We start from the raw sequence: 57,671 nt of genomic DNA, 5'->3' as shown, positions 1-57,671 counted from the left end.
ACAGTAAAATCTCACGGTTTAGACAAGTTGGTGGATGCAACTTTTCAACTGCTGCCGGAAGTCGCTAAAAAAGCTTTTGTGAAAGAACAAATTGCCAATGTTTCGCTGAAATCTGACATGGCATTTAAGTATGTAACTGGTTATGTTGCCGGTTCTGCGATTGTTGGCGCGACTCCTGTACCGTTTGCTGATGCGCCGATTTTGATGGCGATGCAAACGGCAATGATTGCTAATATTACTGTGATTTTTGGAATGCCCTTTGATAAGGGGTTTGTTTCGGCGATGCTGTCTGCGATTAGCGGGGCTGGCGGGGTTACTGCTGTGGGTAGAAGTATTGTGACTAATTTGATTAAAATGATTCCCGGTGCTGGTACTATTGTCGGCGGTGCAATCTCCGGTGCAACGGCGGCAACTCTCACCCTTGCCCTCGGTTTGGCTTACATTGAAGTGCTTAAAACTTATATGAAAGCTCAAATTAATGGGGAACAAATTTCTTTGCAGCAGTTGACAAAGATGTTTGTAGATTTGTACAAGGATTATGCTAGTTCTGGGCGTAAAACTTTGAACGATGACAAACCGAATCAACCTAAGCCTCCCAATCAAATTAATATTGAGTAAATTGGGCATGGGGCATAGGGCATTGGGTATGGGTTATTTTTTTTACTCCAACTGGGATATTGCACCATTCTCAAGAAGCCTTTTATGAACAGGCAAGATGCCTGTTCCACAAAGATATTGATTTTCTTGTGGAACAGGCATCTTGCCTGTTGCTGAAAATGGTGCAATATCTCAGTTCCAATCAACTCATTCCCAATTCCCAATTCCCAATTCCCCATTACCCATTACCAATTGATTGCTACAATATGAGTGAATTCTGCAAAAAGGAGTAAATAACTATGGTAATGGTAGCCGTTTTATCAGACAATGTTTCTCTAGAAGACTTTATAGCCAGTCCCACCGACGATATGGAATGGGTGGACGGGCAAATCGCGGAGAAAAATGGCATGACAGTAAAACACAGTCGCATCCAATCTAGACTAGATTTTTCTTGGAGAAGTTACAAGATATCTAGCGGACAAGGTGGCGAAGTTTATACGGAAGTTCCTTGTCGTACTGACAGGCGAGTGCGTCGCCCTGATGTTGCTTATTTGACTGCTGAACTTGTTGCTGAATATGGCGATGTTGCTACTTTTCCTCAAAGTCCGCTGTTAATTGCTGAAATTGTTTCTCCTACTGATATTGCGGAAGATGTTTTTTTGAAGGCACAAGAGTATTTAGATTCTGGTTGTTTGGAAGTTTGGATTGTTTTTCCCGAGAGTCGCTGGATTATGATTATGACTCAAACTCAAAAGTTGACTTTTAATTTGGGGTCTACAATCAGCACTCAGTTGGTGCTGGCGGGTTTTAGTGTTGCTGTTGATGAGTTGTTGGGTTGAAAGGGAAAATTAGTTATTAAAAGATTCTAATATTTGGTAGCAAGATGCTTGACAAGATGGCGAGTTTTTGCAGGATAAAGTTAATAAATCAGTTCACGATCGCACTTCGACCAAAGAAACCGGGTTTTTACCGAATTTAAGGGCTGCAATCAAGAATTTTCGTAAAAAACCCGGTTTCTGAACCCCATGTGTCCAGGAGTATAAATTTTGTGAATTTGCACAAAATCACCGACAGCGGTAAGATATCTATTGCTTTGTTTGCAAATTTACCGTAAATTCCCATTGGGAATTCAAACCAGTAATCGAAATATGTCTAAAACTTACACAGTTGAATTACTTCACCAAGGCAGCACCTATACCGTAGAAGTGCCGGAAGATCAACCAATTTTGCAAACTGCGCTCGCCGCTGGGATTGATTTGCCGAACTCTTGCAATTCGGGGGTTTGTACTACTTGCGCTGCTAAAGTTATTGAGGGTAAACTTAAGCAAGTTGATTGCATGGGCGTTAGTCCCGAACTTCAGGCCGAAGGTTATGTGTTACTGTGCGTTTCTTTTCCCCGATCGAACTTGAAGATAGAAACAGAAAAAGAAGATATTGTTTACGCTCGGCAGTTCGGTAAATCCTAGGACTAAGCTAAAATTTACTTAAGTACCGAAGTATCGATCGCGGTAACACCACTATGGATCACAAGATGACCACCCATTTCATTTCCGCAGAAGTTGACCTCCGCGACACCGCCGAAGAATTGCACTCAGCCATTGAAATTGAACTGCAAAAGCACGGCGAACCTCTGCGCTGGGCTGTCACAGATGTGGATGTCGATCGGCAAAAGGCTGTGGTAGAAGGCTACGTGCTCGTGGAAGCATCCCCCGCAACATCGTGAACCCCCGCCCTTTGACAGTGGTTTTGATAGTCCCCACAGGCGTTGGAGCATCGATTGGTGGGTTCGCAGGAGATGCGCTGCCCGTTGCTAGGGCGATCGCCCAAATTTCCGATACGCTGATTACTCACCCCAACGTCCTCAACGGTGCTCAACTTTATTGGCCAATACCTAACGCTCTCTACGTGGAAGGTTACGCCCTTGATAAATTTGCCGCAGGATGCTGGGGTTTGCAACCAGTACATCAAAATCGCATCGGCTTAATCATGGATTGTGCGATCGAACCGGAGTTGCAGTTGCGCCACTTGCAAGCCGTTGACGCTGCTAGGGCCACATTAGGTTTGAACATCACTGATTGTATTTTGACCGATCGCCCGCTGGAAGTAGAATTGCGTATTTCAGAATCTGGGGCATCCTGGGGGACGATCGGCAATCCCGACAGTTTACTACGCGCCGCCGAAAAATTGATCAAACAAGCAAAAGTCGAGGCGATCGCCGTTGTGGCGAGATTTCCCGACGATGAAGGTAGCATCGCCCTCGAAAACTACCGCCGCGGCAAAGGAGTTGACCCCCTCGCCGGCGCGGAAGCTGTGATTAGCCACCTGATCGTCAGAACTTTTAAAATTCCCTGCGCCCACGCCCCGGCGCTGTCTGCGCTTCCCCTCGATCCGCACCTGTCCCCGCGATCGGCTGCTGAGGAAATCGGCTATACTTTCCTACCTTGCGTGCTTGCCGGCCTCAGCAAAGCTCCCCAATTTGTCACTCCTACTGTGGGACAGGCATCTTGCCTGTCGCAGGTATTGGGCGGGCAAGATGCCCGCACGCAGTTATTGGGCGGGCAAGATGCCCACCCCACAAGAGAGAAATTCTATGCAAACAGGCGAGATTTCGAGTCCCAGGATTTGTGGGCCGATCGAGTCGATGCGGTGGTGATACCCGCCACAGCCTGCGGCGGCAGTGCTATTCTGAGTTTGAGTGGGCGATCGTCCGTACAAATCATCGCTGTGGGCGACAACAAAACCCAGATGCAGGCGACTCCAGAAAAACTCGGAATCAAAGCTTTGCAGGTAAACTCATATTTAGAGGCGATCGGAGTTTTGGTCGCTTTGCGGGCCGGCATCACTCCAACTTCCTTGGGTGCAGACATCTCCTCCCTGCGTTGTTTGTCTAACTAAACTAAACAAATCTAAAATCTCAAACCTCAAATCTAAAAGTGATTAAGTGGCAGAAAAAATTCCCGAAAACCCTGAAATTGAACCCTTGACGCGCACCCAAGTTTTAGTAGCAATGGGCGTGACAGCAATTATGTTGCTGGCGGTAGCTAAATTGTGGTTGCTATTTGGATCGGTATCGCTTTTGCCAGTCAAATTGATAGGAATCGACTTGCTCAAAGGATGTGCGATCGGACTGGCAATTACAGGCGGAAGTGCGATCGTTTATCGCCTTTGGCCCGGTTATCGCCGGAGTGCTGACGTTTACTTAGAAGTAGTGCTCAAACCCCTATTTTGGCCGGATTTAATTTGGCTGGGACTGCTACCGGGACTGAGCGAAGAATTGTTATTTCGAGGCGTGATGCTGTCTGCTTTGGGATTGAATGTTACCGGTTTAGTTTTATCGAGTTTTTGTTTCGGCATTCTGCACTTGGGAGCCATGGATCAGTGGCCTTATGCTGTTTGGGCAACGGCTGTCGGATTGCTGTTGGGTTACAGCGTTTTAGCTACTGGGAATTTGTTAGTGCCAATTACGGCTCATATCTGCACGAATTTGATTTCGAGCTGTGTTTGGAAGTGGGAACACAATCTGGTGAAGCGTTAGCTCGATCGCAATTCCAAAGCGATTGAAATCGCTAGCAACGCGATCGCACAGTCCAAGTCCGATCGTTTTTTCGCTTGGCTACAACAGAATGGTGACGTATTTGCCTGACATATAGCAAGTTTGGGCTTTGTTTGGACTTAAAATTTGTTCAAGTCCCGATAATAGCAATTATGAAAAATATTCCTACATTCATGAGGTTGGGTTGCATTTCGTTCCACCCAACCTACTTTTGTTATTGTTGCAGAACTTTTCAGAATTGCTATAAGAGAATGGAGATTAATTGGGCAATAGGAATCCTACTCCCGAATAATTCTGGTGTTTTTAGACCTGGTAATGTCAAGCAGGTTTCGCCTCGATCGCACTTACTGGCCCTTTTGTTTCTATCATATTAGTCACTTTAAATCCTGCGGAAGAAAGTAAATTATAAAATTCATCCTTTGTTCGCATGAAAGTACCCCCCAGAATGAACAAAGTTAGGCTACCCATGCCAATAAATGGCGACATTTTGCCTTCAGGCAACATAAAATCAACAATTATCAGCCGATCTTTAGCTGTCATAGCTTGATAGCAATTTTTAAGAATTTTAATAGCATGACCATCGTCCCAATTGAGGAGAACGCGAGATAGTAAGTAAAGATTGCCACTAGGGGGAACTGCATCAAAAAAGCTACCTCCAACTATTTGACACCTATCTGCAACTCCAGCCACTTTCAAAACCTGATTCGCATCAACAACAACATCTTCGCGATCGAACAAAATAGCTTGCATCTTGGGATTGGCATTCAGAATAACAGCCGTTAGGGTTCCAATACCCCCTCCAACATCCACAAGAGTCTTAACTTCTGAAAAATCATAAGCTTCAAGCACCGGAAGCAGCCACTCCCTTGTTGTCTCCTTCATCCACTCATTGAAATTTACTGCCGCATCAGAATTCTGCTTCAAATAGCTATAAAAATTAGTCTTAAAAGTATGTTCAAAAGCAGTTTCTCCCGTCTTGACACCGTATAGTAAATTACCCCATCCCTGATAGAGTTCATCACCCATTGCCAGCACCGTACCTCGTAAAGAATCAGAAGTACCAGTCAGGAGATGTTTTCCCATAGAATTCAAGCAAAACTTGTCATTATCTTCCAGAGAAAACACGCCAACACTTACTAGCATACGCATCAGGTGATAAATACCCTGAGAATTTACACCAGCAGCTTTCGCAAGTTCATCAGCCGTCTTGGAACCGTCACTCAAAATATCTGCAATTTCTAGTTTAGCTGCTACAAAAAGAGCCTGAGATATTTGAAAGCCATACATCATTTCTAGTAGCAACGACGATGTGTTTTCGCCTTCAGCTTGGGCAGTTTCTGAATATAAAGCCATGAGTTCTCCTTTGACTAAAAGTTTCTAATTTCTAGGTATTTAGTTGCGCTTGTGCGCTCTTTAAGAGGGCTAAAGCCCAACAACGTACCTAATCAAGATATATTCTAAGTTGTTCAGCCATAACTTGAACATGAGGAGGGTAATTCATAGTAATATGATTTCCCGGTACTTCTCGAACCTCTACCCCGACCGTAGCAACCTCAATCCAAGGCAATTCAGGATTTTTAGGATTAACTTCATTTTGTTCGTTAGCACGAAAAAAGATAATTCGACCCGGATAAGTTTGTGGTATATAATTCTTCATCGCCTGAGCATGAGCTTTAAATAGATCAAGAAACTGGCGAATCTGAGGCAATCCAAAATCTGGAGGAACCACTCTATTAGCAATCTTTACCTGCTCCAAAAAATAGACAAGTTGCTCATCGCGATCGAGTTTTTGAAGGACATCAAAAGAAAGAGAAAGATTGAAACCAACACCCAGCAAATAAACCAGAATTGCCGTATCATCTTCTGTCGCCAAAATAGGCATTTGACCAGGACCAGGAGTATCTATTAAAGTTAGCAATGCTATCTCTTCCCCTAGCGCCTTGAGTTGCTGCGCCATCTCAAAGGCAACAGTGCCTCCAAAGGAAGAACCACCCAAAAAATAGGGGCCTTTAGGTTGTTGAACGCGCACTGCTTCGATATAGCGGGCAGCCATTTCCTCAACTTTAGTAAAAGACTCTGTTTCTACATCCGAGACGTGCGCCTGTATTCCGAAAACAGGCTGATCTGAACCTAGATAACGTGCTAAATCCCGATAAATGTAAACGTGACCGCCTACCGGATGAACTAAGAACAAAGGTTGTTTAAAAGTACCGCGCTGAATCTCCACTAACAAGGACTCAGAAGCTTGCTGGGTTTGCTGGTTATCACTCTCAGATAAGCCGGAATTGTCTTTAATTAATTCAGCCAAAGCTGGAATAGTAGATGATTGCAATAGGCTATGAGGAGATAATGATTTTTGCAATGTTTCGTTCACTTTGGTTATTAGTTGAACTGCTAATAATGAGTCTCCGCCTAAATCAAAAAAATCATCATGAATTCCTACTTGCTCGATACCGAGAAATTCTTGCCAGATACTAGCAATAGTTTGCTCAATCTCATCTCTAGGAGCAATATAGGTATTGTGTAAATTTGGTCGAGAATGGAGAGGTGTTGAATCTACTTGTTGATTTTCATCTGGTAAAGATGCAATTTTAATCGGTTGCTCGATTCCTGGTGCTTCAATCCAGTAACGTTGGCGCTCAAATGAATAGCTGGGCAATGGGATACGATAACGCTGCTCATCAGCATAAAATTTAGACCAATCTATTTGTACTCCTCCTAACCAGAGTTTACCCAATGTAGTAAGCAAGAAAGCTACATCTGAATTTTGGTCTTGTGGATGGCGTAATGAAGAAAGCACAATCTGTCCAGAGGCTTTATTTGGATGCTGTTTTGCTAGCGTGTTCAAAGTCCGTCCAGGCCCCACTTCTAGTAATATTTGATTGGGGTCTTTTAATAACTGTTGTAAGCCATCTGCAAACCTTACTGTTTGCCGCAGATGTTGAGCATAATAACTCGGACTTGTCGCCTCCGTCGCTGTAATCCAATTACCAGTAACGTTCGACAAATATGGAATTTTAGGCGATTTCAGATTAATTTTTTTCACCTGTTCAGTGAAGGGTTCTAAAATTGGCTCCATCATCTGTGAATGAAAGGCATGAGAAGTATGCAATCGGCGACACTCTACACCTTTTTCAACTAGCTTTTGTTGCAATTTATCTATGGCATCAGTAGCACCTGAAACCACGCTCATAGATGCTCCGCTAATCACAGCTAAATCGATTTTATTGCCCAAAAATGCTTGCACTTGCTGTTCTGGAAGTGGTACTGCCAGCATCGAACCAGCGGGCAGTTGTTGCATCAATTTACCTCGTGCAGCTACCAAGGATAAGGCATCTTCCAAGGAGAAAACACCAGCCAAACAAGCTGCTACATATTCACCAATGCTATGACCAATCATCGCTTTGGGCTGCACTCCCCAAGACATCCACAATTTAGCTAAAGCATATTCGATCGCAAACAGTGTTGGCTGTGTAATCGCAGTCTGCTTTAATTGGTTTGTCGCCGCTTCTGATTCGCTGGGATAAAGTACGTGGCGCAGGTCAATTCCCAAGTGAGGTTTAAGAATCTCTGAACAGATATCGATCTGCTCGCGAAATGTTGGTTCAACTTGGTAGAGTTCCAAGCTCATATTGATGTACTGCGAACCCTGTCCTGAAAACATAAATACGACAGGTCGATTTTTGGACTCTTGTAAGTTGGTAAAAACTCGTTTGGGATCGAGAGTATCAAGGGCAGTAATACCCTCTTCAATGTCATTACAAACTACTATGCGTCTATGGCTAAAAGCTCTTCTACCAACTTGAAGCGTATAAGCAACATCAGCAAGATTTTCATCTGGATGCTGCTTTAAATGGTTGCTCAAATTTGCAGTTGCACTATCAAGTGCAGAGCTAGTTTTCGCAGATAAAACCAACAGTTGTGATGGTCGGGATTCTCCAGATTCTTCTACACTAGGTGCTTCTTCTAGCACCACATGAGCATTAGTTCCACCAATGCCAAAGGAACTGACTCCAGCACGACGGGGTGTTTTACCTGCTTTCCATTCGGAAAGTTGTGTGTTAACATAAAAGGGACTATTGGCAAAATCAATCTTGGGATTAGCTTGTTCAAAATGCAGGCTAGGTGGTATTAATTGGTGTTTAAGAGCCTGGACAGTTTTGATTAAGCCAGTGACACCAGCAGCAGTATCTAAATGTCCGATATTGGTTTTGGCTGAACCGATCGCACAAAAGCCTTTTTTCTGAGTTTCAAGTGAGAAAGCTTGCGTCAGCGCGGCGATTTCAATCGGATCGCCGAGGGGTGTTCCGGTTCCGTGAGCTTCTATATAGGTGACAGTTTCAGGGGGAATTTCTGCGATCGCCAGAGCATCTGCGATCGCCTGCGCCTGACCATCTATACTGGGAGCTGTGTAGCCAATTTTGAAAGCACCATCATTATTAATAGCACAACCTTTGATTACCGCATGAATATAGTCTCCGTCTGCGATCGCCTCCTCTAATCTTTTCAAAACCACTATTCCCACACCGCTACCGCTAACAGTTCCCTGTGCCTTAGCATCAAAAGCTCTACAGTGTCCGTCTGGAGAAAGAATCATTCCCTCTTTATAAAAATATCCTGTCTTTTGATTAACGCCTATAGAAACGCCACCAGCTAAAGCCATATCGCATTGGTAATTTAGCAAGTTTTGGCAAGCCATACAGATAGAAACCAAGGAAGTAGAACAGGCTGTTTGGACAGTAACACTCGGCCCCTTCAAGTTTAATTTATAAGAAACGCGAGTTGACAGGAAATCTTTCTCATTGGCGATCGCAAGTTGGAAATCTCCAACTGATTCTCTAAGCTGATGATTAGGATAAAGGTTATTCAAAAAATAAGTATTGAAACTCCCTGCACCTGCGTAAACTCCAATCGAACCTTCGTAAGTTTCAGAATTGTAGCCAGCATTTTCTAGAGCCTCCCAAGCCGACTCCAAGAAAAAGCGGTGTTGTGGATCTGTGATTTCAGCTTCTCTAGGATTAAACCCAAAGAATGAAGCATCAAACAACTCAATATCTTCTAGTACGGCTCTTGCTTTTACATAGCGTGGGTCACGCACCACTGACTCATCAATGCCTGAAGATTTTAGTTCTTCTTCAGTAAAGAAAGAAATAGATTCCACACCATCGCGGAGGTTTTGCCAAAAATCATCAACATTTTTTGCGCCGGGAAAGCGACCTGCCATGCCGATGATAGCAATACCTTCTATAGAGTCGGGGGTTTCAGAGTTATCCATTTTTATTCTTTCCTTGCAAGCGCTGTTTTTGCTTTTGGCGAGTGATTGCGTCTTTTTGTTTTTTGATGCGATCTCGACTTTGCCCAAAAGAGGATTTTTCCTCTGGCGACTCACTTAAATATTTTGCCAAAGAGCTGATGGTTGGATATTTAAACATTTCAAGCATTGAAACTTCTCTATCCACCGCTTCGCGCAGTTGACTATGAGCCTGAGCCATCAGTAATGAATGACCGCCTAAGTCGAAGAAATTATCATCTACACCTACTTTTTCTAAGTGTAATACCTGTTGCCAAACTGTAGCGATAGCTTGTTCGATATCAGTTTGAGGGGCAACATAATTTGTTTCCAACTGTGGGTTAATAACATCGGGAGCTGGCAGCGCCTTACGGTCTATTTTACCATTGGGTGTGAGCGGCAAATGATTCAAAAATACAAAGCTGGAAGGTACCATATAGTCGGGTAACTTTTGCTTCAGAAAGTTGCGTAGACTGCCGACTGCTGTGCGTTGCAAAACTTTCAAGAAACCCTGAGCTTCGAGTAGGTAATCTATACTTTGTTGAACTAGAGCTTGCTCACTCCGAGTGAGAGCAAACTGAATCCCAGATTGTTGCCCTTGTCGCCAAACGATCCGACCCTCTAACCATTGATCCTCACTGCAACCAGGTAGACGCAGGTACAGACGGACAGGTTTACCGGGCTGATAATTATCTGGTACGCCTACTATGCAGACACCACCGATGGAAATGTCTTCTGTGCGAAGTTTCAACGCAGAAGTTCCATTAAATTGTGCCAGACACTCGCTTTGATAAGGAACCCGTTCTGGTCTGAGGTTGGAAAGAATATAAGCTACTAAGCGCTGGTTGCCGGAGACATCCTCGCGGTTGAGCACTAGGGACTCCTGCACATCTGGGTGTTGGCTTAATACCGCCTCAATTTCTCCTAATTCGATGCGGAAGCCGCGAATTTTCACTTGGTGATCGATGCGGCCTAGAAATTCGATATTGCCGTCAGGTAGGTAACGAGCTAAGTCGCCAGTTTTGTAGAGGCGAGAACCCAATTTGTTGCTAAAGGGGTTGGGGATAAAGCGATCGCTAGTTAGTTCTGGCCGGTTGAGATAGCCCCGCGCTAAACCAGCACCGCCAATGTAAAGTTCTCCCGGAACACCGATCGGAACAGGTTGCAGTTGAGTATTCAGAAGATAGACCTGTGAGTTAGCAATGGGCCGACCGATGGACGGTGACTCGCTAACTCCTTTTTTCACTAAAGCATAGGTGGAATAGGTGGTGTCTTCAGATGGGCCATAGAGGTTGAAGACCTGTTGGATTGTATTGCACTGATAAAGTTGCTGTACAAGTTTATTCTGAAGGGGTTCACCAGCCAGGTTAATGGTGCGTACAGAAGAAGGTATGCCGTCCATTCTCAGTAACTCTACGATCGCAGAAGGAACCGTATTGATCAGGGTGACATCAAGGGCGGCGGGTAATGTGGGTAAATGCAATGCGTTCTCTGCCAGAATGACTTTGCCACCCCAGCTAAGGGTAACAAACAACTCGAAGACTGACAGATCGAAGCAAATGGAGGTTGAGGCCAAAACTCCAGCGAGATCCTCTCGAGTAAAGACTTCTCTTGCCCAATCCAACAAAGCAACTGCATTGCGATGCTCGATCGCTACTCCCTTGGGTCTGCCTGTAGACCCCGAAGTGTAAATCACATAGGCCAGGTTCTCAGGCGTTAAGCTATATCCAGGGTTTTCCTCACTCTGTCGCTCAATAATTTCCCACTCTGTGTCTAGGCAAACAATACGCCCTTGATATTTGGGAAGAGATTCAACTAACCGCGCCTGAGTCAGCAGCACTGGTACTTGGGCATCTTCTAACATGAAGGTCAAACGCTCAGGGGGATATGCTGGATCTAGTGGCACATAAGCCCCGCCAGCTTTGAGAATGCCCAACAGTCCCACTACCATTTCTAGCGATCGCTCTACACAAATCCCCACCATTACTTCAGCGGTGACACCCAAATTGCGGAGATGATGCGCTAGCTTATTAGCTCGTTGGTTCAGTTCTTTATAAGTAAGTTGCTCATCTTCAAAGACTAATGCGATCACATCGGGCGATCGCTCTACCTGCTCTTCAAACAACTGGTGTATGCAAGCATCTTTAGGGTAATCGGTTGCGGTATCATTCCACGCCACTAACTGCTGCCGTTCAAACTCAGTTAAAATAGGCAGCTCTGCAATTTTCTGCTCTGGGTTAGCGACGATCGCTTCTAGTAAAGTCTGAAAATGCCCAACCATCCGATCGATCGTGTCAGCATTAAATAAATCTGTGCTGTACTCAAAACGACCGACTATGCCCTCTGATGTCTCCTGTAATTCCAGGGTTAAATCAAACTTTGCCGTTTCGGTATCAATATCTAACTGACTCCAATTCAGCATTGAATCAACGCCTGACATGGGGGGTTGCAGAACGAAAGCAACCTGAAACAGCGGGTTTTGACCCAAATTCCGCTCCGGTTGCAGTGCTTCTACCAATTTCTCAAAAGGCAAATCTTGGTAAGCAAATGCTCCCAAGGTAACTTCCCGCACTCTGTCAATCAACTGCCGGAAAGTAGGGTTGTCCTTGAGATCGGTACGCAGCACCACAGTGTTGACAAAGCAAGCGATTAGTTGCTGAATCCCTGGCTGGTTGCGTCCTGCGGTGACAGTGCCTACAACAATGTCGGTCTGCCCGGTGTAGCGATAGAGTAAGGTTTTGAAGGCTGCCAGCAGTGTCATGTAGAGGGTAACGCCTTCGTGATGGCTCAATTTCGCGATCGCCACACTCAGAGTTTGAGGTAGCGCTAAACATTGCCTTGCACCCCGAAAGGTTTGCATTGGCGATCGCATGCGATCAGTTGGCAGTTGCAGCGTTGGCAAATCCGCTAGTTGCTGCTTCCAGTATCTCAGTTGGTTTTCCAGCACTTCTCCCTGTAGCCATTGCCGTTGCCAGTAGGCAAAGTCTGCAAACTGAATGGATAATTCTGGGAGGGGCGATCGCAAACCTAAAGCAAAGGCGCTGTAAAGTGTCGCCAATTCCTTCATAAACAAGCCATACAGCGAAACACCATCGATCGCGATGTGGTGTATGGTCAGGAACAACCTGTAATCTGCTTCCCCCAACTGCATGAGAGTACCCCGCAGTAGCGGCCCTTCGGTCAGGTCAAAAGGCTGTTTCGCTTCCAAAGTTGCCAGTCGCAAGGCTTCAGTCTCCCGTTCTATCTCTGGTAATTCCTCAAGATTCACCACTGGTAAGGTGACATTAAAGGTATCTTGAATCATCATCACTGGTTGCCCATCTACCACAGCAAAGGTAGTTCGCAAAATTTCGTGACGCTTGATAATTTCGTTGATGCTGCGCTCTAGGGCAGTAATGTTGACGGAACCAGGGAGACGAATAGTAATCGGTTCGTTATAAAAAGGTATATCAGGAGCCAGTTGACATAGGAACCAGAGTTGTTGCTGACCGAAGGATAGAGGCAAGTCCCGATCGCGCGAAATTGGTAGAATCGGTGGAGCCTGTGATATGGGAGCTTTGTGGCTGGCGATTTCCAGATTATGAGCAAGATCGGCGACCGTGGCAGACTCAAATAAGGTACGCAAAGGTAATTCCACCTGGAAGGTGTCTCGTATTCGAGTTGCAATCTGCGTGACTAACAGAGAGTGACCTCCCAATTCTAAGAAGTTATCGCGAATACCGACTCGTTCTAGTCCCAGAACTTCAGCCCAAATTCCTGCTACTACCTCTTCGAGGGGAGTTTGAGGTGCTACATAATCTTGTCTTAGTTCGGGAGTTTTAACCGCAGGTGCTAGTAGCTTCTGACGGTCTATTTTACCGTTGGGCGTTAGCGGCAAGGTGTTCAGGAACACAAAGCTGGAGGGCACCATATAGTCCGGCAACTTCTCTTTCAGGAAGTTACGCAATTTGCCAGCGGCGGTACGTTGCAAAAATTTTAAGAAGCCTTGAGTTTCTAAGAGGTAGTCGATACTCTGCTGAATCACCGCTTCTTCACTGGGTGTGAGAGATAACTCAATCCCCGCCTGATTTCCCTGACACCAAGCGACAGTTCCCTCAAAACATTGCTCTTCGGTATCTCCCGGTAGTACAACGCGCAGTTGCAGGCGTTTACCTTGTGGCCAATTATCTGTCACCCCAATCACGCCGATGCCGCCGATGGAGATGTCTTCTGTTTGTAGCTTAACTGAGCGATCGCCCTCAATTTCTGCTAAACACTGGCTTTTAAAGGGTGTGCGTTCTGCGGTGACTTTGGAAACAATATAAGCGATCAAGCGTTTCTGTCCGGGGACATCTTCTTGTGCTGCTACTACGCCTACCTGCACGTCGGGGTGTTGTCCCAGCACTGCTTCGATCTCGCCTAGTTCGATGCGGAAGCCGCGAATTTTCGCTTGGTGGTCGATGCGACCTTGAAATTCGATGTTACCATCCGGGAGATAGCGACCAAGATCGCCTGTACAGTAAAGGCGTTCGCGTAGCGTTGCGTCAGCAGTATCGCTTGTATGGGGATGAGTGATGAAGCGCTTGCTAGTCTTTTCTTCATCTCGCCAATAGCATCTAGCCAAACCAATTCCACCGATGTAGAGTTCCCCGACTTCTCCCTCATTACAAGGCTCCATTGCTTGGTTGAGGACGTAGAATTTCTGGTTAGTCATTGACTTCCCGTAAGGGATGCTTTTCCAGGCGGGGTCAACGGTTTCGATGGGATATAAAATCGACCAGATAGAAGCCTCGGTTGCACCTCCTAAGCCGATAATAGCCGGGGTTGAGGGTTGGTCTGGCTGAGATATTCCACTCCTGCACGGGGCAGGCGGGAAGCCCACCCCACAAGAGGCTGATTTTTCTTGTGGGATGGGCATCTTGCCCGTCCTACTCCATTGAGGTTCAATATCTAAGTCTAAACTTTCGGACACCGACCTAGAAATTAAAGCTTTGATTTGATCTGGCAAAGTCAAAGGTATCCAATCGCCGCTGAGAAGGACTAATCGCAGCGATGATGACAGAGTGTTGCTATGAGCCGTTGCATAATCCACAAGCATCTGCATTAAGGCTGGTGCGGAGTTCCAAATTGTGACTTGTGCTTGGGCAATCAAATCCACCCAGTGAGCGGGATCTGGTGTTGCTGATACTTGAGGGATGACAACGGTTCCTCCCGCAGCCAGCAGACCGAAAATGTCATATACGGATAGGTCAAAGCTCAGGGAAGATAGAGCTAAGACGCGATCGCCACTTCCTACTTCAAAGCGGTTGTTGATGTCGATGAGGGTGTTGACTGCACCGCGATGCTCGATCGCTACTCCCTTGGGTTGACCAGTAGAGCCGGAGGTATAAATCACATAGGCTAAATTATCCGGTGTCACCCCACTGTCTGGGTTTTTGTCGGTGAAGCGATCGACTATTTCTGAATTCCCATCTAAACAGATGACACGCGCTTGGTGTTCGGGAAGAGACTCGACTAAATGCTGTTGTGTAAGCAAAACTGGCGTTTGGGAGTGTTCCAACATAAATGCCAGTCTATTTGGGGGATAATGCGGATCTAGTGGTACGTAAGCTCCCCCAGCTTTGAGAATACCTAATAGACCTACTACCATCTCTAGCGATCGTTCTACACAGGCTGCAACCAATACTTCTGGCCCCACACCCAAAGTCTTCAGATAATGCGCCAACTGGTTAGCTTGGGAGTTTAACTGTTGATAAGTTAGCTGCTTTCCTTCAAAAATTACGGCGATTGCATCAGGCGATCGATCTACTTGGAACTCAAATAGCTGGTGAATGCAAGTATCTTGGAAATTACCTAGCATTTTATTCTTCCTTAGATAGGGAAAATCTGAGTTTTTTTGAGTTTTTGACTCCGTTCCCATAAGCGTTGCGGAGTTAAGAGCGAACCATAGCCTAAAGGCTTAAATTATTTAAATAAATTGGCCGTCAGATTGGGGTGATAGCGCCTAGCACCAACCCATAAAGCTAAGCTCGGTAGACTTTTGCTGCGATCGCCTAACTTGCTTACTATACTAAGTTTAGCGATTTTTTTTGTGATCCCTGTCACTATTTTATCTATATTGTGAAGCCTGCGAATTTTGTTGTAAGCGCGAAGCTTTCAGGCAAAAACTATGAATGGTACAAGCGATTACTTTTGCTGAGTTCCCTGGTTGAGAGGAATCTCAATCACAAACTCTGCTCCCTGTCCAGGCGCGGAAATACAAGTCAGCCTACCATGATGTTTTTCTACTACAATTTGGTAGCTAATAGCCAACCCCAAACCAGTGCCTGAGCCGACAGGTTTCGTAGTAAAGAAAGGGTCAAAAACCTTCTGACTTACTTCCTCAGTCATCCCCGCTCCATTGTCGGCAATCCGAATCTCTACTTGGTTACTATTTATGACACTGGTGCGAATACGAACTTGTGATTTTTTCTTGGCGATTGATGCTATAGGAGAAGTCAGTAATGATTCCTCTATAGCATCAATTGCATTGCTCAGTATATTCATAAATGCTTGGTTCAGGAAGCCAGCGTAACATTCTATTTTAGGAAGCTCACCATACTCTTTAATAATTTCAATCCCAGGATGGTCGGGCTTAGCTTTTAGCTGATTTTGCAACAGTAGCAGAGTGCTCTCGATCCCTTCATGGATATCTACTGGTTTCATTACTGCCTCATCCAAGCGCGAAAAATTCCGCAGCGACAAGACAATCTGGCGGATGCGTTCTGCCCCTACCTGCATCGAATCAAGCAGTCTAGGAAAATCGGAAGTTAAGAATTCCAGATCGATATTTTCTGCTAAATCCTGAATTTCAGGAGTTGCATTAGGCAATTGCTCCTGATAGAGATTCAGCAACCCCAGCAAGTCATGAAAATAATCGCTAGCGGGGGTAAGATTGCCGTAGATAAAGTTAATTGGGTTGTTGATTTCATGAGCGATACCAGCAACCATTTGCCCCAGGCTTGACATTTTTTCAGTTTGAATTAGCTGAGTCTGTGTCGCTTGCAATTCTTTTAGGGTAAGTTCAAGTTGAATTGCTTGTTCTCTCAGGAGGCTATTTTTTTGTTTTAGCTGCTGAGTCCTATCTTCTACTTTTTGTTCTAGCGTTTGATTGTAATCCTCTAATTGTTCATTAGCTATTTTCAAGTGTTGAGTTGCGGTTTCCAATCTCCCATAGAGCATCGCATTTTTAAGGGATATAGCTATCTGTGAAGAAAGTATTTTTAATAATTCCAGCCTCTCCATTGTAAAGGCACCAGTAGTGATATTATTTTCCAAATAAAGAATGCCAATTAGCTTACCTTGATTAATAAGAGGTATCGATAATATTGACTTAGGTTTTGTTTTTATGACGTAAGGATCGTTCATGAATCTTTGTGACTCTCCTGCATCATTTAACACCACATTTTCTTTAGCTATGCCTACATAATTAATTATGGAAATAGGGAGATTCTCACTATTTTCAACAGGTGATTCTGAACACAAGACAACCACATCCCTATCCACAGCACCTGTAGCTTCTATCACTAACTTTCCATCTTTTTTTAAGATCAGACAGGCAGTTGTAGCTCCAGCATTTTCCATCACTATTTTAAGTAACTTATCTAGCAACTTATCAAGAACTATTTCTTCAGCCAAGGCAAGAGATGCTTTGTTAACAGTGGACAAATCCAAAACCGCTGAACTTCCTCCTGTGGTCGATGTTGTTGTCCTATTAATCTCTAGGCCTATGGATTCTCGCTTCAGCATCTCGGAAAATACCAAAGGATATCTAGACTCCAAATCTTTAACCTTGGCATGGGTTCCCCAACGAATATATCCGTAGTAAGCCTGTGTCAGATAGATTTGAGCAAACTTGTCTCTGCCGAGGGAGAAATAAAACTCTGCTGCCAGTTCTGAAGCTAGTGCTTCTTCCTGAATGTACCCTTGTTCTTTGGCTCCCGTTATAGCTCGGTCATAATAGTCCATTGCTTCTACAATTCGCCCTTGAATTCTGGCTTTTTCTGCCTCCACAAGCTCGTACTTATGTTTAAAGTTTGAGGGAGCCGATTCAGCCCAGCGCTGCAGTTTTTGCTGATTTTCATCAACAATAACCAGGTATTCTTGTTGCTCCAAGCTTGAAGCTTTGCAATACTGAGCAAGCAGAGCCAGCGAATAATAAAAGTTGTGAGGAGCAGAAACTACCATCCCCATTACACTGACTGCGTGTTCTGCTGCTAAACTGGCGTTGGTAACGGCATTTTTATGTTCTTTAAACAGATAAAAAAGAATCGTTTTGGCAAGATAGGTGATAAACAGCAAAATTCTATTGTTAGTTTCAATAAAAATCTGCAACATTGGTGTTTCATTAAAACTCTCGCCAACCAACTGACATTGAGCTTCAGCTTGATTTTGAAGATTTAATGTCATTTGGTGGAATATCTTGATGTAGTAGATAGAATAGTCTTGTTTTAGTTTGATTGCCAACTCAAGATATTGCCCTTGCTGTTGATCTACAATATCCAATCGTTCCCCTGTCAAAAATATGCTAGCGCAATAAACAGTAACACAATAACCAGCATATTCTATATCTCCAGTTTCCAGTCCACTTTGAAGCCCTGATAGTAAGGGAAGTAATGATTCTTTAGCAGGCTCTTTCCAATGTCTTACAAAACCGTTAAATAATTGGTGTACTTTACATCTAAGCGAGTTGGCATTAAATTTATCCAACAACTTTAAAGCCAAGTTGCCTGCATGATATCCAGCATCTATATCCCCGATTACTGAACACAGTATTATGCTATAAAAAACATAGGCAAAAGCAGCTAAGGCTGAATGACCATGTTTAACACAGATTTTAACCAGGGTTACTGCAAGCAGTGGCAAAATCTCTGGTTTGGCAGCGTAAGCAGGAGAAACAAGAGACATCAGTATCCTTAAAGCCGCTATTTTATAAGGGTCTGTCATCTCTGGGATATTGTCTAAATCTGCGAGAGAAGGCAACTCAACCACAAAACCGCTGCCATCTGCTTCGTTTGACAAAGAAACACCCAGCATATCCAGCACTTGCAGCCCTGTATCAATGGCTTTGAGCATCTGATTTTGAGCCATATAAAACTGTATTTGTAGCTCATATACTTTCACTTTTTCGAGCAGAGTGGTTGCTTGTTGCAGAACAACTTCAGCAAGAATTGCTGACCTTTCGTAATTGGTATTAAGATATTCCGCTTCTACGGCTTCTACATAGAGTGCGAGGGTCAGATCGTAGTTACTCTGCCAACTGTTTTCTGGTAAGAGTTTTAACCCTACTCTTAATTGCATGACCGCAGCTTCATAAGCTGATGCTACTTTGGCTTTTTTACCCGCTATGAAATTTAATTGAGCCAGCTTGTATTTTTCTTCTTGCTCGGTAATAAATTCTACTCCCACATTTAGCTGGTTAACAATATCAAAAACATTTTCTTCTAGTTCGTCTTGATGTGTATTCTGTAAGAGTAGTTGACCAATTTTTAGGTGGGTAGCTTTTTGCTGCTCAGAAGGAATTAGAGAATAAGCCGCTTGCTGTACGCGGTCATGCAAAAATTTATAGGATACTTTGTAAGTATTAATTTCTGAGGGGGCTGCTGAAGTATTGCCTATTACCAACGACTGATTACCCTTGCACAGTAACGGTATTTTGTAGGCACTTTCCCCGATGGGTAAAATTAAACTCGCCTGAAGCCCATCCCATAAAGCAGATGCCGTTTCTGATAATGTTTTTTCACTTACTATTGCCAAAACGTCTAAATTAAATCGGTTGCCAATACAAGCTGCTAACTTTAAAATTTTCTGCGTGTCGGGAGGCAGCTTTTGAATATTTTTGGCTATGAGTTCGACGACATTATAATCTGCTATCGCAACACTGTGAATTTGCCCCATATCCCACTGCCATTTGCCAATCCTGAAGTCAAATGTCAACAGTTTTTCTGCGTAAAGGGAGGTGAGCAGTTGAGTGAGAAAAAAGGGATTGCCTTGAGTTTTATTGTAAACTAACTCAGCCAATAACTTGCACTTTTCTATTTCATTGTTATTGTTTTTAGCAAGCAAACTTTCTTGCTCAATTTCTCCGTCTTGCTCGGAAAAACAAGTAACAGGGGGGACTGCTGATGAGCAGTTGTCACCCAAGGTGTCAGCAACTAATTGATTTACTGTACTAAGTGTCAACGGTTGGAGGATGATCTTATTTATTATGGCTCCGCTTGAAGAAATACTACCTAAAGTCTGCATTAAAGGATGAGTTGGGCTGACTTCGTTATCTCGATAGGCTCCAATCACTAATAAATATTGGCTATCTCGGTCAGTTAGCAGCACATTAACCAATTTCAAAGAAGCAGAATCTGCCCACTGCAAATCATCTAAAAATAAAACTAGCGGATGTGCTTTTTGGGTAAAAGTATGAATGAATTGTTTAAAGGCAAGATTGAAACGGTTTTGTGATTCGCTTGCTCCTAATTTAGGAACTTCAGGTTGCTCACCAACGACCAATTCCAATTCGGGAATAACGTCAATTATAACTTTAGTATTTTGACCTAAATCATTTAAAACTTTTTGTTTCCAAAAGTTAATTTTTTCAGGATTTTCTGTTAAAAGTTGCCGAATTAGTTCTTCAAAAGCTTGAATTAAAGCTCCATAGGGAATATTACGTTTAAATTGGTCAAACTTGCCGGCGATAAAATAACCCCTTGCTCCGACAATGGGTTTGTGGATTTCATAAACTAAGCAAGATTTACCTATTCCTGAGTAACCGGAAACTAGCATAATCTCGGATGTTCCAGCGCTAGCTCTGTCAAAAGCATCCATCAGCGTGGCTACTTGTGCTTCTCGTCCGTACAGTTTTTGTGGGATCAGAAATTGACCGGACTTATCACGCTCACCCGGAATGAAGTTACAATTTTGACCAGTTTCTTCTAATTGATTTAGACATTGTTCTAGATCCGCTTTGAGACCATAACCACTTTGATATCTATCTTCAGCAGTTTTGGCTAATAATTTCATAACTATGTCACAGATTGCTTTGACAATCTCACCATTTTGAATTTTAGATGTGGGATTATCGCTCGTAATTTCTAGTCTGCTCTTTTGCTCTTTTGCCGAGAGAATTTCCCACAGCGGGATCGGCTGTTTCGCGATGTGGCAGTGAACTAATTCCATGGGGTCTGTAGCGTTAAATGGCACTTCACCGCACAGCATTTCATAGAATGTGATACCTAAAGAGTAGAAGTCGGTGCGATAGTCAATTGAGCGATTCATCCGCCCTGTTTGCTCTGGCGATATATAGGCGATTGTGCCTTCTAGTAAAGTGGGATGGCTGAGTGTTTGGGTTTCTCTAGACAAGCGCGTGGCAATGCTAAAGTCAGTAATTTTCACTTCTAGCGTAGCAGGAGTGATGATGATATTTGTCGGCTTAATATCTTTATGAATAATTTTGTTTTCATGCAACTTAGCCAGAGTATCCGCTAACTGAATAGCAATTTTTAAAAATTCTTTTAGTTTAAGTTGGCGACTCTTTAAAAATTTTTTGAGGGCTTCTCCTCTTGAATCTTCTAATATCAGTGCTATACCATGACGATCATTTTCCAATCCATAGGGCTTGACAATACCTTCTAAATTGAGATGTCGGGAGATTTCATATTCATGTCTCAATTGCATAATCTCTTCGAGAGTAGGATAGTCTGCGACAAGGGCTTTGATAATCACAGCAGTCTGATCTTCCCTCCTCTCTGCGCGATAAACTACTGTATTTAAACCCTCATTAATCTTTTCTATTATTTTGTAAGTGGCATTGATATTCATAAATATTAAACCTCTCTTAACATTAACAGTATTTATTTGATTCTGTGCGAAAGTCAATAATTGGGGCAGTTAGGGTAAATATTTTTTTGTTTCTTTAATTAATCTTGAAACAGTAAAAAAGTATTTTTCGTTAACTATCTTAAAAGAATGAACTTTTGTAAAACATATGCTCCTTTTTATTTAAGTTTTATATTTTTGATGATACCACATCCCGCAGCTAAGTAGATAGGCGCAAAAAAATATAAATGGTCTGTAGCGGCGGGTTTAGCTCGTAATCATTGCTAGCCGAGATTTGCCCCTTTTAAAACCCACCCCGCCCACCTTCGTTTACAGCGGTTTTAAACCCTATGAGGTACAGTAACTACAATGAGTTAACCAAATTTTGAGAGCTTTGAGAGCGAGCGAGTCGAATCCGTGCACAAGTGCTGACTCTCAGTGTCACTACTTACGTGCACCAACCGAACGTATATCTTCTTTGAGCTTAGACTCTTCTGCTTTTAATCGGATTTAAATCGAGAGAAAAAGGAGACAGGTAAATAACTCGCTTCTCCTACGGCTTCAATCCACGCTTCGGGGTACCCCAGCATATTTCTCATTAACGTAGGGTTGGAACCATTGCTGAGAAATCTGGATCGCACGAGCAATCCCGGCAAGTGAAATACGTTCTAACAAGAATCGATCAATTAGTTCTCGTGTCTGCTAGTCAATCACCTTATGAATGCCGATGTTCAATGAATTGCCGATCGCACTTAAGCAACTTCAACCATTGTTTACCGTTGTGAATGCGGCCGTTTTTGACAGTCAGGCAAGAAGAACAGTTAGGACAAAGAGGGATTGTCAGGGATAAATTAGCAAAAACTACTGCTAATATAGCATCATTAGTTCTAGGGCACTACCGGAAAAATATGGTCTTTTTCCTAACCGCTAGAAAATCACATCAGTGCCATGTGCTATTTTGTACATCACTACTATGTATGATTACTTCTTTAGCACTACTAAGGTAGTTTATAGCTGCTCGATCGCACAATCAACTCACCTTGACGCGGATCGCGGCTGAAAATAAAAGCTCCTTCTTGAGTTTCGCCACTTGACAAAAAATCAATTTGTTGATCGCCGGATTCTACAATTTCACCATTGACGCGCAGTTCGGCAATAATTTGCACTGATTCTGCCGTTTCGCCGCCCGTGTTAGTTACTGTAAACGGTACGTAAAATTGCCCTTGAGTTTCGCGAATTTGTGCATTGCGAGTGACAGAAATAACCGGAGGTTCTTGCTTTTTAGTCACCCAGTTGTAGAGTACGAGCCCGGTGACGGTAAAGAGGATCAAGCAGGCGATGGCAAATGTCACCCATTCCGCAGGAGCTCTTTTTTGTTGCTGTTCGTTATTACTTTCACTCATACCGCCAACCTCCCTGCGGCGCCGCCAATTGTCGCCGGCAATCCCAATACTAACGTATAGCTCAACCAAATCGACCACGGGTCGTCAAAACTGAGTTTTTGGAAGAAAAACATCATAAATGCAGAAGCCGCCAGCGACACTAAATACGCCATGACAGTTTCGCTGAGGGGACGCTGAAAAACTCCTTGCTGTTGCTGCCGTTTTGCTTGATAAGTAAAGCCTGCTACAAATACAATACCGTATGAAATTAGCAGCGAAGCGGCGATAATTGCTAATTGCCAAGGCGGCGAAATCGCTGCCGCTAGCATGGGAATTTCGTCAGTTGGGGCGATATTGAAAGCAATTATCATCGCGCCGATTAAAGTAGCGCCGATATCTGCTACAGTTGGATTAATGGCAGGTTCGTTTTCGCTGTCTGAACTTTGATAGCGATCGCCACTCAAGAAACCGTTCGCCAGGGCAACTCCCAAGGCAAAGGGCAGGCCTTCAAAGATGATTTTCCCCAGACTTTCTTGCAGTGGAGTCTCCGGCGTAATTTCCCTGAGCAAAAACAGGATCAAAGCCGCGCAGACAATGCCGATGGCGATCGCTTCTACGGTATCGATTGCAGCATCTAGCCAGCGGATGTCCTTAGTTTTGCGAAAACCTTCAGTGCGAGTCAGCAAGAAAACGACGATAAAAGTAGTTGCAATGGCGATCGACATTTCCGCTGATTTAGTATACGAACCAATCCACCACACCTCCATCGTATAAAGCAGGGGAATCCCGAACAAAAAGCCGCCCGATGCACCTCGAATGATGTCGTTTAGTTCATTTGACCACTGATTTTTTCGTTTTTTTGATTTCTTCATGTGTCAGCGAAAACTAGCCTCTAAAAATTGGAAAATTAACTCTTTTTAAAACATTATTAAATAGAATACCAGATTTTTTGTATTTTTTCTCTAACTCAGGACGGAGTTTTGCTTAACTTGGTTTTGCAACCTTTCAACTTCATCAATTAACTGCAACACTGTAATTGCAATATCTGGTCTAATTTCTGGTTTGGCAGTATTGTAAATCTGTGAGTGCGCCCACTCTTGCAGTTGCTTGAACTTTCCTAGTTTGCTAAATACCGGATTGCCATCATGTTCAGCAATAATCGCCACCTCCTGACTAAATGCAGCTAATCTAGCAAATAGTTCATCCTTCCACGAGCCGACAAAAACGCGCTGATTTACTGTATAATGTGCCTGGTTGGGAGCAGTGAATGTCACATGAAGATTAGCTAAAAGCTTCTCATCTAAAACTTCTGATGAATCAAAATTTTCACAAATAATTTTGAATAATTGTAAAAATTCTTGTTGTTCTTCAACTGTAAGCGAACGACCGAACAACACAGTATGAGTATGCGCCGTAATGCTATTATTTGTAGTTGGGGGATTTGTAGAACGAATTGTTAAATCGTTAAAAGTATATTTTTTTTTCATTATCCTGCTTCCTGGTAAGGTTGAAAGTCAGCTTTTTCATTTAAAAATTTAAAGGCATTAATTGAAAACCAGATTTGCTGTGTGGCAAACATCACATTGGCAATTGGCTCAATTTTAGCTTCTCCTCTATCCAACAGATTGTTTAATTCTACCACAGGCAAAGATATTTCAATAACTGTGCAGCCTAACGCCTCTAAACCAGGTGATAGGGCAGCAAAGAACCAGGCTACTTCTGGATTTAACCCAGCGTACCAACCTTGACCTAATTGTAAAGGCTGAGTTTGCAAAGCTAGCAAGCGATCGCCATTTAACCCGTTATTTAGAATATCCAATGCACTCTCAATATCTGTACCGTGATAGAGTTTTATAATTCCCTCGCCCATCTACACTCCCGGTTTAAGCTGAGATAAAAACTCTCGTAACTCTCTTACAGTCTTCAGGAAAAAGTCTCGGCAGCCAATGATTCGTTTTCCATTGTTTCTTTGCCAAATACTTCGATATAGCAGCGAATAGCTGATTTGACATCAGCTAAGGCTTCCTGATAGGTGTCACCTTCACCAACTACGGCACCTTTGATGCCAAGGGGATAGGCTACATAACCGTCGGGATGTTTTTCAATGATTATTCTAAATTGTTTCATCTTCGCCTCTTTCTTTTTATAGCTTAATTTACCACAGCCGCGCGATCGCATAAGCATCAAAAATAGCATCAACGCTCAAAACTGGTATCTGTTCTGCCATTGATTGGGCAATTATCAGCCTGTCAAATGGATCGCGGTGATGCAAAGGCAGTGAAGCCACAACCTCAATGTGGTTGAGATTAATCTCCAGTATCTCAATTCTATTAAGTGCGATCTGCTGCTTAATAAACTCCATAAAAGGCATACTAAAATTTAGCCTGCCTATACTATGTTTAATCGCCATTTCCCAGACGCTAGCTGTACTGAGGAGAATATCGTTATCTCCGTTGTCAATTAGCGATCGCCCTGTTGTGGTGAGTCTCGAACTGTCTGTCGTATACCAAATAAAGGCATGAGTGTCCAACAACAACCTCATTCCATGTACTCCTTAAATTCTTCTAGCGGTTCGTCAAAATCATCGGACATCCAAACCATTCCTTTAGCACTTCCTGCTTGTCGATTGGGTTTAGCTTGTTTGGCAATTACTACCAATTTTACAACAGGCTGGTTGTCTTGAGTAATGGCAACTTCTTCACCTCTCATCGCCGCTTCGATCAATTCAAGAAGTTTTTCTTTTGCCTCAACAATGTCTACTTGATACATGATTTATGCCTCCTTAATGTCACTTTTCAACATCACCACTATAACTCAATTCGATAAATCCTCTTCCTCCAAATCCACAGGCGGCAACTCCATATCATCTGACTGCAACTGAGCCGGAGTAGCCGGAATTGCGGCAATAATTGCATCGATTACTCTCGCCACCGGAATAATTTCCATCCCCAAATCTGGCACCGGTTGATTCTTCGGAACGATCGCCCTTTTGAACCCCAACTTAGCCGCCTCCCTCAGCCGCAATTCCAACTGAGAAACCGGCCGCACCTGTCCTCCCAAACCGACTTCCCCCAGCAAAACAGTGCGCGCATCAATTACCCGATCGCGAAAACTGGCCACAACCGCGATCGCAACTGCCAAATCCGCCGCCGGTTCCTCCACCTTCAACCCGCCCACCGAAGCTACAATAGTATCTAATTTAGACAAAGGAATTCCCACCCTTTTCTCCAAAACAGCTAAAATTTGCTGCAATCTACTATTATCAACACCAGTAGTAGATCGGCGCGGCGAACCAAAACTCGCAGGACTAACTAACGCTTGAATTTCTACTAAAATCGGTCGAGTTCCTTCGCAAGCAACCGTCGTAGAAGTACCGGGAGAAAATTCATCTTTATTACCTAAAAATAACTCCGACGGATTGTCTACTTCTCGCAAACCCTCTGCTACCATTTCAAAAACACCGATTTCGTGAGTCGCGCCAAAACGGTTTTTCATCGATCGCAAAAGCCGGTGAGAAGCAAAGCGATCGCCCTCAAAATAAAGTACAGTATCTACCAAATGTTCCAACACCCTCGGCCCAGCCAAACCTCCATCCTTAGTAACGTGACCAACAAGAAATAAAGTAATATTTTCCCTCTTCGCCACCTGCATCAAAGCCGAGGTACATTCCCGCACCTGAGCCACCGAACCCGGAGCCGATGTTAAACTAGCAAAATAAATAGTTTGGATGCTGTCAATCACCGCCACATTCGGTTTGAGCGATTCCAACTCCCGCAAAATTACTTCTAAATCCGTCTCAGGAAGCAAGTAGAAATTCTCCGCCGACTTGTCCTCGGAATCTGCTTTAGCTGCCCCGTTGCTGCCGGATTTATGTCCGCCGTTGCTTGACAAATCAACCGGATTAGCGACACCCAAACGCTGCGATCGCAACTTCACCTGCTGGCCGGACTCCTCCGCACTGACATACAGTATCCGATCCTTGCGCGCCAACATATTCGCCACCTGTAACAGCAGCGTCGATTTCCCGATTCCCGGTTCCCCGCCAATCAACACCAGCGAGCCCGGAACAATCCCGCCTCCCAAAACTCGATCGAGCTCCCCGTAACCAGAAGGCCAGCGAGACTGAGTTTGGTCAGCAATCTGCGATAATCTAAAAGACACTCTCGGTTGACCCTTCGACTTATCAGGGGGCGAACCGCCCACTGTCTTAGTTGTCACCCCAGTTAAACCAGCCCGCGGCACACCAGCAGTAGGTTGCTCTAACTGCTCGTCAAAAGAATCCCACTTCTGACAGCTAGGACACCTGCCAAAATATTGTGGTGAATCATAGCCACATTCCCGACAAATATATTGTATTCGAGGCTTAGCCATTGTTTATGATGATAAATAGTCACCCTAACATTTAGAAAAGTCTGAGTTAAAGCAATTATCAAGCTTTCAGACCGATCCCCACACATGATTCAACCTGTGGCTTCTATGATAGGGTACAAAAAATTAACATTATCTGAAATGTAACTTAAGGAGTGCTCGGTAAATTGGAAAACCATAAAGAAAAAATTCTGGTAGTCGATGACGAAGCCAGTATCCGGCGCATTCTGGAGACTCGCCTTTCCATGATTGGCTACGATGTCGTCACCGCTGCTGACGGCGAGGAAGCTCTCGAAACATTTCGCAACACCGAACCCGACTTAGTGGTTTTGGACGTGATGATGCCGAAGCTCGACGGTTACGGCGTTTGTCAGGAGTTGCGTAAAGAGTCAGACGTACCCATCATCATGTTAACCGCTTTGGGAGACGTAGCCGATCGCATCACCGGTTTAGAATTAGGCGCTGACGATTACGTCGTCAAACCTTTCTCTCCTAAAGAACTCGAAGCCCGCATTCGTTCGGTACTGCGTCGGGTTGACAAAAACGGATCTTCAGGGATTCCCAGCTCTGGAGTTATCCAAGTCACCAATATTAGGATTGACACCAACAAGCGCCAAGTTTACAAAGGCGACGAACGAATTCGACTCACAGGCATGGAATTCAGCTTGTTAGAACTGCTTGTCAGCCGTTCTGGAGAGCCTTTTTCGCGATCGGAAATTTTGCAGGAAGTTTGGGGATACACGCCAGAACGCCACGTAGACACCCGCGTAGTGGACGTTCACATTTCCCGGCTTAGGGCCAAGTTGGAAGACGACCCCAGCAATCCTGAATTAATTCTCACCGCCCGCGGCACCGGCTATCTATTCCAGCGAATTGTCGAAATTGGGGAAGTCGGTTGACAGTTGGCAGTTGACAGTTGGCAGTTGACAGTTGACAGTTGTTAAATTACCAACTAACAATTTATAAAACTTAAGCACGGGTGTCCAGAAACCGGGTTTTTCAACCAAAATACTTGGTTAAAACCCTCAATCTCGATAAAAAACCTGGTTTCTTGGTCAGGGAGTGCGTGATGCCTCAATAATTAACGATCTCAAGTCCGATCGATTACCATCACAAAATCGGTTCGTAGTGCGGACTTCAGTCCGCAAAAAGGAACGGACTGAAGTCCGCACTACGAATGAACCTTACTGATTGCAGTCAATCCACCGGACTAGATATGCCCTGTTTGGCCAATGCCCTGTTTGCCCAATGCCCTGTTTGCCCAATGACCAATGACAAAATCCGATCCAAATAAAGTTTTGCGGCAATTGCCCTTAGTTGCAGGAGGGTTAGCAGGTACGCTGCTGATGGTAAACCGCTTGCTAACAGAGCAGATTACAGACTCTCAAGCTCGATCGGACGCTTTGGGAGTAATTATCAGCGCCCTGCTGATTTTAACAGGCTTGCTGTGGCAGCAGGTGCAAGCGCGATCGCCCGATTCGGTAAAGCTAATCGGCTCTGAAGGCTTCGAGTTTGCGCCGGATTTACCCGATGCTGTCAAGCTAGAATTAGCCTGGGCGTCGCGTTTGCTGTTGACAAATACCGCGACAAGGGCGATCGTCATTGTGTATCGAGGAAAAGTTTTATTGCGGCGCGGCATTTTAGGCATCAATCCCGAAGTTAAACCAGGGCCAATATTGCAGCGGGCGATCGACAAAAACAAACCAATTTATTTAGTAAAGCTCGATATTTATCCAGGCAAAATCGAATTTGACTATTTGCCAGAAAATACCCAAGGAGTCATCTGTCAGCCGATCGGCAGCCAAGGCGTCTTAATCTTAGGTGCTAACGCGCCCCGCAGCTACACCAAACAAGACGAAAACTGGGTAGAAGGCATTGCCGAAAAACTAGAAAATACGATCGGTCAATTTGAGATTTGAGATTCTTCGACTTCGCTCAGAACAAGTTTTAGATTGTAGATTTTAGCTGGTAGGATGTTGGCGGGCGCACCTGCGGCGGGGCGGCCAGAAACCGGGTTTTTTAGCCAAAATACTTTCTTAAAACCCTAAATTTAGGTGAAAAACCCGGTTTCTTGAGTCAAGAGCTTAACAGTTGACAGTTGACAGCTTGCCCTGAGCTTGTCGAAGGGTTGACAGCGAAGTTTTTAGGCAGGGGATTTAAGCCCCTGCCTAAAAACAATCCACCTAAAGGTGGGGGCTTAAATCCCCTGTGCTTTGGTAAATCCTAGGGTGCGGAGTGAGTGGAAGATTTTATCAAAAATCGACCAGCTACCAACTGACGCACCCTACTAATGCTCAAACAACTCGGAAATCGCTAACACCAATTAGGCTGGCATTGACTCCAGTTAAAGAAGCAACTAATTCTCCACTTCCCTTTAACTTAATCAGCGCGCTGTTATTATCCTGAGTTATTTCTAACTGATTAAAACTAAAACCTCCCGACAATCCGAGCGAATCTTTACCCTTGACAAAATCAGCGATTACGTCAAATACCTGACGGTTATTTAACACAAAAGTGTCATTTCCCAAACCGCCAACTAAACTATTATTGCCCGAACCTCCAAACAAAATATCATCACCTTCGCAACCGAGAAGCGTATCATTACCTAAGTCTCCATAAATCGAATCGTTGCCCTTGCCTCCGTCAATTAAATCGTTACCTTGACCGCCGTAAACTAAATCCTTACCTTCACCGCCGCACAAAGTATCATCTCCCTGTTCTCCGAAGAGAGTATCATTGCCTTGATTGCCGAGAATTAAATCGTTTCCTTCGCCGCCGGATAAAATATCGTTTCCTTTGCCGCCGTCGATAAAATCGTTACCTTCATTGCCAAAGATTAAGTCATCACCTTCTTTGCCGTTAATTGAATCGTTACCTTGATTCCCGAAGATTGCATCTTCGCCAAAACCACCCAAAATGATGTCGTTTCCTTTGCCGCCCAAAATGATGTCGTTTCCTTTGCCGCCGTCGATGAAGTCATTACCTTCATTGCCGTTGAAGATATCATTTGAGTTGCCGCCAAATATGTTGTCGTTGCCAGTTAAAGCATCGAAGATATTGAGGTTGTTGCTGCCAAAATATGCGTCGTTTTTGAAAGTACCAAACAGCAAACCGGGACGACCATTGATGATGTTATCAATTTGCTGGTTGGGTTTGTTGAAATTGGGAGATTCAATTTTGTCGCAAATGCAGTCGGTATCAGGCGTGGGAGTTGGTACGGGTGCAGGCGTGGGAGTTGGTACGGGTGCAGGCGTGGGAGTTGGTACGGGTGCAGGCGTGGGAGTTGGTACGGGTGCAGGCGTGGGAGTTGGTACGGTGCAGGCGTGGGAGTTGGTACGGGTGCAGGCGTTGGCGTCGGTACGGGTGCAGGCGTTGGTACGGGTGCAGGCGTTGGTACGGGTGCAGGCGTTGGCGTCGGTACGGGTGCAGGCGTTGGAGTTGGTACGGGTGCAGGCGTTGGCGTGGGAGTTGCTGTAACTGATGCCGAAATCGGGAAATTAAAAGGATTTTCATCGCTGTCATCATTGACAAATTGCAACGTACCTGTTTTATTTCCTGCTGCTGTCGTATCTACTTGAACTTGCAGGTTAGCACTCGCGCCTCCCGCCACAGTTGCAGGTAAGTTTCCAACTAAGCTAAATCCGGTTGGTAAAGTCAGGTTGCTGAGGTTTAAGGCTGCTGTACCGAGATTGTTTACGGTAAAGGTTTTGTTGAGAGTCGTACCGACTGTAACGCTACCAAAGTCGATCGCACTTGCAGTACCATCAACAATATCCGTTGTGCCGTCTAAAACTTGAATTTCTGGTGCAGGCGCGGCTGTAAATGATGCTGAAATCGGGAAATTAAAAGGATTTTCATCGCTGTCATCATTGACAAATTGCAACGTACCTGATAGGTTTCCTGCTGTCGCTGTATCTACTTGAACTTGCAAGTTAGCACTCGCCCCGGCTGCGACACTTGCGGGTAAGTTTCCAACTAAGCTAAATCCTGTGGGTAAAGTCAGGTTGCTGAGATTTAAGGCTGCTGTACCGAGATTGTTTACGGTAAAGGTTTTGTTGAGAGTCGTACCGACTGTAACGCTACCAAAGTCGATCGCACTTGTTGTACCATCAACAATATCCGTCGTTCCATCTAATACTTGAATTTCTGGTAAAGGCGTTACATCGTTATCGGTAATTGCAACGTCACCTGATAAAGTACTTCCTAAAGTAACACCGCTAGAAGGAGTAGAAATTGTGAAAGTACCTGTTTCAGTAGGTTCTACCAGTGCATCATCATTAACATTGACGGTAAATGAACCTGTAGTTTGACCAGCCGGAATGGTAATGCTAGCAGGAATTGTCCCTGTGAAGTCGGCAGCAGTTGCGGTTCCTGATAGTGCAACATTGACTGTTTGAGCGCCGACTACTGCGCTGGATGCTGTGGCTGTAACGTTCAGTTGACAGTTGACAGTTGACAGTTGACAGTTGACCGCAAGATAGCGACCTCTACCTGGAAGGAAGAGGATTGGAGTAATGAATAGTCTTCTTTTAATTTCTCCCTATAAGGGAGAGGCTTTAAACCAATTCTTTCTGGTAATAGTTGGACTTCCGGTTTCTGTGGCTGTGCTGGGTGAAACTGAGAGGTTTACTTTGGGTAATGTGGGTAAGTCGTTGTCGGTAATTGTGACTGAACCTGTTGTGGTAGTTCCTAAAACAATACCAGTCCAAGGATTGGAGATTGTAAAAGTACCTGTTTCTGTTCCTTCTACTAAGGTATCATCTTTGATATTGACTGTAAATGAACCTGTAGTTTTACCAGCGGGAATGGTAATTATATCAGGAATTGTGCTTATGAAGTCAGCGGCAGTTGCGCTTCCTGATAGTGCAACATCCACTGTTTGAGGGCCGACTACTGCTTGAGATGCTGTGGCTGTAACGGTGATTGCTGTAGTTCCTGCTTCTGTGCCGGTGGTGGGGGAAACTGAGAGGTTGACTGTTGGGAAGTCGTTGTCGGTGATGTCAACGGAATCTGTGGTTGTAGTTCCTAAAACAATACCAGCCGAAGGATTGGAGATTGTGAAATTCCCTGTTTCTGTACCTTCGATTAGTGCATCATCGTTAATATTGACAGTAAATGAACCTGTGGTTTGACCTGCGGCAATGGTAATGCTGGTGGGAATTGTACCAGTAAAATCAGCAGCAGTTGCTGTTCCTGATAGTGCAACATTCAATGTTTGATTGCCGACTACTGCTTGAGATGCTGTGGCTGTAACGGTGATTGCTGTAGTTCCTGCTTCTGTGCCTGTGCTGGGAGAAACTGAGAGGTTGACGGGGAATGTGGGGAAGTCGTTGTCGGTGATTGTCAGCGTACCAGTCGTATTCGCGGCAACTGGATTTAGAGTGTAGTTAAATCCAGTATCGGCAGTGAGATTGACTCTGACGGTTTCCCCTGGGTTGATGAGGGTATCATTGACGGGGACGGCATTGAGGACAGCGGTAGTTGCACCAGCGGCAATGGTGAAAGTATTCGCAGTCACAGCCGTGATATTCGTACCCGCAGTTAGGGAGTAGTGGCCAGGGGTGGCGGCGGTACTGCCAGTGATATTGAAGTTGATGAGTAAACCACTTGCGGGGGGGGAGTGTCGAGGGTGATGTTAAATGTGCCAGTGGTGGGGCCGGTTTCTGTGGGGGTAGTGCCGGCGGCGATGCTGATTTTGGGGGTGTTGTTAAGGAGGATGGAGGTGGTTTTGCTGTTAAAGTTCGCCACAGCTAAGTCTGGTTTTCCGTCGCCGTTGAAGTCTCCGATGCTGACTGAATAGGGGTTATTCTCAGTGTTTAAGTCTACTTTGGTGGCGAAGGTGGGGGTGGTGGCATTCGTGGTGTTGAGGAGGATGGAGGTGGTGTTGCCGAAGAGGTTCGCCACAGCTAAGTCTGGTTTCCCGTCGCCGTTGAAGTCTCCGATGCTGACTGAATAGGGGTTATTCCCAGTGTTTAAGTCAACATTGGTGGCGAAGGTGGGGGTGGTGGCATTGGTGGCGGTGGTATTGAGGAGGATGGAGGTGGTGTTGCCGCGAAAGTTCGCCACAGCTAAGTCAGGTTTCCCGTCGCCGTTGAAGTCGCCGATGCTGACTGATCTGGGGCCACTCCCAGTGGTGAAGTCAACTTTGGTGGCGAAGGTGGGGGTGGTGGCGTTGGTGGTGGTATTGAGGAGGATTGAGGTACTGTTGCTAATCAAGTTCGCCACAGCTAAGTCAGGTTTCCCGTCGCCGTTGAAGTCGCCGATGCTGACTGATCTGGGGCCACTCCCAGTGGTGAAGTCAACTTTGGTGGCGAAGGTGGGGGTGGTGGCGTTGGTGGTGGTATTGAGGAGGATTGAGGTACTGTTGCTAATCAAGTTCGCCACAGCTAAGTCAGGTTTCCCGTCGCCGTTGAAGTCGCCGATGCTGACTGATCTAGGGCCACCCCCAGTGGTGAAGTCAACTTTGGGGGCGAAACCCAGGATGCCACTGTAGGTTTTGAGGGCGTTTTCTGTGAAGGGGAGTTTGGGTTGTGTGGGGATGGGGGGATGAGTTGAGAGATTTCCCAGTTGCCTCCTTTGGCCCAGTTGCCTGTCTGGTGGGCGTTGGCGGCGATTTTTGCGCCTGTGAGTTGGTGGAGTTGAGTGAGGAAGTTCGGCAACGGATTCTGTACCGGATGTAACGGATGGGTTGTTGGTGGGTGGTTTGGCTTTTGGTTGTCGGTTGTCAAATCGGTTGTGGCGGCGACGTTGCACCCGTACAGCAGGATGGATGCGTCTTCTGTGAGGCTTTCTCGCCACTGCTGTATCTGCTGAGTATATTGGGGGAGAGTTTCAAGATTTAATGCTGTATTCCCTAACTGGAGATGACCGATCGCACCGTGTGAGATGATATGAATCGCTTAGTATTGCTTACCTTTGAGGGTTTCGGCGATTTGTGCTACGGCGTTGCGATTCGGGTCGAGGATGCTGACATCAATGCCTTGGTGGATGCCTTCGATCAGGGTTTGGCTGTCTGGGATATCGGAGGTGATGAAGGCGATCGCTCTACTAATAGTTTGTGGCATAATCGCCTCCATTAAATGTTGCTACGATTTTAAACGCTGGGAATTTTAATGTCATCCGCTCCACGTTACATTTTGTATCTAAAATGACTTCTGATTCAATCCATGACCCATCAGTTTTGAACACAGCCCAAGAACACGATATTTTTGGCGATCGCGATTTTCCAACTTGGCTAACCCAACAAAAAATCAGCCTCGCTTGCACCACTTATCAAACCAGCCGGTTAATGTTAATCGGTGCTGCGCCAGAAACTAACAGAATATCAGCCTTTTGGCGCATATTCGATCGCGCAATGGGGCTTTACTGCACGCCGTCACGCATTTACCTAAGTTCTAAATATCAACTCTGGCAATTAGACAACGTGCTAGCCGCCGGACAACTGCATCAAGGTTACGATCGCCTTTACGTGCCTCGCATTGCTTACACCACGGGCGATATCGACATCCATGATGTAGCTGTAGATAGCAGTGGACAAGTAATTTTTATCAGCACATTACTCAATTGTATAGCCACATTGAGCGATCGCCACAGTTGTAAACCTTTATGGAAACCACCCTTTATCTCACAATATATCAACGAAGATCGCTGTCACCTCAACGGTTTAGCAATGGTGGAGGGGAAAGCTAAATATGTGACAGCATCAAGTCAGTCGGATGTTGTGGATGGCTGGCGCGATCGCCGAAAAAACGGCGGCATAATTATAGATATAGAATCCAATGATATCATTGCCACAGGATTGTCAATGCCGCACTCACCCCGCTGGTATCAAGACAAATTGTGGGTGCTGAATTCTGGTAGGGGAGAATTGGGTTATGTGGATTTAGAAACAGGGAAATTTAATGCGATCGCATTTTGTCCCGGCTATTTACGAGGCTTAGCATTTTGGCAAAACTGGGCAATAGTTGGATTATCTAAACCCAGAGGCGGTGACAACACATTTAGCGGCTTAGAATTAGATGAATTGTTAATAAAAAAAGATGCCGAACCGCGCTGTGGTATCATGGTAATAGATATTAACACTGGAACAATAGTTCACTGGGTGCGATTTGAAGGAGTAGTTACAGAACTCTATGATGTGCAAATAATCCCGGAAGTGCAAAGACCGATGGCTTTAGGTTTTCAGACCGAAGAAATTGCTCAATTAATCACTTTGGAAGTTTAACAGATAAGAGTCTAAAGAGAAGGTCGATTGACCATAAGTGCGATCAACCATAAGTGCGATCTCCCAAATACTGTGATTAAATGGCGCTGGGGCGATCGTAATTTCAACAGTTATAGACGCAGAAACCCAGTTGCTTAAAATAATACAATACGCTTGGGTTAAGACAGATCCCCCCTAACCCCCCTTCCCAAGGCTACGGTGTACACACAACTCCTCAAAACCTTGTCTACTCAGACACAAGCCGCATTTAGGTAAGGTTTTTAGAACAGCAAGTCAGTTATCAATAGTTTTAATTTATTGATAACAGTTAACGGAAAATCAAGGATTAAAAACATAAATTTCCATGACTTTGACGACCTTTGATTTCCAATTCGACTTGTGTGTACACGGTAGCTTCCCAAGGGGGGGACAAGAATATTCTCAAAGTCCCCCTTGCTTTCGGGGGATGCGAGGGGGATCTAGACTCGGCGGTAAACGACAGATACAAAGGATTTTAGCCTGGTTGTTGATACCAATACTTACTAACGAGCCCAATCAGTACCGCGCCAGATCGTAAAAAACAAAACACTAGAAATTAGCGCGCCCAGCAGCCACTTAAAAGCATTTTTAAATAACCCCAAGCGCTGACTTGACTGAACCGCTGCGCTTTGCGTCTGCAACCGTTCCTTAGCCGGAGTAATTCTCGAAAGAATTTGGCTTTTCAATTCCTGCGGGTTTTGCGTATCCGCTTGTACCCCCAAACGGGTAAGTTCCCCCGCCAAGTTCTTTAAATCTTCAGGAGTACCCTTGTTGAGCCGTTCTTCTACTTGCTGCAACTGAGCTAATTGTTGGTTTGCTTGAGTAGTAATTTGCTGGTTATTTTGCTTGTTGACCTCGATAGTGCCAAAAATTCCCAAAGGCAGCATCAACAGAAAAACCAGACCTAGCAGCAGGCACACCCAAGACAAAACCTTCAAAAAAGGGTCTTCCAAACGTCTGCGATCGTACCCTTCGCCAAAAAATATCAGCGCCATTGCCAGCAGCGGAACTGGCACCCGTTCCACTACAGCGCCAATTGTCTGCAATTCCCAGACGCGATTGCCAAAATTTGCTGGTATCAAAACTGCGATCGTATCTAATAAAGACAGAATTAATAAACCGTAGCCAATCCAACGCAGCCTGTAAATAGAAAAACCTTGTTCGCCTTGTGCGTCATTCATAAAATCCTCACTGTTGTTGTTAACAAAAAATCTCTCTCGATCGGGACTTACGCACTAAGAGCAAAGAAACCGGGTTTTTTACCTAATCTGCGGGTTACTGCAAATAATTTTCGTAAAAAACCCGGTTTCTGACCACCCGTGCGTAAGTCCTATTGACTTCACTTAAGGTTCGGGAAATCGCGGCTGCCACCATCCATACCAAGAAACCCAAGCATTCTCTAGAATTTTTTTGGCATCTTCTGGAGTTGTTTTATCCAAAGGCACAGACATCTGAGTCCACAAACAGCGCCTGTCTTGAATATTTCCCCTACCCAACAGCCAAAACAGAATCCGGTTCGGCTGCCAATCGCGAGTATTTCGATTGTATCTAAACTGTTCGGAAGTGACTGTAGCACCGCCGCGAGGATTGATACACGAACTCAAATACAGTCGATTTTGCTGCTGCAAAATTCCGTGAAACCCCGCGCCTTGAGTGCTGGCTAATGCTAGTTTACCAGGAGACGACTTGAGAATAGTATGTCCCTTCATCATACCTTCCACGCCCCCAATAGTATTTACCAAATAGCGCATTTCTATTTCTAGATCCTTGCTATTTTTTTGATATTGATACTTTCTGGCAGCCTTGATTTGTGAAGTATCGGTAATTTCCAGCGGCGCGCTCTTGATTAGTTTCCACTCTGCTAAAGGCACCGACTCGGGAAAATTAAACTGGGTTACTAGACTATTGCCTGTTGATGGATAGAATGTCAACTTTCCGGCGACTAATAAAACTCCTGCCAAAGTAACAGCCAAAAGAGAAATTCTAATTGGTTTCCAAGAGGTAATAGCCATTAGCAATTTTGTTTTTTATTATGTGGCGGTTCCGATTGCAAGATTGCAAACCAGCAGAATAGCCCGAAAATGAATACAGCAATCATCGAAAAGACTACCGAACCATTGCCTTCGTGCCAGTATTTAAATGCTTCTTGTTGAGATAGCGCTACCAGCACTGCCATCAGGGCAACTCGCGCAGAGTTCACTAAAAATGCAATAAATATTGCTACAATTGGAACTACAATTTTCTGTCCCCTAGTTGTCGGAAACATCAGCAAGAAAACCAGGGCCAGTCCTAATAATTGTAGGATCGCATTCACGCCAGAACAGCCGTGATTCACTTCGACGCTGCCTTTTTCTAGGATGATATAAACCCCTTTTCGCACAACTTCAAATCCTAGATAGTGCAGGATGAAGGCTGAAAATTTTGCTGTTAGTTTGGCTACGTCAACGAATACTCCGATCAATCCGGGAGGAATCGCTGTATAGGCAAGAATTAGAAGTTCCTGCCAATATTGTTTCAGTCCTTTTGTTCCCGAAGCCAGCAATGCGAGACTGATTCCAGACAAAAAAGGCGTTGCTCTGATAAAAAAGTCGTATCCAGATATCGACGAACTTTTGAGCAATATTAAAGCAATTAACGATGTCCCAAAGAAGCTGGCGAAAACTCCGCTTTCAAAAGTTAAGGATTCGTGTCTTTCCCAAATGAGAAATGCTACGACTCCCCAAAACATTAACATTGTGCCGAAAAGGTCAGTGTCGTTTGTTCTGGAAGTTAGAGTTAGGTGCAGGGCAATCAAACCGGAGGCGATGCCTAACAGCCAGTATTTAGGTTCTTGGACGTGCTTGAGCCAGTTTATTTCAGTCATTGCTGCTTTTTGTTTTTCCTAAAAGCTTCTAAAATGCTTAATCTTGTAACTCTATTAAAATTATCAGCTACAAACACTTTAATTTATGCGTTTCGGATGATTTTTAACTAAATCTTCACAATAATTGACAATGGCGAAGGTGTGTGATACTTACCTCCACCTAATTAAATCTGAAGTTAGGCGCAAAGATTAAAGAAAACAGGTTTTTTAACTCTGATCGATCGCACTCAACTAAAAATTTTCCTTTCTCTAACCCGGTTTCGGCGTCGGGAGTTTAAATTTCAGTTGACAGTTGACAGTTGACAGTTGACAGTTGACAGTTGACAGATGAGTGCGACCTCTACCTAGAAGGAAGAGGATTGAAGTAATGAATCGTCTTCTTTTAATTTCTCGCCTTTAAGGGAGAGGCTTTAAACCAATTTTTTCTGGTAAAGCTTGAAGGCAAGACAGAAACCTTTCTGGACGCACTCTTGAGCTGGAAAACCAGTTTTTTACTGGTTCTGGTTTTTGGTAGCCCGTGCGTCCAAGAGTAGATTAATTAGAGTAGACTTTCCGGTAGTAGGTTTGATATTCCTCCGAAAGCAGGGGTTCCCACCACTCCCGATGGGCTAAGTACCATTCTACAGTCTGCCGCAAACCTTCTTCAACTGTTACTGAGGGAGTCCAACCTAACTCAGTTTTAATTTTGCTGGCATCAATAGCATAACGCCGATCGTGCCCGGCTCTGTCTTTGACAAATGTAATCAATTGTTCGCAAGGACGCGCGGGCAAATCAGAAGCTAATTCGTCCATTAGCTGGCACAGCATTTTTACTAAATCGAGATTTTTTACCTCGTTGTTGCCGCCAACATTGTAGGTTTCCCCTGGTTGGCCGCGGTTAATAACGGCATCTAAAGCGCGGCAGTGGTCGAGAACATAGAGCCAATCTCGCACGTTTTGACCGTCGCCGTAAACTGGCAGCGGTTTGCCCAATAGCATATTGATGCACATTAATGGAATGAGCTTTTCTGGGAAGTGATAGGGGCCGTAATTGTTGGAACAGTTGGTGATAATTGTCGGGACGCCGTAGGTGTGGAAATAGGCGCGGGCGAGGTGATCGCTGCCAGCTTTGGAGGCTGAGTAGGGACTGTTGGGGGAGTAGGCTGTTGTTTCTGTGAAGGCTGGGTCATCGGGGCCGAGACTGCCGTAAACTTCGTCGGTAGAAACGTGGAGGAAGCGCATTTGTGCTTTGAGAGAGGGCTCATCAATTGCTTCAAAATGCTTGCGGAAGGCTTCTAAAAGTGTGAAGGTTCCGACAACGTTTGTTTGAACAAAGGCGGCAGGCCCGATAATTGACCTGTCAACGTGGGATTCTGCGGCAAAGTGGGCGACTGTGGTGATGTTTTCTTCTTTGAGCAAGGTATCGACTAGGGTACGATCGCAAATATCCCCCTGCACAAACCGAAAATTTTCGCCTCCTTCCAAAGTTGCCAGGGTTTGTCTGTTGCCGGCGTAGGTTAAAGCGTCGAGTACGACTACTCTATCGCCCGGATAGCTGTTGCACCACTGATGCACAAAATTCGAGCCGATAAATCCAGCCCCGCCCGTCACCAACAATCGGCGAGGATCTCGCTCAATGCCTTGAGTCGCGTTGTCTGTCATAAAAATAAGAGTTATTCCAATAACTAAGCCTTTACAAAAGTAGCCTTAAAAGTAGTTTGTTACCAAGTGTTTGCTGCCATGTAACTAAATTTTTTACTGTCTCACCTCAGATTTTCTAATTTGGGCGCGATCAAAGTATTGGTTCACAAAACTTGAAGTTCTACCAGTTTTTTAGCCAAAACGCTTGCAGAGCAAGCATTGCAGGTTTTTAAGCTGGGAAATTTAAATTTGAATTGCGTGAGGCTATAGCTGACTTTTGCGATCGATCCTCGATATGGGCGGCGCGCAGAGTTGATACATTTGTAAAGAGCTGTTACCATTAATTTTTTAATTATCCTTTACAATCTCCAGAGCACCATGAAGAAGTTTCAAGTGTTAGCTGGCATTGCTTCCGTCGTGGCGATCGCAAGCAGCATCGCTGTTTGTGACGCTGCATCTGCTTTCCCCTGTTCCTACAGCAAATCTGGGGCGGCTAAATCTGGTTCTGCGCCAACCCTCCTAGGTTCCGGCGGCTCGGAGCGCATGAATCCGTGGAAATCCTACAAAACAGCAGCTCTCGGTTTGCTCGGTTTGGCGGGAGTTTTGGGTGGGGGTGCGGCCTACATGAGCTACCGCGCCGGCAAGCGCGCTTCTGCTGCTTGCGCTGCGATGACCGATAATTTTGAAGTTTTTGAAGAGTCGATCGATCCGATCGCAGATGCAGGTGTTTCTGGACACATGGAAATTCCGGCTTTGCTCGATTTGGCCCCGGCGGGTGCTGTAGCTGAGTCAGCAGATGCGGTTGCGGCCGTTCGCGAACACCCAGAAGCTCCGGGCGGCGAGCTGGATTTGCCAGTTTCGCCAATTGCTGAGTTGAGTTCTGAAATTGCGATCGAACAAGTCCAAAGCGCGATCGTCAAATAGTTATCTCAAACCAAAGTATTCGCTTAGCGCACCTCCAATCTTGCAAGATTGGAGGTTTTTTGAGTGGAAATTATATACCCCTACAATTTCTTGTCATTGCGATCGCGAAGCACTGCAAACAATAGACAAATGAATCAATAGCACACAATATCATATTCCGGCGAAGCAAACGAGCGCTGAATTAATATCAATAAAAAAAACTCTTGCTACAATCATCAATCTCATACCAATTATTAAAAGTCGCTGCTCCCCGTCAGGACTAGGCTGTGCCGTTTCCCTACTGTATTTGAACTGTATTTGATCCGAGTGAAAACTGCTATAAAATTAGATGAGTCAAAGCGAGACAGTAGGCTGCCGAGGCGATCGCTAAAAATACTCTTCAGATCAATCTGAGGGTAGACGGCAAAAGTTCAAATCGCCTGCTAGGGTGGGAATTATAGCCCTACAGATTACAACTATAGGTTATTATGAATGCTTGGCGCGATCGATTCAATCAATTTACAGGTCACACTCGATTGGCAGTTTGCCGGGTGTTCGTTCACCTAACAGGTGAAGAAGTTGCACCGCTGTTAGGAGTTCTCAACCACACCGCCAGAAAAGCAATTGATGCCGATGGCAACCTAGCAGTTTTAGGAGAAGGTCTTGTAGAAATTTGCAATCACCTGTTGCAATACGACAACTACTGGCAAGCAGCCGCCAATGAAGGCGATGTTTTTTGGAAGGAAGGCGAAGCCGGCGATTATGTGGATGAACTATTCACTGATTCAGCCGATCGCTATCTCAGCGAGCCTCAATACAGTACATCTGTTTACGATAAAAATTCCCCCTTGTCTTTGCCGGTAACTAGAAATGTGGTGGTGATGCTGACAGTTGCGTATGAAGGCGAAGTTCCTGCCCTAGAAACTGACCTCGCTGATATCAGCGCGCTGAAAGTCGGTTTAAAAGCCCTGATTAATTTACATTATCAAGAAAGGCTCCGAGCTGTGCAAGTTCACTTTTCTCCCGCACAGTTGGGAGACGAACTTACCAACGACCAAGTGTTGGTAAATTTCCCCGAACTTATTCCCCTTTAAGGAAAGAAGAAGTTCGGCAACGGATTCACTAACGGATGTAACTGATGTAACTGATGTAACTGATGTCGGGAAGAAGGAAGAAGGAGCAATTATCAAACAACCCATGCCAAATTACAAATTACTATTTATGATGCTGCGAAAACTGACAATTTATTTCATGGCTTTAACTTTTTTATGGACGGCAACCGCCTGCGGTTCTCCTAGCAGACAAACTTCGACAAATCCTGCTGGAAATCCAAATATTAACACAGTGCGTCCTGCACCAAATAATAACTTGAGTCAAGGTCAATATTCTGTACAGCAAGCTACCTACGACGATGCGGATGGCGAATACAGTTTGATGTTGCTGAATACTCCCGCCGGCAGTCCCCCAGTTTACCGCACTAAGGATTTGCAAATGGCTCGCTTAACAGATGAAGAAACATCGGCAGGCAAGAAAAGTTATCTAAATTTGGATAACAATCAAGCGGTTTTGCATTTGACAGAAGATTTCAAAATTGAGTACGTTCACAACGTTACCGAAACTGTTAATAACCCTCAAACAGGTCAGCCACAAACCGTAGTAGTGAGACAGCAATCTGGCTTCTGGGCCCCGTTTGCTGGGGCTATAGCCGGTCAGGCGATCGGCAGTTTGTTATTTAGACCCCAATATTATATGCCGCCAGTCTATCAGCCGGGAATTATGACAGGATATGGCGGGTATGGCAATACTTACGGCCAAGCTGTTAACCAATATCAAACTCGCTACAAAACTCCGCCTCCAGTTGTGAGAAACCGTCAAGTTTTAAGGACGACTGGCCGCTTGCGATCGCCCACATATAACCAGCCAGTAAGACCCTCAGCACGGCCAAATGGCAATCGATCGACCGGTTCGGGTTACGGTGGCAGCACTTTGAGGCGATCGCCGCAGCCGCGTCAAAATCAAAACAAGCGGCAGCCGAGTTTTGGTAGTGGCAGGAATTCTCGTCAACCGAGTCGGAGTCGCTCTTCCGGGGGTAGAAGGCGCTGAATTGAAGATGGCAAAAATCAGCATCTGACATCGGTAAAAGTTAATTTTATATATTCTCCCGATGCCACGCCGCCGCAGTAGGGAGAATGAAAACTTTGGAATAGTTGATTTAGCCCTCTCTGTTTCCCCCAGACTAAAAAAATATGTGATTTAATTTCTACATTGGTATTTAGGTGACAATATGTCTTCTTCACAACCCCCGTCAGGGGAAAGAAATCCTCTAGGATTGGATGAATTGATTGCTATCTTGGTTGCCTTCGGCACGATGGGAGCAATTTTATTTTGGGTAACAGGTAAAAATCCCGATCGATTGAATGCCAGAAATTGGCAATTTCCAGCCGTTTTCTCTCAGCCTGCTGTTACGCCCGCGAGCCCGGGAATATTAACGCCAGAATCGCCAAGTTCGGATTTGCGATCGCCCGCTACAACGCTCATTCCTTCACAACGGGAAGTCGCACCTGTGGCACCTTTAGGGCCGATTTTACCGCAAAATCCTCCGGTGGGTGTAATCGTTGTTCCTCCCACGCCAATTGCGCGATCGACTCCCAATTCAGCAATTACCAAACCCACAGCTGATAAACCCAAAGTTGGGCTCGTTAGATTCTCAGATGTTCCAGACAAATATTGGGCGCGTCCATTCATTGTCGCTTTAGTCGATCGGAAAATCTTTACTGATTTGACTGACAGTAAATTTCGTCCCGACGAACCGATGACGCGAGCCGAACTAGCCCGCTTAATTGAGCGAATGTCCGACAAAAAACCGACCCGAAAACCGATTAATTTTGAAGACGTGAAAGACAAGAGCCCTGCCGCTAGTGCGATCGATGGCAGCGTACAAAAAGGATTTCTTCAAGGATACCCAAACAATGAGTTCCGTCCCACAAAAGACGTTCCCCGTGTAGAAGTCATCGTAGCATTAGCTAGCGGTTTAAACCTGAAACAAGAAGGGAGTGCAAGCAAGATTTTACAAGTTTATACAGACAGGAAAAAAGTGCCGAAATGGGCAGTTGACAAAGTAGCAGCAGCGACTAAAGCTGGCATTGTTGTCAACCACCCGAAGCCCACACTTTTGCAGCCCAACAAAACAGCAACTCGCGCGGAAGTAGCAGCCATGATTTACCAAGCTATGGCCAAAAAAGGTAAAGTACCTGCTAAACCTTCTAAGTATGTTATCAAGTCGGTCAAGTCGTCCAAATAATATTTTCACCCCTCATGTAGGGCGCGCAATCGGCACTGATCGATCTTGTAGGGTGTGCACGGCGCACCGATATATCTACACTCCTGGACGCACGCGCCCGGCCACAAACCGGGTTTAGACCTAGTTTTCTAGTTGAGAAATCATGTAGGGTGTGCACGGCGCACCGATCTAAAAACTCAATCGTTGCGCCGCAGCGCACCCTACAAATTTCACTGCGAACCTGTTAGATTAATCTTGAAACACCATAATGCTGCCCGAATAGCAAGCTACCCAAACCTGATTAGTTTCCGGATCGTAAGTAATCCCGATCGGACTTGAATTAACCTTCACTGTTTGCAGAACTTTCATATCGCTCGTCCTAACTTTGCTAACAGTATTCGAGAAATAGTTGACCACATAAAGCAGTTTTCCCTGATCAGAAATCGTCATGCTGCGAGGGGCTTTTCCAGTCGAAACCTTGTCCACCACTTTACCAGTTTTTAGGTCAATTTTTGCCACATTTCCTTCACCATTTAAAGTGGCATAAAGATAGTTGCCATTGGGGTCGATCGTCAAATGACGCGGCGCATTGCCAATATTTCTCAGCCATTCTACCGAAAAGTCGATGAGATTAACTTTCGCAATATCGGAAGAACCCATGATAGCAACATAGGCATTTTTTGAGTCGGGAGTAACAACAATACCCCGAGGATATGCACCCAGTTTCACGCGCTCGACTTCGAGATTTTTATTGATATCAACTACGCTCAAATCCCAACTGCACCAATTGCTCGCGAGCGCGAAGCGATTGTCAGGCGAAACAGCATTGAATTTGGGAACTGCACCGACAGGAATTACCTTTTCTATTTTCAAAGTTTGGGTATTGATGCGGTAAAGAAAACTTTGATCGTGTTTTGCCGCTGGAGAACACCTGTCGGTTCCCGGATTGCTAAACCCGGAACCGTACATTTTGTAGTTGGAGACGTAGGCATATTTGCCATCGGTTGAAAAAGCCGCTTCTACGGGAGATCCTTTATAATCGCCTTTGAATTTAGAAAAGCCAAACTTCGACAAGTTTACTGTATCGGGAATAGTCTTGACTAATTTAAAGTTCCTGTCGTAAACTGTGATTGTGTGGCGGTACATCATGTTTTGAGCAAAAAACAAACCAGAACCCGAATAAACTATTGATTTTGGCGAGATGTTACCGTAAATTGTTTTTTTCAAGGTCATTTTTCCTTGAGTGTTGTCGGGAGGATTTACTAGCCTTGTGGGTTGTGATTCACTTTCTTTGTCCTCGGAGTTTTCAGTTTTAAAGGGTGGCAAAGAGGGTTCTTGAAATAGAGATTCTTGGGGCTGAGTTTTAGTTTGATCTTCTAGTTCGTTTGTGTTATCTGTGGCGGTAGGAGATGGCGAAGATTGATCGACATTTGGCGCGAGTTTTTCCGCAGCTTCAATACTCGCATCTTCCGGCTTACCTTTCAGTGCTGACAAGGTTTTAGGGCCAACAATTCCGTCAACTTTTAGGTTGTTCTCTGCTTGAAACTTTTTCACAGCAGCCAGGGTGAGAGAACCGTAAAATCCTGTAGCCTTACCGCGAAAATAGCCTGCGTTTTGTAGAGTTTTCTGGAGTTCGGCTACTTCCGAGCCTGAATCACCTTTTTTGAGGGCGAGTGCGGGATTGACTAAATTGAAAATTGTGAGAGCGATCGTAAAGAAAAGTAAAGGAGTATAGGCTAAATTTAGGTGCATTTTTGAGTGGGTCGATCGAGTTTGACCCGCAGCCGTTTCCCAAGTTTCAGCTAAATGTAGGTATGCCAGTGCGTCCATAGTTTTTATCGGGTATTTTTGGTGCTATGATACACCAGTTAATACCATTTTAGATTTTAGATTTTAGATTTTAGATGGGGAATGACTGATGCAATATGGGTTTGCAGCTTGCCTACAGTTGCATTCTTTTTTTAAACTTGTATAACATTGATTAAAGGAAAAATCTTATTATAATCAAACTTAGGGTAAAATATCCTAGCAGTTTTTAGAGCAGTTTTTAATGGTGTAAGTAAGTAGGAGCGATCGACAATGTGGAGTGGGGAACAAACAACCGCAGAATCAACGACAAAAGAATCCCGCCAGACGTTGCTGTGGGACGGTGACGGGGGACTTTGCCAGCGGGCTTGGGTAGAAATCGATTTAGCAGCTTTAACTCACAATGTAAAACAGCTTAAAAAGCTCTTATCTCCCCACACAGAACTGATGGCAGTTGTGAAAGCGGATGCTTACGGGCATGGTGCTGTTGCAGTCAGTCAAACAGCATTGCAAGCAGGTGCTAGTTGGCTGGGAGTGGCGACAATTCCCGAAGGAATAGAATTGCGAGAAGCTGGGATAGAAGCGCCGATTTTGCTGTTGGGGGCAACCCATACAGCCCAACAGGTAAAGGCGATCGCCCATTGGCACTTGCAGCCCACTATTTGTACTGCCAAACAAGCCCTCATTTTTTCGGAAGTTCTCGCAGGCATTAACCAATTTTTGCCAGTTCACGCTAAGTTAGATACGGGAATGTCTCGCTTGGGTACGCCCTGGCAGGAAGCTACAGAATTTGTGCAATTAGTCAAGCGGTTGCCCAATTTAAAATTAGCCAGTATTTACTCTCACTTGGCGACAGCAGATAGTCCAGACTCCGCAGTTATGAGAGAGCAGCACCAGCGGTTTCAAAAGGCGATCGAGCAAATTAAAATAGCAGGAATTAACCCCCCTCGCCTCCACTTGGCTAACTCTGCTGCAGCCCTCGCTGACCCGGATTTGCACTACGATTTAGTGCGAGTCGGTTTAGCTACCTACGGTCTTTATCCAGCACCTCACTTGCAGTCGATCGCCAATTTGAAGCCCGCAATGCAGGTAAAGGCTAGGGTAACGCAGGTGAAAACAATCGAAGCAGGAACCGGCGTCAGTTACGGCTATCAATTTATAGCTCAGCGGCAGACACAGATTGCCGTAATTGGTATCGGCTATGCAGATGGTATTCCGCGCAATCTTTCTAATAAAATGCAGGTTTTAGTCCGGGGTCAGTTCGTGCGACAAGTGGGCGCGGTAACGATGGATCAATTAATGCTGGATGTAACCGATATTCCCAATTTAGAAGTCGGCGAAGTGGTGACGCTGTTGGGCAAAGATGGAGAATATCAAATTACTGCTGATGATTGGGCCGCGACTTTAGGAACTATTTCGTGGGAAATTCTCTGCGGTTTTAAACACCGATTGCCCCGCGTAGCAGTACACTATTAACAGTATTCCGGCAGGGGTTTAAACCCCTGCCTCATAGCAAAACTCGGTTAAAACCGACTCAAGATTTTGAGCGAGGAAATTATTGATTGTAGTCCTCTTTGAGAGGAGTTTAGCTATGAGACATGGGTTAAAAATCCCTGTCGGACTCTCCGACTTATGCAGAAGACTGAGACTGCGTTTACCAATGCCCAATGCCCAATGCCCTGTTTGCCCAATTCCCAATGCCCAATTCCCAATTCCCAATTGATATGACAGTTATTCAGACGTTTTTACCTATAGCCCAAACCTTCTATTCTCAGCTAAATGCAGAAAGAACACAAGCCTTGGAAGTAGCCCAAGAATTCTCAAAAAAATTCGTAGAATTGGGGTTTAAAATTGTACCTCAACTGCTGTGGGCGATCGGCATTTTGCTAATTACGCGATTTGCGATCGGCTTTGCGGGCCGCGTGACTCGCCGAGCACTGAGTCGCACCGAAGCCACGCTGCGGAAATTCTTAGTTCAAGCTGCTGAAATTACGATTTTGGTAGTGGGAGTAGTCGCCGCTTTGAGTCAGTTGGGAATTCAAACTACCAGCGTGGTTGCGGTGGTGGGTGCAGCGGGTTTGGCCATTGGTTTGGCGTGGCAAAATACTTTGTCGCACTTTGCTGCTGGGGTAATGTTGATTAGTTTGCGGCCCTTTGAAGTCGGAGATGCGATCGAAGCTGCGGATGTTAAGGGAGTGGTGGACAGCATCGGGATTTTTTCAACAACCGTGGTGACAGACGATCGCATAAAAATTATTGTCCCGAACAACCAGTTGTTTAACGGTACACTGAAAAATACAACGGCAATGGGAATGAGGCGAGTAGACTTGAAAATTGATATTGGCGATCGGGCGATCCGTCCAACGATGGCTGAGTTATTAGAAATTGCCCACTCTCACCCGCTGGTGTTGGAGAATCCGCCCCCGACTTGTTTGGTAGCCGAGATTACTCCCGATACAACTATTTTATCTCTCCGACCTTGGTGCGCGTCGGTGGCCTACGAACAAGTGCGATCGCAAGTTCAACAATACGTCAAAGAGGCAATGGATGCCGACAAAAATCAAGAGCAATAGATATCTATCTATCTAAACTTAAAAATCCAAATTGATCCGAGGTATTTCCCATGAGCAAGTGGTATCCGCAGCAAATTTTGCAAGAAGCCGGTGTCAGAATCACCGCAACCGAGAAACAAACAATTCTCAGCAAATTTCCGCCTCCCGACGAAAACGGTCAAATCTATGCCGACGGGGTTTTTGAAGGCGGCGGTGTGCGCGGAGTTGCGTTTTTAGGAGCACTCAGGTGCTGCAACGATTTGGGCATCCGCTGGCGAAAACTGGCAGGCACTTCTGCCGGTGCAATTACCGCCGCAGTATTGGCAACCGACTTGTCAATTGATGACTTAGAGGAAATTTTAGGTCAGCTCGATTACAGCATATTTTTAACTAAAAAAAACAGTCCTCTAATTTTAAACGGCGACCCCGCAGACGATTTGCAATCCCCAGCTTGGACGCTACTTTTTCTAACAGTTAGCCGTCAAATGGGAGAATATTCCGCGCAGCCTTTCCGGCAGTGGCTGGAAACAATGCTCGGTCGAGGTAACTTGCACACTTTTGCCGATGTCAAACAAATCGTAAAAGACCGGGAATTAAAAGTAGTAATATCCAACCTGACTCGCGGTGAAATGTTGGTGCTGCCAGACGACTTACACCGACGCGAATCGACGGATTCCGATCCTTTGTATGAGCAGTTGCGACTCCAAAGCGCTGAAGATTTTAGCGTTGCTGAAGCCGTTCGGTTGTCGATGAGTATTCCCCTATTTTTTGAACCAGGAAAACTGGGCGATGACTTAATTGTAGATGGCGGAATTTTGAGCAATTTCCCCCTGTGGATTTATGACAAACAATCCGTCGGTTCCACTCCTGCTATGCCCCGCTGGTTTACCTTTGGGTTTCGATTAGTCGATACCGGAATTGAGACTAAAGCTAAGATTGATACTCCCCTGTCGATGCTGGCGGCGATGTTCAGAACGATGATGAAAGCAAGAGACCGCTATCACCAGCGAGAAATGGATAAGGGCAGGGTGATTAATATTGATGTGACTGAAGCTGGGGTGACGACGACAGATTTTAATCTCGATGCCGATCGCAAGGCTCACCTGTACCGCTTGGGATATTTGTATACTAAGAGGTTCTTTTTGAGTTCCAATTTTAGTTGGGAAAAGCACTTGAAGGCTAGGGGCTTTGGGGAGTAGGCGATCGGGTTAAGGTGTCGGATGCTAGACAGGGTGACGATTTCAGGATCTTTTGCGATTAGGGGTTGCCAAAGGCTGAATCTGTGTGCTATGGTTAGTTGCTGTCATCTGGAGAGGTGGCTGAGTGGTCGAAAGCGGCAGATTGCTAATCTGTTAAGGGTGTTATCACCCTTCGGGGGTTCGAATCCCCCCCTCTCCGTTCTATTCAATCCTTTATCAATCAAGGGTTTTGGATTCGTCATAACCTTAAAAGTTGCGTTTTCCGGTCATTTTTTGCTCACTATTGGCGATCGGTAGCGCCACCTCAGTCTGCCGTGAGGGTCAATGAAGCTATCGCTGCGATCGCAATTTTCCAAACAACGATCGCAATATGGTACGCTCAAGAGCCGGATATTCATCTGTGTTAAGGTGTGAGGAAGTGATTCCAGAATTCGATGAAAACGGCAACTTACCCCCAGGAGTACATTTTTGCGAATGGGAAGAATTTGTAGAACGATTTGGAAGCAACGAGCTGAGGTTGCGTTTAATGCGCGGACTGCGAATGGCAATGGAGCAACTCAAAGCAGGTGGTTGCCGGACAATTTATATCAACGGCAGCTTTGTTACCATTAAACCAAACCCAGGAGATTTTGATGCCTGTTGGGATAGCGAGGATGTCGATTACGATTATCTCCGAAAAAATGCCCCTAGATTACTAAATCATTTGGATCGTAGCGCACAGAAATCCAAATATAAAGGTGAAATTTTTCGTTCAGATCAACCTGTAGGAGATTACGGTTTAACTTCTATAGAATTCTTTCAGCGTGACAGACAGTTAAATCATAAGGGCCTTATTGCTATAGATTTATTAAGGTGGAACCCATGATTAAAAATGAAAAAGAGTATGAATATAGTCAAGAATGCGCCCGAAAATTTGAATATTCTCTTAGGGCGTTAGAGCAAGATGAGGAACTGAAGAAAAAAGACCCCGAAGGGTGGCAACTTTCTGGGGATGTCAAACAATCTCACCTGATGGCTTTACAAGCAGAAATTGCTGAATATGACAGGCTTACATCTCATGATAGCGACACCCCAATAGTATTAACACTTGATGCTATTGATTATTTACCCCAAATCTTGATTAAAGCTCGCCTGGCAGCTAAGCTAAGCCAAAAAGAATTGGCAGATTTAGCTGGACTGAAAGAAGAACAAATTAAACGTTATGAAGATAATGACTACGAAGATGCCAGTTTTTTGGATGTAAGATTTGTAATTGATGCACTGGAAATTCAAATTCAAAAAGGTGAGTTTCTAGTTCCTTTAGATACCCTAAGAAGAACGCCAGTTAGCAAAGAAGAATTACTTTCCTCAACTCATCGTTTTCACAGCCAACAAGATCAACGAATGATGGAGCAAGTTCAATTAAAAAGTTAGCGTTGACAGTTGACGATGTTAGATGCCCAACTTGTTAAAGAAGTCGGGCATCTGTGTATATAGTTTTCAATTTACAAACCTAAATCTAATTAAGCACTTTCATCGCTTCGACAAATTGCCGCGATATAAATGGTAAAATCTGTTCATTCTTGCTATTCTCTTTACCCTCGGTAAATACAACTAACAAATACGGCCGCAAACCCGGTATTTCAATATAAGCAGCATCGTGACGAACTTGACTTGTCAGTCCCGCTTTTGACCACAATTTTGCTGATTCTGGCAATCCGCCACCTAAAAAACCTGTGACTTGATTTTCAGGATCTGCTTCTAATTCTGCTGGTTCTAAACTGCGTTTCATTAAACCCATCATTTCTTGCGATGCTTTGGCAGAAACAGCTACGCCGCCGATTATACTGTGCAGCAAACGCGCCGCTGCATTTGTGGTCAGCATATTTCTATTTTCCATTAATTCTCCCAGAACTGCTCGCTCGCGACCGTAGGGGCCGTCACACCAGGTTTTTTGATTGGCGTTAATATTTTGTAATTCCGACCAATCCAATGATTGAAAGTAACGGTTGACAAGGTTTCGCTGCTGTTTCCAAGTTTCAAAGGGGCCTGGTGATAATTCTGGGCCGCTGGTGGTGCCGGTGAGCGCGTCTACTACTAAACTGGTGGCGTCGTTGCTGGAATCAACTATCATATCTCGGACAGCACGTTCTAATTCTGGCGATGTTTGAATCATGCCTTTTTGCGCCCATTCCCAGATGGCCACGAGGTAGAATAATTTGACGATGCTGGCTGGATAAATTCGTTCGGCAGCTCTGGCGCTAAAACCTCGCGGTTGATATTTCCAAAATTCTTGGGCGCTGAGGGCTCCGCCTGTATTGACTCGCACCGGCGGATCGTAGACTATCCAGGTAATGGCTGTACGATCGCCCGTTAAGCCTGTAAATTCTGACAATGCGGAGTCTATAATGCTACTGCCGAGATTTTCTAATTGTTCGTCTTTGTGAAAAAATGTCATGGTTGATGGCTGACGCTTAACGGTTAACGGCTAGCAGCTAATGGCAATCTATCGTTAAATGCGAACAATTAACAGCAAACAATTAGCAATTAGCAATGGCCAATTATCAATTATCTGATGTTGTGGAGTACCGGGCGCGATCGCACATAAATATTTACGATTCCCCAAAGTGCGATCGACTCGCAACTCAAGCGGCGGTGGGGCGGCATTTGCGCGCCGTCGAACTCCCCCTAAAACAGAGCGATGCAAACTTGGATACAACGGCTGTGATGGTGCGGCTGTGCGAAGATGATTATCCCGGATGGCTGGATATTCGAGATGTTGAGTTGCTCGATGCGACAGAGACAGTGTATCATCCTCTGGTGCTTTCTGAGGCCCAAATTAGGGAGAAATTGCCGATCGCCATTACTTTTGCTCGTGACGCTATGAACCAATCCAATTATTATCTTTGGGGCGGTACTGTCGGGCCAAATTATGATTGTTCGGGATTGATGCAAGCTGCTTTTGTGGCTGCGGGTATTTGGTTGCCGAGAGATGCTTATCAGCAGGAAGCTTTCATTAGACCTATTAGTATAAGTGATTTAGAACCAGGAGATTTAGTATTTTTTGGTACAGCGGAAAAAGCAACTCACGTAGGATTGTATCTGGGCGATAGTCGTTATATTCACAGTTCAGGAAAAGAACAAGGTCGCAATGGTATCGGTATCGATGTTTTGTCGGAAAATGGGGATAAAGTTAGTCAATGTTATTACCGACAATTGCGCGGATATGGTAAAGTTGTGGCAAGTTATCAACCTAGTGAGTTGTTGACGGTTGACTGTTGACGGTTGACTGTTGATATTATCGAATAAAAAAATGGACGCTGCATTATTTTTGGAAAAATTGGCTGCACAGCAGGCTGGCGCTGAGGTTGTTCTCGATGTTTCGGTGGTAGTGCCGGTGTATAATGAGGTGGAAAGTTTGCCTCATTTGATTGAGGCGATCGCCTCTTCTATCCAACCATCTGGACTCAGCTATCAAATTATTTGTGTAGATGACGGTTCTAAGGACGGTTCGGCTGAACTTCTCCAGCAGTTAGCCAGCAGTCGCGATGACCTTTGTGCTGTAATTTTGCGCCGCAATTACGGGCAAACTGCTGCCATGTCGGCAGGTTTCGATCGCGCTCGCGGTCGTGCTATTGTGACGCTAGACGGCGATTTACAAAATGACCCGGCTGATATTCCGCTATTGTTGGCAAAGTTAGATGAAGGCTACGATTTAGTGAGTGGCTGGCGGAAAAATAGGCAGGATAATACTATTAGTCGGTTGATTCCTTCTAAAATTGCGAACTGGTTAATTGGTCGCGTTACAGGCGTAACTTTGCACGACTACGGCTGTTCTTTGAAAGCTTATAAATCCGAGTTGGTAGCAGACTTGAATCTCTACGGGGAATTGCACCGCTTTTTGCCTGCTTTGGCCTTTATTGAAGGGGCGAGAATTGCCGAAATGCCGGTGCGGCATCACGCCCGTCGTTTCGGTCAAAGTAAGTACGGGATTTGGCGGACTTTTCGCGTGTTGATGGATTTGTTAACTATTTCTTTTATGAAAAAGTTCCTGACTCGACCGATGCACGTTTTTGGACTTTTGGGACTTAGTTCTATGACGTTGGGAACGGTTTTAGGAATTTATTTGACAGTCTTAAAATTGGGTTTTGGTCAAATTATTGGGAACCGCCCTTTGCTGATTTTGGCTGTGGTTTTGCTGTTAACTGGCGTGCAGTTATTTTGTTTTGGTTTGTTGGCGGAAGTGATGATGCGGACTTATCACGAATCCCAGGGAAAACCAATTTATCGAGTGCGCGAGGTGTTTGGTTATAAGTAAAGGATTGGTGTTAGTAGATCCCCGAATTCTAGCATTAGCATTGATGTTGAGTCTGGGAAACGGTTGCAGAAGTCGGGGATCTGGTGTTATATGATTTAACTCATCTGCGATATTGAACAGTCCAATCTCAAATGGTAAGGTGCGTCGCCACGCTTGAATCTGAAAGTTTCATTTAGTATCTCATAGCGACGCACCCTACAGATTACTGTCAACTGTCAACTGTCAACTGTCAACTGTCAACTGTCTAACTCATCACTTTTTGAGCTTGTCGGAGAGATGTAATAGTTGCGATCGCGTGTTGGGAGACTGCATCTATTTCTGCTGCGGTATTGAAGCGGCCAATACCAAAGCGAATCGAAGCGTAGGCTAATTTGTCCGATCGCCCGATCGCTGCTAAAACATGAGATGGAGATATTTTCGCAGAAGTACAAGCAGAACCAGAAGAAACTGCCGCCGCCGGTTGCAAACCCAACATCAACGCTTGACCGTCAACCCCGCCTACACTAATATTGAGATTCCCTGGCAATCTCTTCGTAGCGTGACCGTTGAGAAAAACATCGCCCAATTCACTCAAATTTTCCCACAAACGCTGCCGCAAATTAACCACTCGTTCTGTTTCCGACGGCATTTCTGCAATTGCCAATTCTACTGCTTTGGCAAACCCAACTATTTGCGGTGGGTAGAGAGTTCCCGATCGCATTCCCCGTTCGTGGCCTCCTCCGTGCATTTGCGGCGCTAGCTGCACTCTCGGTTTGTTGCGACGCACGTAGAGAGCACCGATACCTTTTGGCCCGTAAATTTTGTGGGCTGTCAAGGACATTAGATCGATATTCATCTCCTCTACGTCGAGGGGAATTTTGCCGATCGCCTGTGCCGCATCTGTGTGAAAAAGAATGTCATTTCCGCGACAAATTGCAGCAATTTCTGCGATCGGCTGGATAACGCCAATTTCGTTGTTAGCCGTCATCACTGAAACTAAAATTGTCTCGGCGCGAATCGCTTTGATCAAATCGCCTATATCAATCAGCCCGTCGCTTTTCACGGGTAAAACAGTAATGTCAAACCCCAATTTTTGCAAATAGGTACAGGGGTCAAGAATTGCATTGTGTTCGGTTTTTACTGTGATAATGTGCTTTCCTTTACTGAAATAAGCTTCGGCGATGCCTTTGATCGCTAAGTTATTTGCTTCGCTGGCGCCGCTGGTAAAAACAATTTCTTCTGGGGAGGCGTTGATCGCTTCTGCTATGATTTGTCGTGACTGTTTTACCGCTGCTTCTGCTTCCCAGCCGTAGACGTGGTTGATACTGGCTGCGTTGCCGAATTGTTCGGTGAAATACGGCAGCATCGCATCAAGTACCCGTTGATCTACGGGGGTTGTGGCGTGATTGTCGAGGTATATAGGACGTACAGACATAGTGCTAGTTTTGGTTGAAAAAAGTGTTAGGTTTATTGTAGACGAGCCCCTTGTTCTACTACAAAACTTTATAATTAACAAATATTTATGAAGATTTATGCGAGCTGACATTCAGGGATTAGAAATTACTATCGGTGAGCTCAAGCACCTCACCGGTGCCGGGCCCGATCGCGTATACCGGCCGCCGACAGCGACTAAGTTTGCCGGCGAAGCTTTGAAAACAGTCGGTTTAATTGTTTTGGTTCTAATCAGTTGTTGGCTGCTGGTTGCGATATTTCCTATAGCTTATTTGTTGTGGTTCGCCCTTCACTTGGTTGCGATACTCGGTTTAATCCTTGAGGATGCGTGGAAAATTCGGTGCAGTCGGCAAAACCAACATTTAATCAATCTTTTTGATGATGTCGATCGCTATAATGGTATAATCGCAGCTATCGCCATTAATGATCAGATAGAAGATGCTGGCAATGCGGAAGTCAAAATCGGCGATCGCGCCAAAGTAATTCAAGCTTTGCAGCTAATCAGAGACGATTTAGTTCGAGCTTTGAAAACTGAAAGAATTCTTAGGGAAAACAAAAAATTTGTCGCTACTAATTCCGAATTGTTTGCCAATAACTTAAGAAATTTGAATGCCCTGCAAATTAGCGATAGATCGAGCCAGCCGGGACGATTGCTCAACGAAGCTTTGCAGGTAGCCGTGGGAGTTCAAGCAGAAATGAAAAAGTTGCAAGATCGAAACGCTGCTAATTTTAAAAATGGCAAAACTTAGTAGCGTGCACGGCTGCGTGCGCCTTTTACCCAGTAGCAACATGAAGCTTACTGAACCGCTCGAACTCAAACACATTCTCCAAATGATAAGTTATGAGAAATGTGAAAAAAATATCATAACTATTGTAAATTTTTTCCTGTTACGTAACAGGTAAGGATATCTTGGGAAGGTGACGTTAACAACAAGGTCAGTATGTCTTCTAGCAAACCCAAGATTATAGTTCTCGACGACGATCCGACAGGTTCTCAAACCGTGCACAGTTGCTTGCTGCTGACACGTTGGGACGAAGACACTCTGCGTTTGGGACTGCGGGACAAATCCCCGATTTTCTTTATACTGACAAATACTCGATCGCTAACTCCCGAAAAAGCAGCCTCCGTCACCCGCGAAGTGTGCCAAAATCTTAAAAAGGCGATCGCCAGCGAAGAAATCGAAGACTTCCTAATAGTTAGCCGTTCCGATTCTACCCTGCGCGGCCACTATCCGATCGAAACCGACGCGATCGCCGAAGAACTTGGCCCCTTCGACGCTCATTTTCTAATTCCCGCCTTTTTTGAAGGAGGCAGAATTACCCGCAACAGCGTGCACTACCTAATGGTTAACAGCGTCGCAACGCCTGTTCACGAAACCGAATTTGCCAAAGATTCAGTCTTCGGCTACAGTCACAGTTACCTGCCAGACTATGTAGAAGAAAAAACCAAAGGCCGCATCCCCGCTGATGCAGTCGATCGCATTTTACTCGCAGATATGCGCTACGGAAGTTTAGATCGACTGATGGACATGACAGACAACCAATGTGCAGTTGTTGACGGCGAAAGTCAAGGCGATTTAGACACATTTGCCAAACACATTCTCGATGCAGCCAGTCAAGGTAAAAAGTTTTTATTCCGCAGCGCGGCCAGTATTTTAACATCCTTAGCTGACATCGGCCACCAGCCTGTAGCAGCCGACGAAATGGCAAAATATGTGAGAAAGGGCAAACCCGGTGCAGTAATAGTGGGTTCCCACGTTAAGAAAACTACAGAACAATTGGAACGCTTGTTAAAAGAACCCAATATAGTTAGCATTGAAATAGATGTATCTCACTTGTTAGAAGATTCACCAGAGTATCGCACCCAAATTCTCGATGAAATTCTCGAAAAAGTCCACACCGCTCATGCCGACGGCAAAACGCCTGTAATTTATACCAGCCGCCAGGAGCTACAATTTAAAAATGCGGAAATCCGGTTAAAATTTGGAGAGGCGGTTTCTGCTTTATTGATGGATATCGTGCGGGGAATGCCTGCGGATATCGGGTTTTTAATTAGCAAAGGCGGCATTACTTCTAATGATGTTTTGAGTACCGGTTTGTCGCTGAAAAGTGTCCGGCAAATCGGTCAAATTATTGCAGGTTGTTCGGTGGTGAAAGCCGAGGCAGACCATCCTCTGTTTCCAAATTTACCAGTGGTTTTGTTTCCGGGAAATGTCGGGGATAGCCATGCTTTGGCTACGGTTTACAAGCGGCTGAGTAAGTAATCAGCAGACCAATCTAAAAAAACAGAACACCCAGAACCCTGACTTCTTAGAGAAGTCGGGGTTCTAACATCTTGAAATTTTCATGCCAGAGCGTGTCTTGACAATCCCCTCAAATAAGCCCTAAGTAGGTAGGCGGGAAAAAACATATCTATGTAACAAAACATTAAGTTACCTAATTGGAGTTAAACTTAAGACGTT

At 44.9% G+C, this 57,671-nt stretch carries 45 protein-coding genes, 1 tRNA gene and 1 pseudogene (1 of these 47 running past the window's edge); 23 read left to right on the top strand and 24 right to left on the bottom strand.

What is annotated here, in order from left to right:
• The 6 genes from QUA58_RS20640 to QUA58_RS20615 form a co-directional block, all read left to right on the top strand.
• Positions 1-618, top strand: partial view of a GTPase gene (locus tag QUA58_RS20640; RefSeq protein ID WP_333254167.1) — the 3' portion only. 564 nt of this gene lie to the left of the window's left edge; the window shows 618 of its 1,182 coding nt (coding positions 565-1,182); its start codon lies off the left edge, out of view; the stop codon is at positions 616-618.
• Between the two features lie 278 nt (positions 619-896).
• Complete coding sequence (locus tag QUA58_RS20635) at positions 897-1,436, top strand: Uma2 family endonuclease (RefSeq protein WP_333254169.1); 540 nt, start codon at positions 897-899, stop codon at positions 1,434-1,436.
• Positions 1,437-1,745: 309 nt separating this feature from the next.
• The gene (locus QUA58_RS20630) at positions 1,746-2,063 is read left to right on the top strand and encodes a 2Fe-2S iron-sulfur cluster-binding protein (protein ID WP_333254171.1); all 318 of its coding nucleotides are present in this window, start codon (positions 1,746-1,748) and stop codon (positions 2,061-2,063) included.
• 65 nt (positions 2,064-2,128) lie between these two features.
• Complete coding sequence (locus QUA58_RS20625) at positions 2,129-2,320, top strand: hypothetical protein (RefSeq protein WP_333254173.1); 192 nt, start codon at positions 2,129-2,131, stop codon at positions 2,318-2,320.
• Positions 2,317-3,492: a DUF3326 domain-containing protein gene (locus QUA58_RS20620; RefSeq protein WP_333395636.1), complete on the top strand. Its 1,176-nt coding sequence runs from the start codon at positions 2,317-2,319 to the stop codon at positions 3,490-3,492. The genes QUA58_RS20625 and QUA58_RS20620 overlap by 4 nt, the downstream gene beginning before the upstream one ends.
• A 46-nt stretch (positions 3,493-3,538) precedes the next feature.
• On the top strand, positions 3,539-4,132 hold the full coding sequence (locus QUA58_RS20615; RefSeq protein WP_333254177.1) for a CPBP family intramembrane glutamic endopeptidase: 594 nt from the start codon (positions 3,539-3,541) through the stop codon (positions 4,130-4,132).
• Positions 4,133-4,468: 336 nt separating this feature from the next.
• Here the strand turns inward: QUA58_RS20615 and QUA58_RS20610 are convergent, their stop codons facing one another.
• The 12 genes from QUA58_RS20610 to radA all read right to left on the bottom strand — a co-directional run bounded on the left by QUA58_RS20610 (position 4,469) and on the right by radA (position 27,019).
• Positions 4,469-5,503 (bottom strand): methyltransferase, encoded by a 1,035-nt coding sequence (locus QUA58_RS20610; protein WP_333254179.1) that lies wholly within the window; start codon positions 5,501-5,503, stop codon positions 4,469-4,471.
• Between the two features lie 88 nt (positions 5,504-5,591).
• The gene (locus QUA58_RS20605) at positions 5,592-9,425 is read right to left on the bottom strand and encodes a beta-ketoacyl synthase N-terminal-like domain-containing protein (protein ID WP_333395634.1); all 3,834 of its coding nucleotides are present in this window, start codon (positions 9,423-9,425) and stop codon (positions 5,592-5,594) included.
• On the bottom strand, positions 9,418-15,279 hold the full coding sequence (locus QUA58_RS20600; RefSeq protein ID WP_333395632.1) for an amino acid adenylation domain-containing protein: 5,862 nt from the start codon (positions 15,277-15,279) through the stop codon (positions 9,418-9,420). Before QUA58_RS20600 ends, QUA58_RS20605 begins: the two co-directional genes overlap by 8 nt.
• 326 nt (positions 15,280-15,605) lie before the next feature.
• Complete coding sequence (locus QUA58_RS20595) at positions 15,606-21,269, bottom strand: AAA family ATPase (RefSeq protein ID WP_333395630.1); 5,664 nt, start codon at positions 21,267-21,269, stop codon at positions 15,606-15,608.
• A gap of 995 nt (positions 21,270-22,264) precedes the next feature.
• Entirely contained in the window at positions 22,265-22,669 is a 405-nt protein-coding gene (locus QUA58_RS20590; protein WP_333254188.1) for a TIGR02588 family protein, read from the bottom strand.
• On the bottom strand, positions 22,666-23,520 hold the full coding sequence (locus QUA58_RS20585; protein WP_333254190.1) for a TIGR02587 family membrane protein: 855 nt from the start codon (positions 23,518-23,520) through the stop codon (positions 22,666-22,668). The genes QUA58_RS20590 and QUA58_RS20585 overlap by 4 nt, the downstream gene beginning before the upstream one ends.
• 90 nt (positions 23,521-23,610) lie before the next feature.
• A complete protein-coding gene (locus tag QUA58_RS20580; RefSeq protein WP_333254192.1) occupies positions 23,611-24,135 on the bottom strand; it encodes a hypothetical protein in 525 nt (174 codons plus the stop codon).
• Positions 24,135-24,518, bottom strand: coding sequence for a hypothetical protein (locus tag QUA58_RS20575; protein WP_333254193.1), 384 nt, complete (start codon positions 24,516-24,518; stop codon positions 24,135-24,137). Before QUA58_RS20575 ends, QUA58_RS20580 begins: the two co-directional genes overlap by 1 nt.
• A gap of 53 nt (positions 24,519-24,571) precedes the next feature.
• Positions 24,572-24,775, bottom strand: a complete 204-nt coding sequence (locus tag QUA58_RS20570) for a hypothetical protein (protein ID WP_333254195.1) — start codon at positions 24,773-24,775, stop codon at positions 24,572-24,574.
• 28 nt (positions 24,776-24,803) lie between these two features.
• Positions 24,804-25,190, bottom strand: a complete 387-nt coding sequence (locus tag QUA58_RS20565; RefSeq protein WP_333395629.1) for a type II toxin-antitoxin system VapC family toxin — start codon at positions 25,188-25,190, stop codon at positions 24,804-24,806.
• The gene (locus tag QUA58_RS20560; protein WP_333028992.1) at positions 25,187-25,417 is read right to left on the bottom strand and encodes a type II toxin-antitoxin system prevent-host-death family antitoxin; all 231 of its coding nucleotides are present in this window, start codon (positions 25,415-25,417) and stop codon (positions 25,187-25,189) included. Before QUA58_RS20560 ends, QUA58_RS20565 begins: the two co-directional genes overlap by 4 nt.
• 45 nt (positions 25,418-25,462) lie before the next feature.
• On the bottom strand, positions 25,463-27,019 hold the full coding sequence (gene radA / locus QUA58_RS20555; protein ID WP_333395628.1) for a DNA repair protein RadA: 1,557 nt from the start codon (positions 27,017-27,019) through the stop codon (positions 25,463-25,465).
• Between the two features lie 164 nt (positions 27,020-27,183).
• Between radA and rpaB the strand changes: the two genes are divergently transcribed.
• Both rpaB and QUA58_RS20545 read left to right on the top strand, forming a co-directional pair.
• On the top strand, positions 27,184-27,915 hold the full coding sequence (gene rpaB / locus QUA58_RS20550; protein WP_333254202.1) for a response regulator transcription factor RpaB: 732 nt from the start codon (positions 27,184-27,186) through the stop codon (positions 27,913-27,915).
• A 372-nt stretch (positions 27,916-28,287) separates the two neighbouring features.
• The gene (locus tag QUA58_RS20545) at positions 28,288-28,935 is read left to right on the top strand and encodes a cofactor assembly of complex C subunit B (RefSeq protein WP_333254204.1); all 648 of its coding nucleotides are present in this window, start codon (positions 28,288-28,290) and stop codon (positions 28,933-28,935) included.
• Between the two features lie 375 nt (positions 28,936-29,310).
• Here QUA58_RS20545 and QUA58_RS20540 read toward each other — a convergent pair whose 3' ends face one another.
• The 5 genes and pseudogenes from QUA58_RS20540 to QUA58_RS20520 form a co-directional block, all read right to left on the bottom strand.
• Positions 29,311-30,126 carry a calcium-binding protein gene (locus QUA58_RS20540; RefSeq protein WP_333395626.1) on the bottom strand — a complete coding sequence of 272 codons (816 nt, stop codon included), beginning with the start codon at positions 30,124-30,126 and terminating at the stop codon, positions 29,311-29,313.
• The gene (locus QUA58_RS20535) at positions 30,057-31,109 is read right to left on the bottom strand and encodes a choice-of-anchor D domain-containing protein (protein WP_333395648.1); all 1,053 of its coding nucleotides are present in this window, start codon (positions 31,107-31,109) and stop codon (positions 30,057-30,059) included. The genes QUA58_RS20540 and QUA58_RS20535 overlap by 70 nt, the downstream gene beginning before the upstream one ends.
• 447 nt (positions 31,110-31,556) lie before the next feature.
• Positions 31,557-32,534 carry a Calx-beta domain-containing protein gene (locus QUA58_RS20530; protein WP_333395624.1) on the bottom strand — a complete coding sequence of 326 codons (978 nt, stop codon included), beginning with the start codon at positions 32,532-32,534 and terminating at the stop codon, positions 31,557-31,559.
• Between the two features lie 23 nt (positions 32,535-32,557).
• A complete protein-coding gene (locus QUA58_RS20525; RefSeq protein WP_333395647.1) occupies positions 32,558-33,496 on the bottom strand; it encodes a VCBS repeat-containing protein in 939 nt (312 codons plus the stop codon).
• Positions 33,403-34,080: pseudogene (locus QUA58_RS20520) on the bottom strand (DUF4347 domain-containing protein). Before QUA58_RS20520 ends, QUA58_RS20525 begins: the two are co-directional and overlap by 94 nt.
• An 83-nt stretch (positions 34,081-34,163) precedes the next feature.
• Here QUA58_RS20520 and QUA58_RS20515 point away from each other — a divergent pair.
• The gene (locus QUA58_RS20515; RefSeq protein ID WP_333395622.1) at positions 34,164-35,240 is read left to right on the top strand and encodes a TIGR03032 family protein; all 1,077 of its coding nucleotides are present in this window, start codon (positions 34,164-34,166) and stop codon (positions 35,238-35,240) included.
• A gap of 521 nt (positions 35,241-35,761) precedes the next feature.
• Here the strand turns inward: QUA58_RS20515 and hpsJ-A are convergent.
• The 4 genes from hpsJ-A to rfbB form a co-directional block, all read right to left on the bottom strand.
• Positions 35,762-36,439, bottom strand: coding sequence for an HpsJ-like protein, cyanoexosortase A-associated (hpsJ-A, locus tag QUA58_RS20510; protein ID WP_333254212.1), 678 nt, complete (start codon positions 36,437-36,439; stop codon positions 35,762-35,764).
• A gap of 162 nt (positions 36,440-36,601) precedes the next feature.
• Entirely contained in the window at positions 36,602-37,270 is a 669-nt protein-coding gene (locus QUA58_RS20505; protein ID WP_333254214.1) for a cyanoexosortase A system-associated protein, read from the bottom strand.
• Positions 37,270-38,121 (bottom strand): cyanoexosortase A, encoded by an 852-nt coding sequence (crtA, locus tag QUA58_RS20500; RefSeq protein ID WP_333395620.1) that lies wholly within the window; start codon positions 38,119-38,121, stop codon positions 37,270-37,272. The genes QUA58_RS20505 and crtA overlap by 1 nt, the downstream gene beginning before the upstream one ends.
• 534 nt (positions 38,122-38,655) lie before the next feature.
• A complete protein-coding gene (rfbB, locus tag QUA58_RS20495) occupies positions 38,656-39,762 on the bottom strand; it encodes a dTDP-glucose 4,6-dehydratase (RefSeq protein ID WP_333395618.1) in 1,107 nt (368 codons plus the stop codon).
• 357 nt (positions 39,763-40,119) lie between these two features.
• Here rfbB and QUA58_RS20490 point away from each other — a divergent pair, with 357 nt between their 5' ends.
• The 4 genes from QUA58_RS20490 (at position 40,120) to QUA58_RS20475 (ending at position 43,945) form a co-directional block, all read left to right on the top strand.
• The gene (locus QUA58_RS20490) at positions 40,120-40,665 is read left to right on the top strand and encodes a hypothetical protein (RefSeq protein ID WP_333254221.1); all 546 of its coding nucleotides are present in this window, start codon (positions 40,120-40,122) and stop codon (positions 40,663-40,665) included.
• Between the two features lie 467 nt (positions 40,666-41,132).
• Positions 41,133-41,738 carry a DUF1517 domain-containing protein gene (locus QUA58_RS20485; RefSeq protein ID WP_333395616.1) on the top strand — a complete coding sequence of 202 codons (606 nt, stop codon included), beginning with the start codon at positions 41,133-41,135 and terminating at the stop codon, positions 41,736-41,738.
• Positions 41,739-41,865: 127 nt separating this feature from the next.
• Positions 41,866-42,747, top strand: a complete 882-nt coding sequence (locus tag QUA58_RS20480; protein ID WP_333395645.1) for a hypothetical protein — start codon at positions 41,866-41,868, stop codon at positions 42,745-42,747.
• A 181-nt stretch (positions 42,748-42,928) separates the two neighbouring features.
• Positions 42,929-43,945, top strand: coding sequence for an S-layer homology domain-containing protein (locus tag QUA58_RS20475; protein ID WP_333395614.1), 1,017 nt, complete (start codon positions 42,929-42,931; stop codon positions 43,943-43,945).
• A 228-nt stretch (positions 43,946-44,173) separates the two neighbouring features.
• Here the strand turns inward: QUA58_RS20475 and QUA58_RS20470 are convergent, their stop codons facing one another.
• Entirely contained in the window at positions 44,174-45,754 is a 1,581-nt protein-coding gene (locus tag QUA58_RS20470; protein ID WP_333254226.1) for a peptidoglycan-binding protein, read from the bottom strand.
• A gap of 249 nt (positions 45,755-46,003) precedes the next feature.
• On the opposite strand from QUA58_RS20470, the gene alr reads away from it, so the two are divergent.
• From alr to QUA58_RS20440, 6 genes are all read left to right on the top strand, one after another.
• A complete protein-coding gene (gene alr, locus QUA58_RS20465; RefSeq protein ID WP_333395613.1) occupies positions 46,004-47,206 on the top strand; it encodes an alanine racemase in 1,203 nt (400 codons plus the stop codon).
• Positions 47,207-47,427: 221 nt separating this feature from the next.
• Positions 47,428-48,303, top strand: a complete 876-nt coding sequence (locus QUA58_RS20460) for a mechanosensitive ion channel family protein (protein WP_333254230.1) — start codon at positions 47,428-47,430, stop codon at positions 48,301-48,303.
• Positions 48,304-48,353: 50 nt separating this feature from the next.
• Positions 48,354-49,481: a patatin-like phospholipase family protein gene (locus QUA58_RS20455; protein ID WP_333395611.1), complete on the top strand. Its 1,128-nt coding sequence runs from the start codon at positions 48,354-48,356 to the stop codon at positions 49,479-49,481.
• Between the two features lie 110 nt (positions 49,482-49,591).
• A tRNA-Ser gene (locus tag QUA58_RS20450) sits at positions 49,592-49,680 on the top strand.
• Positions 49,681-49,899: 219 nt separating this feature from the next.
• Positions 49,900-50,346: a DUF6932 family protein gene (locus QUA58_RS20445; protein WP_333254237.1), complete on the top strand. Its 447-nt coding sequence runs from the start codon at positions 49,900-49,902 to the stop codon at positions 50,344-50,346.
• Entirely contained in the window at positions 50,343-50,894 is a 552-nt protein-coding gene (locus QUA58_RS20440; RefSeq protein WP_333254239.1) for a helix-turn-helix transcriptional regulator, read from the top strand. Before QUA58_RS20445 ends, QUA58_RS20440 begins: the two co-directional genes overlap by 4 nt.
• A gap of 85 nt (positions 50,895-50,979) precedes the next feature.
• Here QUA58_RS20440 and QUA58_RS20435 read toward each other — a convergent pair whose 3' ends face one another.
• Complete coding sequence (locus QUA58_RS20435) at positions 50,980-51,918, bottom strand: serine hydrolase (protein WP_333395609.1); 939 nt, start codon at positions 51,916-51,918, stop codon at positions 50,980-50,982.
• Positions 51,919-52,013: 95 nt separating this feature from the next.
• Between QUA58_RS20435 and QUA58_RS20430 the strand changes: the two genes are divergently transcribed.
• Entirely contained in the window at positions 52,014-52,742 is a 729-nt protein-coding gene (locus tag QUA58_RS20430) for a C40 family peptidase (RefSeq protein ID WP_333254243.1), read from the top strand.
• 31 nt (positions 52,743-52,773) lie between these two features.
• Positions 52,774-53,778 carry a glycosyltransferase family 2 protein gene (locus QUA58_RS20425; protein ID WP_333254245.1) on the top strand — a complete coding sequence of 335 codons (1,005 nt, stop codon included), beginning with the start codon at positions 52,774-52,776 and terminating at the stop codon, positions 53,776-53,778.
• Positions 53,779-54,022: 244 nt separating this feature from the next.
• Here QUA58_RS20425 and QUA58_RS20420 read toward each other — a convergent pair whose 3' ends face one another.
• A complete protein-coding gene (locus QUA58_RS20420; protein WP_333254247.1) occupies positions 54,023-55,192 on the bottom strand; it encodes an IscS subfamily cysteine desulfurase in 1,170 nt (389 codons plus the stop codon).
• Positions 55,193-55,289: 97 nt separating this feature from the next.
• Between QUA58_RS20420 and QUA58_RS20415 the strand changes: the two genes are divergently transcribed.
• Positions 55,290-55,958 (top strand): hypothetical protein, encoded by a 669-nt coding sequence (locus QUA58_RS20415; RefSeq protein ID WP_333395608.1) that lies wholly within the window; start codon positions 55,290-55,292, stop codon positions 55,956-55,958.
• Positions 55,959-56,150: 192 nt separating this feature from the next.
• Positions 56,151-57,473, top strand: coding sequence for a four-carbon acid sugar kinase family protein (locus tag QUA58_RS20410; RefSeq protein ID WP_333395606.1), 1,323 nt, complete (start codon positions 56,151-56,153; stop codon positions 57,471-57,473).
• The last annotated feature ends 198 nt before the right edge of the window (positions 57,474-57,671 follow it).

This window comes from Microcoleus sp. N9_A1, from assembly GCF_036701795.1.
Lineage (GTDB): Bacteria > Cyanobacteriota > Cyanobacteriia > Cyanobacteriales > Microcoleaceae > Microcoleus.
Note: the sequence above shows the minus strand (reverse complement) of the source record. Positions and strands in the feature narration are given on the sequence as shown.

Bases quoted from the DNA above. Each gene is read 5' to 3' on its own strand.
- QUA58_RS20410 (WP_333395606.1), top strand. From the start codon at position 56,151: ATGTCTTCTAGCAAACCCAAGATTATAGTTCTCGACGACGATCCGACA.
- QUA58_RS20455 (WP_333395611.1), top strand. From the start codon at position 48,354: ATGAGCAAGTGGTATCCGCAGCAAATTTTGCAAGAAGCCGGTGTCAGA.
- QUA58_RS20470 (WP_333254226.1), bottom strand. From the start codon at position 45,754: ATGGACGCACTGGCATACCTACATTTAGCTGAAACTTGGGAAACGGCT.
- alr (WP_333395613.1), top strand. From the start codon at position 46,004: ATGTGGAGTGGGGAACAAACAACCGCAGAATCAACGACAAAAGAATCC.
- crtA (WP_333395620.1), bottom strand. From the start codon at position 38,121: ATGACTGAAATAAACTGGCTCAAGCACGTCCAAGAACCTAAATACTGG.
- QUA58_RS20440 (WP_333254239.1), top strand. From the start codon at position 50,343: ATGATTAAAAATGAAAAAGAGTATGAATATAGTCAAGAATGCGCCCGA.
- QUA58_RS20560 (WP_333028992.1), bottom strand. From the start codon at position 25,417: ATGTATCAAGTAGACATTGTTGAGGCAAAAGAAAAACTTCTTGAATTG.
- QUA58_RS20630 (WP_333254171.1), top strand. From the start codon at position 1,746: ATGTCTAAAACTTACACAGTTGAATTACTTCACCAAGGCAGCACCTAT.
- QUA58_RS20435 (WP_333395609.1), bottom strand. From the start codon at position 51,918: ATGACATTTTTTCACAAAGACGAACAATTAGAAAATCTCGGCAGTAGC.
- QUA58_RS20490 (WP_333254221.1), top strand. From the start codon at position 40,120: ATGAAGAAGTTTCAAGTGTTAGCTGGCATTGCTTCCGTCGTGGCGATC.
- QUA58_RS20430 (WP_333254243.1), top strand. From the start codon at position 52,014: ATGGCCAATTATCAATTATCTGATGTTGTGGAGTACCGGGCGCGATCG.
- radA (WP_333395628.1), bottom strand. From the start codon at position 27,019: ATGGCTAAGCCTCGAATACAATATATTTGTCGGGAATGTGGCTATGAT.
- QUA58_RS20575 (WP_333254193.1), bottom strand. From the start codon at position 24,518: ATGGGCGAGGGAATTATAAAACTCTATCACGGTACAGATATTGAGAGT.
- QUA58_RS20425 (WP_333254245.1), top strand. From the start codon at position 52,774: ATGGACGCTGCATTATTTTTGGAAAAATTGGCTGCACAGCAGGCTGGC.
- QUA58_RS20480 (WP_333395645.1), top strand. From the start codon at position 41,866: ATGATGCTGCGAAAACTGACAATTTATTTCATGGCTTTAACTTTTTTA.
- QUA58_RS20415 (WP_333395608.1), top strand. From the start codon at position 55,290: ATGCGAGCTGACATTCAGGGATTAGAAATTACTATCGGTGAGCTCAAG.
- QUA58_RS20485 (WP_333395616.1), top strand. From the start codon at position 41,133: ATGAATGCTTGGCGCGATCGATTCAATCAATTTACAGGTCACACTCGA.
- QUA58_RS20505 (WP_333254214.1), bottom strand. From the start codon at position 37,270: ATGGCTATTACCTCTTGGAAACCAATTAGAATTTCTCTTTTGGCTGTT.
- QUA58_RS20565 (WP_333395629.1), bottom strand. From the start codon at position 25,190: ATGAGGTTGTTGTTGGACACTCATGCCTTTATTTGGTATACGACAGAC.
- QUA58_RS20460 (WP_333254230.1), top strand. From the start codon at position 47,428: ATGCCCAATTCCCAATTCCCAATTGATATGACAGTTATTCAGACGTTT.
- QUA58_RS20515 (WP_333395622.1), top strand. From the start codon at position 34,164: ATGACTTCTGATTCAATCCATGACCCATCAGTTTTGAACACAGCCCAA.
- QUA58_RS20570 (WP_333254195.1), bottom strand. From the start codon at position 24,775: ATGAAACAATTTAGAATAATCATTGAAAAACATCCCGACGGTTATGTA.
- QUA58_RS20605 (WP_333395634.1), bottom strand. From the start codon at position 9,425: ATGGATAACTCTGAAACCCCCGACTCTATAGAAGGTATTGCTATCATC.
- QUA58_RS20635 (WP_333254169.1), top strand. From the start codon at position 897: ATGGTAATGGTAGCCGTTTTATCAGACAATGTTTCTCTAGAAGACTTT.
- QUA58_RS20625 (WP_333254173.1), top strand. From the start codon at position 2,129: ATGACCACCCATTTCATTTCCGCAGAAGTTGACCTCCGCGACACCGCC.
- QUA58_RS20580 (WP_333254192.1), bottom strand. From the start codon at position 24,135: ATGAAAAAAAAATATACTTTTAACGATTTAACAATTCGTTCTACAAAT.
- rfbB (WP_333395618.1), bottom strand. From the start codon at position 39,762: ATGACAGACAACGCGACTCAAGGCATTGAGCGAGATCCTCGCCGATTG.
- QUA58_RS20420 (WP_333254247.1), bottom strand. From the start codon at position 55,192: ATGTCTGTACGTCCTATATACCTCGACAATCACGCCACAACCCCCGTA.
- QUA58_RS20475 (WP_333395614.1), top strand. From the start codon at position 42,929: ATGTCTTCTTCACAACCCCCGTCAGGGGAAAGAAATCCTCTAGGATTG.
- hpsJ-A (WP_333254212.1), bottom strand. From the start codon at position 36,439: ATGAATGACGCACAAGGCGAACAAGGTTTTTCTATTTACAGGCTGCGT.
- QUA58_RS20610 (WP_333254179.1), bottom strand. From the start codon at position 5,503: ATGGCTTTATATTCAGAAACTGCCCAAGCTGAAGGCGAAAACACATCG.
- QUA58_RS20590 (WP_333254188.1), bottom strand. From the start codon at position 22,669: ATGAGTGAAAGTAATAACGAACAGCAACAAAAAAGAGCTCCTGCGGAA.
- QUA58_RS20600 (WP_333395632.1), bottom strand. From the start codon at position 15,279: ATGCTAGGTAATTTCCAAGATACTTGCATTCACCAGCTATTTGAGTTC.
- QUA58_RS20595 (WP_333395630.1), bottom strand. From the start codon at position 21,269: ATGAATATCAATGCCACTTACAAAATAATAGAAAAGATTAATGAGGGT.
- QUA58_RS20545 (WP_333254204.1), top strand. From the start codon at position 28,288: ATGACAAAATCCGATCCAAATAAAGTTTTGCGGCAATTGCCCTTAGTT.
- QUA58_RS20585 (WP_333254190.1), bottom strand. From the start codon at position 23,520: ATGAAGAAATCAAAAAAACGAAAAAATCAGTGGTCAAATGAACTAAAC.